The 56,261-nt window shown below is 68.5% G+C and carries 51 protein-coding genes; 26 read left to right on the forward strand and 25 right to left on the reverse strand.

Going from position 1 to position 56,261, the window contains the following annotated elements; genetic code table 11:
- The first annotated feature begins 100 nt into the window (after positions 1-100).
- The 4 genes from AC07XP_RS21360 (at position 101) to AC07XP_RS21375 (ending at position 4,045) form a co-directional block, all read left to right on the forward strand.
- Entirely contained in the window at positions 101-1,810 is a 1,710-nt protein-coding gene (locus tag AC07XP_RS21360; RefSeq protein ID WP_495265800.1) for a putative 2-aminoethylphosphonate ABC transporter permease subunit, read from the forward strand.
- The gene (locus AC07XP_RS21365; RefSeq protein ID WP_495265801.1) at positions 1,810-2,943 is read left to right on the forward strand and encodes a TIGR03364 family FAD-dependent oxidoreductase; all 1,134 of its coding nucleotides are present in this window, start codon (positions 1,810-1,812) and stop codon (positions 2,941-2,943) included. The genes AC07XP_RS21360 and AC07XP_RS21365 overlap by 1 nt, the downstream gene beginning before the upstream one ends.
- 37 nt (positions 2,944-2,980) lie before the next feature.
- On the forward strand, positions 2,981-3,814 hold the full coding sequence (gene phnX, locus AC07XP_RS21370; protein WP_495265802.1) for a phosphonoacetaldehyde hydrolase: 834 nt from the start codon (positions 2,981-2,983) through the stop codon (positions 3,812-3,814).
- An 81-nt stretch (positions 3,815-3,895) separates the two neighbouring features.
- On the forward strand, positions 3,896-4,045 hold the full coding sequence (locus tag AC07XP_RS21375) for a hypothetical protein (RefSeq protein ID WP_167394971.1): 150 nt from the start codon (positions 3,896-3,898) through the stop codon (positions 4,043-4,045).
- 40 nt (positions 4,046-4,085) lie between these two features.
- On the opposite strand, the gene AC07XP_RS21380 is transcribed toward AC07XP_RS21375, so the two are convergent.
- Positions 4,086-4,538, reverse strand: a complete 453-nt coding sequence (locus AC07XP_RS21380; RefSeq protein ID WP_495265803.1) for a GNAT family N-acetyltransferase — start codon at positions 4,536-4,538, stop codon at positions 4,086-4,088.
- 98 nt (positions 4,539-4,636) lie between these two features.
- Between AC07XP_RS21380 and AC07XP_RS21385 the strand changes: the two genes are divergently transcribed.
- Entirely contained in the window at positions 4,637-5,905 is a 1,269-nt protein-coding gene (locus tag AC07XP_RS21385) for an MFS transporter (protein ID WP_495265804.1), read from the forward strand.
- A gap of 354 nt (positions 5,906-6,259) precedes the next feature.
- On the opposite strand, the gene AC07XP_RS21390 is transcribed toward AC07XP_RS21385, so the two are convergent.
- Positions 6,260-6,649: an energy transducer TonB gene (locus AC07XP_RS21390; RefSeq protein ID WP_495265805.1), complete on the reverse strand. Its 390-nt coding sequence runs from the start codon at positions 6,647-6,649 to the stop codon at positions 6,260-6,262.
- A 224-nt stretch (positions 6,650-6,873) separates the two neighbouring features.
- On the opposite strand from AC07XP_RS21390, the gene AC07XP_RS21395 reads away from it, so the two are divergent.
- On the forward strand, positions 6,874-7,296 hold the full coding sequence (locus tag AC07XP_RS21395) for a tripartite tricarboxylate transporter TctB family protein (RefSeq protein ID WP_495265806.1): 423 nt from the start codon (positions 6,874-6,876) through the stop codon (positions 7,294-7,296).
- Positions 7,297-7,306: 10 nt separating this feature from the next.
- Positions 7,307-8,830 carry a tripartite tricarboxylate transporter permease gene (locus AC07XP_RS21400; protein ID WP_495265807.1) on the forward strand — a complete coding sequence of 508 codons (1,524 nt, stop codon included), beginning with the start codon at positions 7,307-7,309 and terminating at the stop codon, positions 8,828-8,830.
- Positions 8,831-8,877: 47 nt separating this feature from the next.
- On the opposite strand, the gene AC07XP_RS21405 is transcribed toward AC07XP_RS21400, so the two are convergent.
- Positions 8,878-10,296, reverse strand: a complete 1,419-nt coding sequence (locus AC07XP_RS21405) for an aminotransferase-like domain-containing protein (RefSeq protein ID WP_495265808.1) — start codon at positions 10,294-10,296, stop codon at positions 8,878-8,880.
- A 99-nt stretch (positions 10,297-10,395) separates the two neighbouring features.
- On the opposite strand from AC07XP_RS21405, the gene AC07XP_RS21410 reads away from it, so the two are divergent.
- From AC07XP_RS21410 to AC07XP_RS21420, 3 genes are read left to right on the forward strand one after another with little or no spacing between them, the layout of a single operon-like run.
- Entirely contained in the window at positions 10,396-10,584 is a 189-nt protein-coding gene (locus AC07XP_RS21410) for a DUF2970 domain-containing protein (protein WP_056573062.1), read from the forward strand.
- Positions 10,584-11,309 (forward strand): c-type cytochrome, encoded by a 726-nt coding sequence (locus AC07XP_RS21415; protein ID WP_495265809.1) that lies wholly within the window; start codon positions 10,584-10,586, stop codon positions 11,307-11,309. Before AC07XP_RS21410 ends, AC07XP_RS21415 begins: the two co-directional genes overlap by 1 nt.
- Before the next feature lie 7 nt (positions 11,310-11,316).
- Positions 11,317-12,615, forward strand: a complete 1,299-nt coding sequence (locus AC07XP_RS21420) for a c-type cytochrome (RefSeq protein ID WP_495265810.1) — start codon at positions 11,317-11,319, stop codon at positions 12,613-12,615.
- 21 nt (positions 12,616-12,636) lie between these two features.
- Here AC07XP_RS21420 and AC07XP_RS21425 read toward each other — a convergent pair whose 3' ends face one another.
- The 17 genes from AC07XP_RS21425 to gspG all read right to left on the reverse strand — a co-directional run bounded on the left by AC07XP_RS21425 (position 12,637) and on the right by gspG (position 31,130).
- Entirely contained in the window at positions 12,637-14,073 is a 1,437-nt protein-coding gene (locus tag AC07XP_RS21425; RefSeq protein ID WP_495265811.1) for an 8-oxoguanine deaminase, read from the reverse strand.
- Positions 14,070-15,485, reverse strand: coding sequence for a nucleobase:cation symporter-2 family protein (locus AC07XP_RS21430; RefSeq protein ID WP_495265812.1), 1,416 nt, complete (start codon positions 15,483-15,485; stop codon positions 14,070-14,072). The genes AC07XP_RS21425 and AC07XP_RS21430 overlap by 4 nt, the downstream gene beginning before the upstream one ends.
- 118 nt (positions 15,486-15,603) lie before the next feature.
- On the reverse strand, positions 15,604-16,506 hold the full coding sequence (locus tag AC07XP_RS21435) for a LysR substrate-binding domain-containing protein (RefSeq protein WP_095948271.1): 903 nt from the start codon (positions 16,504-16,506) through the stop codon (positions 15,604-15,606).
- A gap of 48 nt (positions 16,507-16,554) precedes the next feature.
- Positions 16,555-18,786, reverse strand: a complete 2,232-nt coding sequence (locus AC07XP_RS21440) for a phosphocholine-specific phospholipase C (RefSeq protein ID WP_495265813.1) — start codon at positions 18,784-18,786, stop codon at positions 16,555-16,557.
- 32 nt (positions 18,787-18,818) lie between these two features.
- Positions 18,819-19,001 (reverse strand): hypothetical protein, encoded by a 183-nt coding sequence (locus AC07XP_RS21445; protein ID WP_070060018.1) that lies wholly within the window; start codon positions 18,999-19,001, stop codon positions 18,819-18,821.
- A 456-nt stretch (positions 19,002-19,457) separates the two neighbouring features.
- Positions 19,458-20,357: a 5'-nucleotidase gene (locus tag AC07XP_RS21450; RefSeq protein ID WP_070060017.1), complete on the reverse strand. Its 900-nt coding sequence runs from the start codon at positions 20,355-20,357 to the stop codon at positions 19,458-19,460.
- A 22-nt stretch (positions 20,358-20,379) separates the two neighbouring features.
- Entirely contained in the window at positions 20,380-21,624 is a 1,245-nt protein-coding gene (gene gspF / locus AC07XP_RS21455) for a type II secretion system inner membrane protein GspF (protein ID WP_495265814.1), read from the reverse strand.
- Positions 21,625-21,633: 9 nt separating this feature from the next.
- Positions 21,634-23,025, reverse strand: coding sequence for a GspE/PulE family protein (locus AC07XP_RS21460; RefSeq protein WP_062472610.1), 1,392 nt, complete (start codon positions 23,023-23,025; stop codon positions 21,634-21,636).
- A gap of 27 nt (positions 23,026-23,052) precedes the next feature.
- Positions 23,053-25,386, reverse strand: coding sequence for a type II secretion system secretin GspD (gene gspD, locus AC07XP_RS21465; protein ID WP_495265815.1), 2,334 nt, complete (start codon positions 25,384-25,386; stop codon positions 23,053-23,055).
- A 7-nt stretch (positions 25,387-25,393) separates the two neighbouring features.
- Complete coding sequence (gspN, locus tag AC07XP_RS21470) at positions 25,394-26,197, reverse strand: type II secretion system protein N (protein ID WP_159278470.1); 804 nt, start codon at positions 26,195-26,197, stop codon at positions 25,394-25,396.
- Between the two features lie 23 nt (positions 26,198-26,220).
- A complete protein-coding gene (locus AC07XP_RS21475; RefSeq protein WP_095948277.1) occupies positions 26,221-26,772 on the reverse strand; it encodes a type II secretion system protein M in 552 nt (183 codons plus the stop codon).
- A complete protein-coding gene (gene gspL / locus AC07XP_RS21480) occupies positions 26,769-27,980 on the reverse strand; it encodes a type II secretion system protein GspL (protein ID WP_495265816.1) in 1,212 nt (403 codons plus the stop codon). The genes AC07XP_RS21475 and gspL overlap by 4 nt, the downstream gene beginning before the upstream one ends.
- A gap of 131 nt (positions 27,981-28,111) precedes the next feature.
- A complete protein-coding gene (gene gspK, locus AC07XP_RS21485; RefSeq protein WP_495265817.1) occupies positions 28,112-29,155 on the reverse strand; it encodes a type II secretion system minor pseudopilin GspK in 1,044 nt (347 codons plus the stop codon).
- A complete protein-coding gene (locus AC07XP_RS21490; protein WP_495265818.1) occupies positions 29,152-29,832 on the reverse strand; it encodes a PulJ/GspJ family protein in 681 nt (226 codons plus the stop codon). Before AC07XP_RS21490 ends, gspK begins: the two co-directional genes overlap by 4 nt.
- Complete coding sequence (gene gspI, locus AC07XP_RS21495) at positions 29,832-30,212, reverse strand: type II secretion system minor pseudopilin GspI (RefSeq protein WP_495265819.1); 381 nt, start codon at positions 30,210-30,212, stop codon at positions 29,832-29,834. Before gspI ends, AC07XP_RS21490 begins: the two co-directional genes overlap by 1 nt.
- Positions 30,209-30,715 carry a prepilin-type N-terminal cleavage/methylation domain-containing protein gene (locus tag AC07XP_RS21500; protein WP_495265820.1) on the reverse strand — a complete coding sequence of 169 codons (507 nt, stop codon included), beginning with the start codon at positions 30,713-30,715 and terminating at the stop codon, positions 30,209-30,211. The genes gspI and AC07XP_RS21500 overlap by 4 nt, the downstream gene beginning before the upstream one ends.
- Complete coding sequence (gene gspG, locus AC07XP_RS21505; RefSeq protein WP_307695495.1) at positions 30,690-31,130, reverse strand: type II secretion system major pseudopilin GspG; 441 nt, start codon at positions 31,128-31,130, stop codon at positions 30,690-30,692. The genes AC07XP_RS21500 and gspG overlap by 26 nt, the downstream gene beginning before the upstream one ends.
- Positions 31,131-31,243: 113 nt before the next feature.
- Here gspG and AC07XP_RS21510 point away from each other — a divergent pair, with 113 nt between their 5' ends.
- A complete protein-coding gene (locus AC07XP_RS21510; protein ID WP_495265821.1) occupies positions 31,244-31,813 on the forward strand; it encodes a type II secretion system protein N in 570 nt (189 codons plus the stop codon).
- 37 nt (positions 31,814-31,850) lie between these two features.
- On the opposite strand, the gene ilvA is transcribed toward AC07XP_RS21510, so the two are convergent.
- Complete coding sequence (gene ilvA, locus AC07XP_RS21515; RefSeq protein WP_492734035.1) at positions 31,851-33,416, reverse strand: threonine ammonia-lyase, biosynthetic; 1,566 nt, start codon at positions 33,414-33,416, stop codon at positions 31,851-31,853.
- A gap of 73 nt (positions 33,417-33,489) precedes the next feature.
- Here ilvA and AC07XP_RS21520 point away from each other — a divergent pair, with 73 nt between their 5' ends.
- Positions 33,490-34,620, forward strand: coding sequence for a site-specific integrase (locus tag AC07XP_RS21520; protein WP_495265822.1), 1,131 nt, complete (start codon positions 33,490-33,492; stop codon positions 34,618-34,620).
- A 94-nt stretch (positions 34,621-34,714) separates the two neighbouring features.
- Here AC07XP_RS21520 and AC07XP_RS21525 read toward each other — a convergent pair whose 3' ends face one another.
- Positions 34,715-35,995 (reverse strand): porin, encoded by a 1,281-nt coding sequence (locus AC07XP_RS21525; RefSeq protein WP_062472689.1) that lies wholly within the window; start codon positions 35,993-35,995, stop codon positions 34,715-34,717.
- A 272-nt stretch (positions 35,996-36,267) separates the two neighbouring features.
- Between AC07XP_RS21525 and AC07XP_RS21530 the strand changes: the two genes are divergently transcribed.
- On the forward strand, positions 36,268-36,717 hold the full coding sequence (locus AC07XP_RS21530; RefSeq protein ID WP_487848136.1) for an OsmC family protein: 450 nt from the start codon (positions 36,268-36,270) through the stop codon (positions 36,715-36,717).
- Positions 36,718-36,745: 28 nt separating this feature from the next.
- Here the strand turns inward: AC07XP_RS21530 and coq7 are convergent, their stop codons facing one another.
- On the reverse strand, positions 36,746-37,375 hold the full coding sequence (gene coq7, locus AC07XP_RS21535) for a 2-polyprenyl-3-methyl-6-methoxy-1,4-benzoquinone monooxygenase (protein ID WP_139700940.1): 630 nt from the start codon (positions 37,373-37,375) through the stop codon (positions 36,746-36,748).
- Between the two features lie 282 nt (positions 37,376-37,657).
- Between coq7 and AC07XP_RS21540 the strand changes: the two genes are divergently transcribed.
- The 9 genes from AC07XP_RS21540 (at position 37,658) to ygiD (ending at position 49,017) form a co-directional block, all read left to right on the forward strand.
- Complete coding sequence (locus tag AC07XP_RS21540; RefSeq protein WP_070094987.1) at positions 37,658-38,881, forward strand: porin; 1,224 nt, start codon at positions 37,658-37,660, stop codon at positions 38,879-38,881.
- 184 nt (positions 38,882-39,065) lie between these two features.
- The gene (locus tag AC07XP_RS21545; RefSeq protein ID WP_056573001.1) at positions 39,066-40,046 is read left to right on the forward strand and encodes an ABC transporter permease; all 981 of its coding nucleotides are present in this window, start codon (positions 39,066-39,068) and stop codon (positions 40,044-40,046) included.
- Between the two features lies 1 nt (position 40,047).
- Positions 40,048-41,322, forward strand: coding sequence for a M20 aminoacylase family protein (locus AC07XP_RS21550; protein ID WP_070060001.1), 1,275 nt, complete (start codon positions 40,048-40,050; stop codon positions 41,320-41,322).
- 31 nt (positions 41,323-41,353) lie between these two features.
- Positions 41,354-42,934, forward strand: a complete 1,581-nt coding sequence (locus AC07XP_RS21555) for an ABC transporter substrate-binding protein (protein ID WP_495265823.1) — start codon at positions 41,354-41,356, stop codon at positions 42,932-42,934.
- A 77-nt stretch (positions 42,935-43,011) separates the two neighbouring features.
- Positions 43,012-43,923, forward strand: coding sequence for an ABC transporter permease (locus tag AC07XP_RS21560; protein ID WP_070059999.1), 912 nt, complete (start codon positions 43,012-43,014; stop codon positions 43,921-43,923).
- A gap of 20 nt (positions 43,924-43,943) precedes the next feature.
- The gene (locus tag AC07XP_RS21565) at positions 43,944-45,014 is read left to right on the forward strand and encodes an ABC transporter ATP-binding protein (protein WP_062472640.1); all 1,071 of its coding nucleotides are present in this window, start codon (positions 43,944-43,946) and stop codon (positions 45,012-45,014) included.
- Positions 45,011-46,051 (forward strand): ABC transporter ATP-binding protein, encoded by a 1,041-nt coding sequence (locus tag AC07XP_RS21570; protein WP_495265824.1) that lies wholly within the window; start codon positions 45,011-45,013, stop codon positions 46,049-46,051. The genes AC07XP_RS21565 and AC07XP_RS21570 overlap by 4 nt, the downstream gene beginning before the upstream one ends.
- Positions 46,048-48,009 (forward strand): glycosyltransferase family 2 protein, encoded by a 1,962-nt coding sequence (locus tag AC07XP_RS21575; protein ID WP_495265825.1) that lies wholly within the window; start codon positions 46,048-46,050, stop codon positions 48,007-48,009. The genes AC07XP_RS21570 and AC07XP_RS21575 overlap by 4 nt, the downstream gene beginning before the upstream one ends.
- A 102-nt stretch (positions 48,010-48,111) precedes the next feature.
- A complete protein-coding gene (ygiD, locus tag AC07XP_RS21580) occupies positions 48,112-49,017 on the forward strand; it encodes a 4,5-DOPA-extradiol-dioxygenase (protein WP_495265826.1) in 906 nt (301 codons plus the stop codon).
- Positions 49,018-49,042: 25 nt separating this feature from the next.
- Here the strand turns inward: ygiD and zwf are convergent, their stop codons facing one another.
- Positions 49,043-50,515: a glucose-6-phosphate dehydrogenase gene (gene zwf, locus AC07XP_RS21585; protein ID WP_062472648.1), complete on the reverse strand. Its 1,473-nt coding sequence runs from the start codon at positions 50,513-50,515 to the stop codon at positions 49,043-49,045.
- Positions 50,516-50,658: 143 nt separating this feature from the next.
- On the opposite strand from zwf, the gene AC07XP_RS21590 reads away from it, so the two are divergent.
- The 4 genes from AC07XP_RS21590 to AC07XP_RS21605 are packed head-to-tail and all read left to right on the forward strand — an operon-like array spanning position 50,659 to position 55,655.
- Positions 50,659-51,669 carry an ABC transporter substrate-binding protein gene (locus tag AC07XP_RS21590; protein ID WP_062472650.1) on the forward strand — a complete coding sequence of 337 codons (1,011 nt, stop codon included), beginning with the start codon at positions 50,659-50,661 and terminating at the stop codon, positions 51,667-51,669.
- The gene (locus AC07XP_RS21595; RefSeq protein ID WP_495265827.1) at positions 51,670-53,943 is read left to right on the forward strand and encodes an ABC transporter permease; all 2,274 of its coding nucleotides are present in this window, start codon (positions 51,670-51,672) and stop codon (positions 53,941-53,943) included.
- The gene (locus AC07XP_RS21600) at positions 53,940-54,980 is read left to right on the forward strand and encodes an ABC transporter ATP-binding protein (RefSeq protein WP_062472653.1); all 1,041 of its coding nucleotides are present in this window, start codon (positions 53,940-53,942) and stop codon (positions 54,978-54,980) included. Before AC07XP_RS21595 ends, AC07XP_RS21600 begins: the two co-directional genes overlap by 4 nt.
- 12 nt (positions 54,981-54,992) lie before the next feature.
- Positions 54,993-55,655, forward strand: coding sequence for an HAD family hydrolase (locus AC07XP_RS21605; protein ID WP_070059991.1), 663 nt, complete (start codon positions 54,993-54,995; stop codon positions 55,653-55,655).
- Here AC07XP_RS21605 and AC07XP_RS21610 read toward each other — a convergent pair.
- A partial coding sequence (locus AC07XP_RS21610; protein WP_495265828.1) for a lipocalin family protein occupies positions 55,601-56,261 on the reverse strand: 661 nt, incomplete at its 5' end. The two genes, AC07XP_RS21605 and AC07XP_RS21610, sit on opposite strands and share 55 nt — an antisense overlap.

Here is a 56,261-nt window from a genome sequence, read left to right on the forward strand (position 1 = left end):
GAAATCAAGGAGGAGGGCGAAGCCCGGGGGACATTCGCGGAGGGAAGTACCCGGTGGCCTGTGCACGCGCCCTGAACAACGAAACCAAAACAAGAACAACATGAGCAGTTCCACAGAAGCCCTCGCCCCGATCGCGATCCCGCGTTCGAATCACTTCGACCGCGAACGCTGGCTCACCGGCGCCGCCGTGCTGCTCGTCGTGCTGCTGCTCGTCGTGATCGTCGCGCTCCCCGTCGGCGCGCTGGTCGGCCAGAGCTTCTACGACCGCGCAGGCAGCTTCGTCGGCCTGACCAACTTCGCGCGCTACCTCGAGAGCCCCGCGCTCGTTCAGTCTGCCTTCAACAGCGTGCTGCTCGCGGTGATCAGCGCCGTGCTGTGCACCGCCATCGCCTACGTGTACGCCTACGGCCTCACGCTCTCGTGCATGCCCGCCAAGGGCCTGCTGCGCGCCGTGGCGCTCATGCCGCTGCTGGCGCCCTCGCTGCTGCCGGCCATCAGCCTGATCTACCTGTTCGGCAACCAGGGCCTGTTCAAGGGGCTGCTGGGCGACCTGTCGATCTACGGCCCGCTGGGCATCGTGCTCGGCTCGGTGTTCTGGACGCTGCCGCATGCGCTGCTGATCCTCACCACCGCCATGGCCACGTCCGACGGGCGTTTGTACGAAGCCGCGCAGACCCTGGGCGCCTCGCGCTGGCGCATCTTCCGCACCGTCACGTTGCCGTCGTCGCGCTACGGCCTCATCGTGGCCGCGATGGTCGTGTTCGTGCTCGTCATCACCGACTTCGGCGTGCCCAAGGTCGTGGGCGGCCAGACCGGCGTGCTCGCGACCGACATCTACAAGCAGGTGGTCGGCCAGCAGAACTTCCAGATGGGCGCGGTGGTCGGCCTCGTGCTGCTGATTCCGGCCGTGCTGTCGTTCCTCGTCGAGCGGCGCGTGCGCCGCAAGCAGGCCGCGGCGCTGTCGGCGCGCGCCACGCCGTACCAACCCGAGCCGGTGAAGGCGCGCGACCGCGCACTGCTCGTGTTCTGCACGCTCACCGCCATCGCCATCGTCGTGATGATCGGCATGGCCGTGTTCGCCTCGCTCGCCAGCTACTGGCCCTACAAGCTCACACCGTCGCTGAAGAACTACGACTTCAGCAACATGGACGGCGGCGGCTGGGGCAGCTACGGCAACTCGCTGCGCCTGGCGCTGTGCGCGGCCGTGGCGGGCGCGCTCGCCACCTTCGTGTCGGCCTACTTCGTGGAGAAGCCACGCCACTTCGGCCTGCTGCGCGAGCTGCTGAACCTGCTGGCCAACCTGCCGCTCGCCGTGCCGGGGCTCGTGCTCGGCGTGGGCTACATCTTCTTCTTCAACTCGGCCGCGAACCCACTGCACGGGCTGTACGGCGGCATGGCGATCCTCGTGATCTGCACCGTGGCGCACTTCTTCTCGGTGGCGCACCTCACCTCGCTCACCGCGCTGCGCCAGCTCGACCGCGAGTACGAGCTGGTGTCCGAGTCGATGGGCGTGCCGTTCTGGCGCACGCTGTGGCGCGTGCACCTGCCGGTGGCGCTGCCCACGGTGCTCAACGTGGCCGGCTACTTCTTCGTCAACGCGATGACCACCGTGTCGGCCGTCGTGTTCCTCTATTCGCCGCAGACCACGCTGGCCGCCATCGCCGTGCTCAACATGGACGATGCCGGCGACGTGGCACCCGCCGCCGCCATGGCCTCGCTCATCATGCTCACGGCCGCCGTCGGCCGCGGCCTGTTCGCGCTGGCCGGGCACTGGGCGCTGAAGCGCACGCAAGCCTGGAGACAACGGTGATGAACCCCAGCATGTCCGTCGACAGCTTCGACGTGATCGTGGTCGGCGCCGGCATCGTCGGCTTGGCCCATGCCTACACCGCCGCGCAGCGCGGCCTGCGCGTGTGCGTGGTCGAGCGCGATGCCGCGTGCCTGGGCGCATCGATCCGCAACTTCGGCTTCATCACCGTCACCGGCCAGGCGCCGGGCGACATGTGGCGCCGCGCCATGCATTCGCGCGACGTGTGGCAGGCCATCGCGCCGCAGGCCGGTATCGACATCGTGCACCGCCACCTCTGGCTCGCGGCCTACCGGCCCGAGGCGCATGCCGTGCTCGAAGCCTTCCTGCGCACGCCGATGGCCGAGGCCTGCGCGCTCATCGACGCTGCCGACGCGCAGGAGCGCGCACCCGGGCTCAACCTGACGCAGGCGCGCTCGGTGCTGTTCAGCCCGCACGAGCTGCGCGTCGAATCGCGCACCGCCGTCGGCCTGCTCGCGCGCTGGCTGTCCGAGGTGCACGGCGTCGTGTTCCGCTTCGGCGAGGCGGTGCACGAGATCGAAACCCCGCGCGTGCGCACCTCGCGCGGCACCCTGCGCGGCGAGCGCGTGGTGGTCTGCACCAACACCGAGTTGCACGGCCTGTTCGCCGGCCGCATCGCCGCGCACGACCTCAGGCTGTGCCGCCTGCAGATGCTGCGCGTGCAGCCCGAAGCGGGCTTTCGGCTGCCGGGCGCGGTCATGACCGACCTGAGCCTGGTGCGCTACGAGGGCTACAGCAGCTTGCCCGAAGCGGCGGCGCTGCGCGCGCGGCTGATGCAGGAAGAGCGCGCCTCGCTCGACCACGGCATCCACCTCATCGTGGTGCAGAGCGCTGACGGCTCGCTGGTGGTCGGTGATTCGCACCACTACGGCGATGCGCCCGAACCCTTCGCCATCGAAGCGGTCGACCAGCTCATCCTGCGCCACCTGCGCAGCACGCTCAACCTCGAGACTGCGCAGGTCATCGAACGCTGGACCGGCGTGTACCCGTCGTCCAAGACCACGCCCTGCGTGATCGACGCGCCCGACGACGCCACGCGTGTGGTGCTGGTCACCAGCGGCAGCGGCGCGAGCACGGGCTTCGGCATTGCCGCCGACGTGTTCGACGCGTGGTGAGCACCGCCCCTTTCTTCGTCCTTCTTCTTCCCTCGCCATGAACGCCCATCCCCATGCCAGGCTGCAGGCCGTCGTCTTCGACTGGGCCGGCACCATCCTCGACTTCGGTTCCTGCGCGCCCATGGGCGCCTTCGTGAAGCTGTTCGCACAGTTCGGCATCGACATCACCATCGACGAGGCGCGCGCCCCGATGGGCATGGCCAAGTGGGACCACATCAAGGCCCTGGGCACGCAGCCGCGCATCGCCGCGCAGTGGGAAGCCAGGCACGGCCATGCTTTCAACGACGCCGACGTCGACCGCCTGTACGAGGTGTTCACGCCCATGAACGCCGCCAGCGTGCGCGACCACACCGACTTCATTCCGGGTGCGATCGAGGCCGTCCACGCGGCGCGCGAGCGCGGCCTGAAGATCGGCTCCACCACCGGCTACAACCGCCCGATCATGGAGGTCGTCACGCCCATCGCCGCGGCCGGCGGCTATGCGCCCGACAACCTCGTGTGCGCGGGCGACCTCGCGGCGGGCCGCCCGTCGCCGCTCATGATGTACCGCTGCTTCGCGGACCTCGGCGTGTGGCCGCCGCACGCCGTCGTCAAGGTCGACGACACCGGCGTGGGCCTGCAGGAGGGCCTCAACGCCGGCACCTGGGCCGTTGGCGTGTCGGTCAGCGGCAACGTCAACGGCCTGACGCTGGCCGAATGGCAGGCGCTCGACGCCGACAGCCAGCAGGCCCGCCGCGCCCGCGCCACCGCCGAGCTGCAGGCCGCCGGCGCGCACTACGTGATCGACAGCGTGGCCGACCTGCCGAACGTGCTCGAAGACATCGAGCGCCGCCTGCAGGCCGGCGAGCGGCCGGAAGTCCTTTTGCGCTGAAGCAGAAAGCTCGCTTTACCGACGGTGGCTGGCGCTGCCGTCCGACTTGACGCGTCACTTCGCGGGCTTAGCATGCGCCGCATGCGAAGCACAGCCTTTGTTCTTCTGCTCTGTCTCGGCCTGCTGACCGCGGCCTGCGACGGCAAGCGCAAGCCCGGCATTCCGATGCCGAAGGCCTTCTTGTCGTCGAGCGTCGTGGTGGTGATGGCACCTGCGCCGTTCGTGGGTTGAGGCTGCCGGAGCGTTCAGCGCACCGGCCGCGGCGAACGTCTCAGGACGGGACGTACGCCAGCACTTCATCGCCCGCTGCATCGAATTCGCCCGTGGGCTTCCAGCCCAGGTGCCGGTAGAACCCGTGCGAGCGCACCTGCGGGTCGGGCGAACAGCCCAGGAAGAGCTGCTGGAAGCCGAGCCGCACGAACGCCTCGACCATCCGCTCGAGCAGCGCCTTGCCGATGCCCCGGCCTTCGTACGCCGGCAGCAGCGCCAGCACAGCGATCTCGCCGGTGTCCCGCTCGCCGAAGCAATAGCCCGCCAGCTCGCCGTCGACGAGCGCAACGTAGCCGGGCAGGGAACCGTCGGCGATGCCGGCCTGCCAGCTTTCGAGGGTGATGCCGAGCGCCTCGAGCTCGTCGACCGAGAAGGCGTTCTCTCGCGTGCGGCCTCGCAGGTCGAGGCACGCGGGTGTGTCTTCAGGCACGGCCTGTCTGTAGGTGATGGGCATGCGTTGGGTTCTCGAGGGCACGCGCAGCAAGCGGCGCGGCCTTCCGCGAGAATGCCACACGACATGCGCCGCCCGATGCATGCGTGGAGACAAGAAGAATGAAGACGACCCCAGAGACACCCATCGTCCACCAGCCCGACTCGCGCTACGCCATGGTGCGCCTGGCGCTCACGTTGCTGGTCATGACGGTCGGCAGCAGCGGCATGTACGTGGTGTCGGTCATGCTGCCCGCCGTGCAGGCCGAGTTCGGCGTGGCGCGCGCCGATGCCTCCATGCCCTACACGCTGCTGATGCTGGGCTTCGGTTTCGGCGGCGTGCTCATGGGCAAGCTGGCCGACCGCATCGGCGTGATGAAGCCGCTGCTGATGGGCTCGGTCTTCCTGGCCGCCGGCTACATCGCCACGGGCCTGTCGCAAGGCATCGTGTCCTTCACCATCGCGCAGGCGCTGCTGGTCGGCCTGCTCGGCAGCTCGGTGGCCTTTGCGCCGCTGGTGGCCGATACCTCGCTGTGGTTCGTCAAGCGGCGCGGCATCGCGGTGGCGGTGTGCGCCAGCGGCAACTACCTCGCGGGCGCGGTGTGGCCGCCCATCGCGCAGCACTTCGTCGAGCAGGTGGGCTGGCGCCAGACCTACATCGGCATGGGCATCTTCTGCGGCGTGACGATGGCGCTGCTGGCGCTCTTCTTCCGCGCGCGGCCACCGGCACTGGCCGAGGTGGCGCCGGCGTCGCAGGTGGCGGGCAGCACCCTGGTGCGCGACATGACACGGCCCTTCGGCCTGAGCATGGGCACGGCGCAGGGCCTGCTGTGCGTGGCGGGCGTGGCCTGCTGCGTGGCGATGGCGATGCCGCAGGTGCACATCGTGGCCTACTGCGGCGACCTGGGCTACGGCCCGGCGCAGGGCGCGATGATGCTGTCGCTGATGCTGGGCTTCGGCATCGTGAGCCGGCTGGTGTCGGGCGCCATCTGCGACCGCATCGGCGGGCTGCGCACGCTGATGCTGGGCGGCGTGCTGCAGTGCGTGGCGCTGCTGCTGTTCCTGCCCTTCGACGGGCTGGTGCCGCTGTACGTGATCTCGGCGCTGTTCGGCCTGTTCCAGGGCGGCATCGTGCCCTCGTACGCGATCATCGTGCGCGAGCACTTTCCGCCCAAGGAAGCCGGCGCGCGCGTGGGCACGGTGCTGATGTTCACGCTGTTCGGCATGGCGCTGGGCGGCTGGATGTCGGGCAAGGTGTTCGACCTGACGGGCAGCTACCACGCGGCCTTCCTGAACGGCATCGGCTGGAACCTGGTGAACGTGAGCATCGCGGCGTTCCTGCTGTTCAGGGTGCGCCGGATGCGGCGGGGTGGGGTGGCGGTGGCTGCTTGAAGTTGCCCGTCCGGCCCCGGGCGAAGGTCACAACATGCGTTGCTTCGAGCGAAGGAACAGACGGGCCAGCAGTCCGCCAACGACGGCACCACCGGTAGCAAAAGCGTAGAGCTCGCGATCGTCAAGCCATGGGGGCGCCAGGACAAACTTCAGAAGCGTTGCGACGACACAAAACCCGAAAAAGGCGCCGACGCCTCCATACACGCGAGCGTCCATGGAGTCCGTGGTTTTTCGATAGGCCTCCGAGTGCCCCAGGGCCTCGTGGATCAACGTAGTGCCGCATCGGATGCAGCGAACGTCTGTCGCTGCGTTGAGATGATTGCAAGTGGGGCATGACATCGTGCTTCGTCCCTCCTAGTTGAACGTCGGCTGCTGCGGCGGCGACGTGATGAAGAACCGGATCGGCACTTCCCGCCACACCACCGTGCCGTCGTCCGGCGTCGGCTTGAAACGCCACGTGCGAACGGTCTCGACGGCCGAGCGGTCCAGCCGTGTGTGGCCGCTCGACTCTTTCACCTCGACGCTCGCCGGCAGGCCGGCCGGCGTGGTGCGCACGCGCAGCAGCACCATGCCTTGCTCCCCGTTCATCCGCGATTCGGCCGGGTAGGGCGCGTTCGGGTTGGGGGGCTGCGGCGACCATTCGCCGGGCGCCGGCGGCGGCGGTGCCGCGCAGGCGGCGAGCAGCGCGGCGGTGGTGGCGACCGCCAGGAGCGCGTGTCGGGGAGCATGGCGTGGTGTCTTCATCGGTGTTCCGCAATCCTTCGCAAGGAGGCCCCGCGCATTGTGACCCGGGCGCGTTCACCGCCTTCGCGCCCGGTACGTAGTTCCCCTCGCGGCTGCGTCAGATTCCGATCAGCTTGCAAAAAGAGCATCGATCCGTCCGGCGACTCCCTCCGGACGGAGACACGCCCGCACCGGTTTTTCCAGTCGCGGGCGCATTCGAATCACAACACTCCGTGAGCGTATGAATGAAAAATAGAAACCTTGTCAGAGGTCTGTTCCTCATGGCGATCGCGCTGGGCTTCGGCCTGACCGCGCTGCGCTATCCCATCGGCGACTTCAGCCGGGCGGGGCCGGGCCTGTTCCCCGTGATGGTGAGCAGCCTGCTGCTGCTGATCGGCGTGGCCACGGTGGTCCGGTCGTTCGTGGTGGCGCCGGTGACGCTGGACCTGAACTTCAAGAACATCGGGCTCATCCTGTCGAGCCTGTGCGGGTTCGCGCTGATCTCGATGTACGTGAACATGATCGCGGGCATCGTCTTCATGGTGTTCTGTTCGGCCTTCGCGGGCAGCGCCAACTCGTGGCTGCGCAACGTGAAGATCTCGGCGGGCCTGATCGCCATGGCGCTGGCGCTGCAGAAGCTGCTCGGCCTGAACCTGCTGCTGTTCTGAGGCCACGACCATGACGGAAGTTTTGAACAACCTGGCGTTCGGTTTCTCGCACGCCCTGACACTGCACAACCTGATGTACTGCGCCATCGGCTGCACGGTGGGCACGCTGGTCGGCCTGCTGCCGGGCCTGGGGCCGCTGGCCACCATCAGCCTGCTGCTGCCGCTGACGTATTCGATTCCCACCACCGGCGCGCTGATCATGCTGGCCGGCATCTACTACGGTGCGCAGTACGGCGACAGCGTGAGCGCGATCACGATGAAGATCCCGCACGCCAGCAGCATCGTGGCCTGCATCGACGGCTACGCGATGACGCTCAAGGGCAAGACGGGCCTGGCGCTGTTCACGGCGGGCTTCTCCAGCTTCATCGGCGGCACGGTCGCGATCCTGGTGCTGTCGTTCCTGGCGCCGACGCTGGGCGAGGTGGCCTTCCTGTTCGGCCCGGCGGACTACGTCGCGATGATGCTGGTGGGCTTCGTGTGCGTGAGCTTCGTGACCACGGGCAGCCTGCTGAACGGGCTGGCGATGTGCATGATCGGCGTGCTGCTGGGCACCATCGGCACCGACGTGAACAGCGGCATGGCGCGCTTCACGATGGACATGCCGTTCCTGACCGACGGCGTGGGCATCGTGAGCATTGCGCTGGGCTGCTTCGGCATCGCCGAGATCACCAAGAACCTCGACTCGCGCGAGGAGCGCTCGCCCTTCAACGGCAAGATCAACCTCATCCCGACCTGGGCGGAGTTCAAGCGGATCATTCCCAGCGCGCTGCGCGGCAGCGTGGTCGGCTCCATCCTGGGCATCCTGCCTGGCGGCGGCCCGACCATTGCGCAGTTCGCGGCGTACGCGCTGGACAAGAAGGTCAGCAAGTACAAGCACGAGATCGGCACCGGCTGCATCGAGGGCGTGGCCGGCCAGGCGGCGGCCGACGAGGCGGCGGCGCGCACGAGCTTCATTCCGCTCATGAGCATCGGCATTCCCGAGAACGCGGTGATGGCGCTGATGCTGGCGGCCTTCATCATCAAGGGCATCCAGCCGGGCCCGAACATGATCGCCAGCCACCCCGAGCTGTTCTGGGGCCTGGTGGCCAGCATGTGGATCGGCAACGTGTTCCTGCTGGTGCTGAACGTGCCGCTGGTGCGCTACTGGCTCTCGGTGTTCAAGATCCCGTACAGCGTGCTGTTCCCGTCGATCTTGTTCTTCTGCTGCATCGGCACCTACAGCGTGAACAACAACCTGCAGGACGTGTTCATCACCGCTGCGTTCGGCTTCATGGGCTACATGTTCATGCGGCTGGAGCTCGACGCCGCGCCGCTCATGCTCGGCTTCATCCTCGGGCCGATGCTCGAGGAGAACTTCCGCCGCGCGATGCTGCTCAGCCGCGGCGGCTTCGGCACCTTCGTGTCGCGGCCCATCAGCGGCACGCTGCTGGGGCTGATCGCGATCTTCGTGGTGTGGCAGCTGGTGGCGTTCGTGCTGCAGGCACGCAAGAAGAGCGGGGCGCCGGCGCCGGTGGCGCTGGAACCGCAAGAGTAGCTCGACAGGCCCGCACAACGCCCGCCCCTTCGGCGGGCGTTGTCGTTTCAGCTCGCTTCGGCCACCAGCCGCCCGAGCGTCTGCAAGGCCTGCTCGCTGTGCGCGTCCCACGCGTGGCCGTAGTTCAGCCGCAGGCAGTTCGAGAACGCACGCGTGGCCGAGAAGATCGGGCCGGGCGCGACGCTGATGCCGCGCTCCAGCGCCAGGCGATGTATCTCCAGCGCATCCACCTGCGCCGGCAGCTCGACCCATAGGAAGTACCCGCCCAGCGGCCGCGTGGCGCGCGTGCCCGCCGGGAAGTAGTGCCCCACGGCCTGCGTGAAGCTGGCCTGTTGCATCGCCAGCGTCTGGCGCAGCTTGCGCAGGTGCTTGTCGAAGCCGCCCTTCTCGAGGTAGTCGGCCAGCGCCAGCTGTGCGGGCACCGAGGTGCTGAGCGTGGTCGTGAGCTTCTGGCGCGCCACCTTGCGCGCGAAGCGCCCGGCCGAGGCCCAGCCGATGCGGTAGCCGGGCGCAAGGCTTTTCGAGAACGACGAGCAGTGCAGCACCAGCCCCTGCGTGTCGAAGGCCTTGGCCGGCGGCGGGCGGCGCTCGCCGAAGTAGAGCTCGGCGTACACGTCGTCTTCGATCAGCGGCAGTTCGTGGCGCGCGAGCAGTTCGACCAGCGCCTTCTTCTTCGCGTCGGGCATGAGGCTGCCCAGCGGGTTCTGGAAGGTGGTCATGAGCCAGCAGGCGGTCGGCTTGTGGGCGGCGATGGCCTGCGCGAGCGCGTCGAGGTCGATGCCTTCGCCCGGGTGCGTGGGCACCTCGATGGCGCGCAGGCCCATGCGTTCGAGCGCCTGCAGCGCGGCATAGAAGGTGGGCGACTCGACGATCACCGCGTCGCCCGGCCGCGTCACGGCCGAGAGGCACAGGTTGAGCGCCTCGAGTGCGCCATTGGTGACCACGATCTCCTCGGCCGGCACCGGCAGGCCGTCGGCCAGGTAGCGCAGCGCGATCTGCCGGCGCAGGGTCGCGCTGCCGGGCGTGAGGTCGTCCACGGTGCGCCACGGGTCGAGCGCCTTGGCGCTGGCCGCCATGAACTGGCCCAGCCGCGCCAGCGGAAACAGCAGCGGGCTCGGAAAGGCCGAGCCGAAGGGCACGACCTGGCGCGACATGCTGGCTTCGAGGATGTCGAACACCTGGTCGCTCACCTCGAGCGCGCGCGGGCCTTCGGCGGGGCGCGAGGTCAGGGTGGTCTCGGGCGGCGCGTCGCGCAGGCCGCCGCCGGCCACGTAGTAGCCCGAGCGGTCGCGCGCGCGCACCAGCCCGCGCGCCTCCAGCAGGTAGTAGGCTTGGAACACGGTGGAGGCGCTCACGCCGCGGCTGCTGCCCGTGTGGCGCACGGAGGGCAGGCGGTCGCCGGTCTTGAGGGTGCCGTTGCGGATCGAGGCCTCGATGTCCGAGGCCAGGGCTTCATAACGCTTCATCGGTGGGCCGTTGTCATTCGCGGGGACTCTAATCTGATATGGTGAATCGAGCTGGATCTGCATCTGTTTTTTTTGACCCGTTTGCGCGACAGTGGACCCATGTTCAATCTGATGCGCGCGGTGCGCGCCGTACTCTGGAGCTTCATCGGGCTGGGCGGCCGCCGGGCCGACGCCGACAAGCGGACCGCCCAACTGGGCATCCTGCCGCTGATCGGCGTGGGGCTGTGCATGGCCCTGCTGCTGATCGCGGGCCTGTTGGCCCTGGCGCATTTCGCGGCAGGCACGTGATGAAGGCCGTGCTCCACCGGGCCGCGCTGGCCCTGGCGCTGCTGTTGCCGCTCGCGCCTGCGATGACGCGCGCAGCCACCACCACCGTGCCCGACACCATCGAGCAGCGCGTGGCCGCCTGCATCGCCTGCCACGGGCGCGAGGGCGCGACCACCAACGCCGGCTTCTTCCCGCGCCTGGCGGGCAAGCCGGCGGGCTACCTGTTCAACCAGCTCGTGAGTTTTCGCGACGGGCGCCGCTTCAACAGCGACATGACCTACATGGTCCAGCACCTGTCGGACGACTACCTGCGCGAGATGGCCGAGTACTTCGCCAACCTGTCGCTGCCGTACGCGGCGATCTCGCCGCAGAGCGACGCCTCGCCCGAGCAGCTGCGGCGCGGCCGCCAGCTGGCGCTCGAAGGCGACGCCGCGCGCCAGATCCCGGCCTGCGTGCAGTGCCACGGCGCCGCGCTCACGGGCGTGCAGCCGGCCATTCCGGGCCTGCTGGGCCTGCCGCGGCTGTATGTGTCGTCGCAGCTCGGCGCCTGGCTCGCCAAGGAGCGCCATGCGCCCGCGCCTGACTGCATGGCGCAGATCGGCCAGCGCATGACCACCGCCGACATCAACGCCGTGGCCAGCTGGCTGGCCGTGCAACCGATGCCGGCCGACACCCGCCCGGCGGCCTCGCTGCCCGCACCGCTGCCCGTGACCTGCGGCGGCATGCCGACCGCAGCGAAACCCTGAGAACCCGATGACCGCGCGACTGAGACATTTCGGCTGGGCCCTGCTGGGCCTGGTCACCCTGGCGGCCGTGCTGGCCGGCGTCGTGCTGGCGCTGAACCTGCGCGGCGAAGACCCGCTGCCCGAACACGCCGAAGCCTTCGACGCCACGCCGCAACTGGTCGAGCGCGGGCGCTACCTCGCGTTGGCGGGCAACTGCGCCGGCTGCCACACCACGCGCGGCGGCCAGCCCTATGCGGGCGGCGTGCCGCTCGAAACGCCGTTCGGCACCATCTACGCGACCAACCTCACACCCGATGCGACGCACGGCATCGGCGGCTGGAGCAGCGCGCATTTCTGGCGCGCCATGCACAACGGCCGCAGCAAGGACGGGCGCCTGCTGTACCCGGCCTTCCCGTACCCGAACTTCACGCAGGTCACGCGCGAAGACTCCGACGCCCTCTACGCCTACCTGCGCAGCGTGGCGCCCGCCACCACGGAAAACAAGGCGCACCGCCTGCGCTTCCCGTACGACACGCAGGCCGCGCTCGCGGTGTGGCGCGCGCTCTCGTTCAAGCCGCAGCCCTTCGTGGCGAACGCGAACAAGCCGGCCGAATGGAACCGCGGCGCCTACCTCGTGGGCGGGCTGGGCCATTGCATCGCCTGCCACGGCAGCCGCAACTCGCTGGGCGCGACCGAAACCAAGCTGGGGCTCTCGGGCGGCCTGATCGCGGTGGAGAACTGGTACGCACCCTCGCTGGCCGATCCGCACGAAGCCGGCGTGGCCGACTGGCCCGCGGCCGACGTCGTGGCGCTGCTCAAGAGTGGCACCGCCCCGCGCGGCTCGGTGATGGGCCCGATGGCCGACGTCGTGTTCCGCAGCACGCAGTACCTGAGCGACGCCGACCTGGGCGCGATGGCCATCTACCTGAAGGACCTGCCCGAGGCCGTGAAGAAGGACGCCCCCGAAGCAACCAAGGCCCCGGCCGCGCCGGTGCGGCGCGACGCCGGCGCCATGGTGCGCGGCGCCAAGATCTACGACCAGCGCTGCGCCTACTGCCACGGCGACCAGGGCCAGGGCGCGGCCGGCGCCTACCCGCCGCTCGCGGGCAACCGCGCGGTGACGATGGCGCGGCCCACCAACCTGATCCAGGTGGTCGCGCACGGCGGCTTCCTGCCCGCCACGGCCGGCAACCCGCGCCCCTACGGCATGCCGCCGTTCGGGCACGCGCTCGACGCCACCGAGGTGGCCGAGGTGCTCACCTACATCCGCGGGTCGTGGGGCAACAACGCCGCGCCGGTCACGCAGCTGGACACGATGCGCCGCTGACGCGCAGGGCGCACCGCCTTTTCAGGCGGTGTGCGGATGCCGCGCGCTGTCGTACAGCGTGCGCGCCAGGTCGCGGTGCGTCGCCAGCAGCGGCGCCAGCTCGAAGCCCGTGAAGCGCCCGTCGCGGATGCGGACCACGCCGTCGATCACGCTCAGCGCGGCCGCCACCGGCGTGCAGAACACCAGCGCCGCCACCGGGTCGTGCCAGGCGCCCGCGTGGTCGATGCCGCGCATGTCGAAGGCCACGAGGTCGGCCGACATGCCCGGCGCCAGCGCGCCGATGTCGTCGCGCCCGAGCACGCGCGCACCGCCGACGGTGGCGATCTCCAGCGCCTCGCGCGCCGTCATGGCGGCGGGGCCGTAGCCCACGCGCTGCAGCAACATCGCCTGGCGCGCTTCGCCCAGCATGTGCGCGCCGTCGTTCGACGCGCTGCCGTCCACGCCCAGGCCCACGGGCACGCCCGCGCGCCGCATCGCGCCGATGGGCGCGATGCCCGAGGCCAGCCGCATGTTCGAGCACGGGCAGTGCGCCACGCCGGTGCCGGTGCGCCCGAAGAGCGCGATGCCGGCGTCGTCGAGCTTCACGCAGTGCGCGTGCCACACGTCGTGGCCGACCCAGCCCAGGTCTTCGGCGTACTCGGCCGGCGTCATGCCGAACTTCTCGCGCGAGTACGCCACGTCGTTGTCGTTCTCGGCCAGGTGCGTGTGCAGCGACACGCCGCGTTCGCGCGCCAGCTCGGCCGACAGTCGCATCAGGTCGCGCGACACCGAGAACGGCGAGCAGGGCGCGAGCACGATGCGGCGCATCGAATGGCGCGCGGGGTTGTGCCAGCGGTCGATGAGGCGCTCGCTGTCGCGCAGGATCGCGGCCTCGGTCTCCACCACCTCGTCGGGCGGCAGGCCGCCGGCGCTGCGGCCCACGCTCATGCTGCCGCGCGCCGCGTGAAAGCGCATGCCCATGGCGTCGGCCGCCTCGATCGAGTCGTCGAGCCGCGAGCCGTTGGGGAACAGGTAGAGGTGGTCGCTGGTGGTGGTGCAGCCCGAGCGCATCAGCTCGGCCATGGCGGTCTGCGTCGACACGCGGATCATCTCGGGCGTGAGCCGCGCCCACAGCAGGTACAGGTTCGTGAGCCAGCCGAAGAGCTCGGCATCCTGCGCCTCGGGCACGGCGCGCGTGAGGCTCTGGTACATGTGGTGGTGCGTGTTCACCAGCCCGGGCATCACGACATGGCCGTGCATGTCGATGGCCTCGGCCTGGCCGCTGCGCAGCGCGTCGAGGTACGCCGCCGGCAGCTCGGCCGTGGCGCCCACCCAGGCGACGGCGGGGCCGTCCATCACCACGGCGCCGTCGGCGATCTCGCGCCGCGCGGCGTCCATGGTGACCAGCACGTCCGCGTGGCGCACGATCAGCAGCGGCGGGCGCTGCGGTGAAGAGGACGAAGGATTCTGGAAGGTCATTCGGTACCGTGCGAAGTGCGCGCCGCCATCGCGAAGGAGCGTTCCTTCGACAGCACGCCGTTGTAGAAAAGATTGAGCAGCACCGCGGCCAGCGTGCCCAGCACGATGCCGCTGTGCGTCAGCGGATGGGTCCAGGCGGGAAAGTGCTGGAAGAAGTTGGGCGACAGCGTGGGGATCAATCCGAGCCCGATGGAGATGGCGATCACGTACAGCGCGTGGCGGTTGTGCGCATAGTCGATCGCGCCCAGGATGCGCACGCCCGTGGCCGCCACCATGCCGAACATCACGATGCCCGCGCCGCCGAGCACGAACTGCGGCACCGAGGCCACGATGTGCGCGATCTTCGGAAAGAGCGCCAGCGCGATCAGCATCAGGCCACCGCCCGCCGCCACGTAGCGCGAGCGCACGCCCGTCACCGTGACCAGCCCCACGTTCTGCGAGAACGAGGTGTACGGAAAGGTGTTGAACACGCCACCGATGACCGTGCCCAGACCGTCGGCGCGCAGCCCGCGCGTGAGTGCATCGGTCGTCACCTTGCGGCCGGTGATCTCGCCCAGCGCGAGGAACATGCCGGTCGATTCGACCAGCGTGATGAGCATCACGATGCACATCGAGGCAATGGCCGTGAGCTCGAAGCGCGGCAGGCCGAAGTGGAAGGGCGTTGTCACGGCGACCCAGCTCGCTTCTTCGAGTCCGTCGAAGTGCATGCGCCCGAGCGCCAGCGACACGCCCACGCCGAACACGATGCCCAGCAGCACCGCGATGTTGGCGATGAGGCCCTTGCCGAAGCGCGTGATCGCGATGATCACCGCCAGCACCGCCGCGGCAATCGCCAGGTTCACCGGCTCGCCGTAGGCCGGGTTGGCCACCGCGTGCGCCACGCCGTCGACCATGCGGGTCGCGGTGGGCTGGCCGCCGGCGGCCCAGTTGATGGCCACGCCCATGAGCGACACGCCGATCAGCGTGATGACCGTGCCCGTGACCAGCGGCGGAAACACGCCCAGCACGCGCCCCATGAGCGGCGCGACGAGCATGCCGAACACGCCCGCCACGATGGTCGCGCCGTAGATCGCGGGCAGCCCGAGCGAGGGGTCCATGCCGATGGCGATCATCGGCCCGACCGCCGCGAAGGTCACGCCCATCATCACCGGCATGCGGATGCCGAAGCGCCAGAAGCCGATGGCCTGCACCAGCGTGGCGATGCCGGCGGCGAACAGGTCGGCGTTGATGAGGAAGGCGATGTCGGCCTTCGAGAGGCCGAGCGCACCGCCCACGATGAGCGGCACGGCCACCGTGCCCGCGTACATCACGAGCACGTGCTGCAGGCTCAATGCGCCGCAGCGGGCGAGCGGAAGCTTCTGGTCGACCCCTTCGCCGTCTCCTACGGGGGTCTTTTTATCGTTCGAGAACATGGGAACCTTTCCTGCCGATGAACCGGCGCGGCAGTCTAGGAGCGATGTCTTTGCACATGCAAAGTCAATAAATGACGCGCCCTGTGCACAAAAAGTGGACGGTCATCCAGGGTGCATGTCAGGGCGCCAGCAGGTCGTCCAGGCAGGCCACGACATGGTTCGCGAACAGCTCGGCCGCCGCGCTCGGCGCCTGCGCGGCGCGGGTCTCGAGTGTGAGCGTCTGCGCGCGCAGCGTGGTGTCGCGCAGCGGCACGAAGACCAGGCTGCCGTCGTTGCGCTCCTCGTCCACGTCCAGGCGATTGAGCAGCGTGATGCCGCCGCCGTCGCGCACCAGCCGGCGCATCAGCGCGGTGGAGGTGGTCTCGACCACCGGCGACACGCGGATGGCCGAGCGCTCGAACGCGGCATCGAGGATTGGGCGGATCGACAGCGAAGGCGCGGGCAGGATCAGCGGGTAGCCCACGCACTCCGCCAGCAGTGCGGTCGCATGCGCCGTGAGCGGATGGCCCGGCGGCACCACCGCGCCGATCGGCCACTCGCTGCTGAACAGCGTGCGAAAGCCGGCCGTGCCGGGCACGTCGTAGGCCAGCGCCAGGTCGGCATCGCCTTCGGCCACGCTGCGCAGCACGGCCGCGATGGGCAGGCCCAGCAGCTTCAGCTGGATGCCCGGGTGCGCGGCGCGAAAGCGCTGCACCACGGCCGGCAGGAAGGCGTCGGCCAGACCGGCCGTGGTGGCCAGCGTGACCTCGCCCTGGCGCAGGCCGCGCACGTCCTCGATGCGCTGGCGCACGAGGTCGAACTCGCGCAGCGTGCCGCGCGCGTGCGCCAGCACGATCTCGCCCACAGGCGTGAGCTTGAGCGTGTTGTGGATGCGCTCGAACAGCGGTGCGCCCAGTTCTTCCTCGAGGTTGAGGATCTGGCGGTTGACGGCCGTGGGCACCACGTGCAACTGCTCGGCCGCCTTGCGGATCGAGCCCGCGCGAACCACTTCGACGAAGTACCGGATGACCTTGGCGTGCATGAATTCCCCCGCGCCGCTGGCGGGCGCGGGGGGATCATGCCTACGTCTTCAGAGGTCGGGCAAGCCCATCGCCGGATCGCTGACCGTGTGCTTGCCGGTTTCCACGCGGCCGGCGAAGCGGCGGTAGAAGGCCGGGTCGCTGTCGCAGGTGACGGCGAAGTCGTACCACTGGCCGCTGGCGGCGAGCTCCCAGTGCTGCTCGGCCTGGGCGCCGCCGTTCACCGTCGCGTTCCACGGGCCGTCGTCGCGGTAGGCCTTGGCGCGCACCGTGAACTTGCAAGGGGCCTTGCCGTCGTTGCGCATCTGCAGGTAGACGTTGCCGTTGGCGATGTCGTAGCAGACACGCACCTCGGGCGCGGCCACGCCGCCGGCGCGCAGGCGGTTGAGGTCGCCCTTGAAGTGGCGGTGGTAGCCGTTGGGGCCGAGCACCCAGAGGTCGTATTGGCCGGCGTCGTCGGTGGCCGCTGCCCATGCGTCGTCGAGCTGCTTGCCGGCTTCCACCACGTAGCGGCGCGGCAGACGGGCATCCAGGTGGAGCTTGTCGTAGACATGGAAGACGGCCGCGACCTTGCCGGTGTTGGAGAACAGCAGCTGGACCTTGCCGCCGGTGACATCGGCGCGCGCACTCGTGTGCAACTCGTAGGGCAGGGCGCGCGAGGGCCGCGTGCCGGTGGCCTGGCGCGGCATTTGCGGGTCGATCGGCAGCGGGACCGCGCCCAAGGCCTCCTGGGCTAGGCGCAGATTTTTTGTGTCGTCCTTCGTCGTGCGCCCCGCCAGCGTGGGCAGCACTTCCGTGTTGGGCGTCGCGAAGTTGAAGGCGCTCGTGAGGTCGCCGCACACCGCGCGACGGAAGGGCGAGATGTTGGGCTCCTTCACGTCGAAGCATTCCTCGATGAAGCGGATGACCGAGGTGTGGTCGAACACCTGCGAGTTGACCCAGCCACCGCGGCTCCATGGCGAGATCACGTACATCGGCACACGCGGGCCCGGACCATAGACCAGACCGTCCCCGTTCGCGGGGTACATCGCGTTCGAAACCGACTTGTGCGTGAAGTACTCGTAGCCCATGTCTGCATCGGACAGCGTGGTTTTGCCTGCGAGAAGGCTGCTGCCGGGGGTGGCGGGGCTGATCAACGACGGGGCCGAAGGCGAAGGCACGTGGTCGAAGTTGCCGTCGTTCTCATCGAAGTTGACGATGAGCACCGTCTTGCTCCACACCTCGGGAGAGGCGGTGAGTGCATCCAGCACCTCCTGCGTGTACCAGGCACCCTCTGCGGGGCTGGACGGGCCCGGATGCTCTGAATACTGGGCAGGTGCGACGATCCACGACACCTTCGGCAATGTCTTGCTCAGGATGTGCTGCTTGAAGGTCTCCAGAAAGCCGCCGTCGGGCATCGTGTTGGAGATGCCCTTGTAGAGCGGGTTGTAGAACGGGCTCTTTTCATCATCGTAGACGGGCTTGTAAGGGCCTGGCGTCGCCGTGTTCTCGTCGACCATGTTCTTCTCGTTGGCCTTGCGATAGTTCTTGAAGCCGGCGAGCGGGTTGTCCGTGAAGTTGTCAGGCAGGTTCTGGTAGACGAACCAGGAGACTTTTTTCTCCTGCAGGCGCTCGGGGAAGGTCTTCCAATCCAGCGCATCTGCAGAGGAGCCGAGGCCGTCCCAGGTGTTGTCTACGGATGCGACACCGGCGACGCCCGTGGCCGTCTGGCCCGAGGGGCCGTTGGTGCCCGTCCAGTGGAACAACCGGTTTGAGTTGGTGCCTGTGTGCATGCTGCAGTGGTAGCCGTCGCACACAGTGAATGCATTGGCCAACGAGAACTGATACGAGAGCTCGGCATTCGAGAGATAGCCCATCGCCAGCGATGTCTTGAACGTCGGCCACTGGCTCATTCTTCCGCTGTCCCAGGCGGGTTGGGCGTCTTCCCATCGATGCGGCGTCTGGCCTGCACGTTGCGCATTGCCCTTTTTCTGGTCGAGGTGGTAGGGCAGAACAAGCTTGCCCGTCGCGTCCTGCTGCTGCCAGACGTTGCGTCCCTTGGACAGCGGAATCGTGAAGCGATCGCCGAAGCCACGCACGCCCATCAGCGTACCGAAGTAGTGGTCGAACGAGCGGTTCTCCTGCATCAGGATGACGATGTGCTCGACGTCCTTGATGGTGCCGGTCTTGTTGTTCGCAGGAATGGCGAGGGCGCGGCGGATGCTCGGCGGAAAGGCCGAGAGCGCGAGGGCGGCAGCGCCGGTGGTGGCGGTGCCCGTGAGGAATTTGCGGCGTGAATTCATGGTCTTGTCGTGGGATGTCATGTGTTCGCGTGTCACGGTGCGCAGCGCATCTCGGGCTTCACGCCGGTTTCGGGTTGGGGCTGCGGGGGCGGCGTGGTAACGGGCGGAAAGCCGGCGAAGCCGCCGCCGTTGTCGCTGCCGCCGCAGGCTGACAGCGTGCAAGCCAGGATGAAGGCGGCCAGCAGCCGCGTGGGGAGCGAGGCTTGAACAAGCATGGGGTGATCCTCTCTTTGTGATGTCGTGGAGATCGGGGGTGATCAGGGCGCGAGCGCGAAAAGCGGCTGGCCCGATGTGCGCACCGGACAGGCGACAAGACTAGGGAGAACCCGTTACTCGGCAGTGAACGAGCGATGACAGCGGGACGAAACGCGTGTGACAACGCGCTGGTCTTTGAGGTAGTGAGTGACGGGCAGTGGCGCGTGCCCAGGCCACCGGGCACTTCCCTTCGCGAATGTCCCCCGGCCTGCGGCCTCCTCCTTGATTTCGCTGCGGGAAGCACCCAGTGTCCCGGGCACGGGAAGCAGCGCGGGTGTGCGGCCGGTCAACGACCGCACTGCCCATCGATCACGTCGATGGGGTGCCTTGCGCAGCGAAATAAAGGGGGAGCCCGAAGGGCGGAGGACATTCGCGGAGCAAGGTGCCCCGTCGGCGTGATCGCGCCCTGAACAGCGTCAGGGCTCGTTGCTGATGCCGCTCGACACATGCCCCGCAGGCACATGCCGCGAGGCCGCGTCGACGTGACCGGTCTGGTCGTCGAAGAAGAAGTCGGGCTCGAACTCGCGCAGGAACTCGCCCTTGGGCAGGCCGCCGAGGAACATCGCTTCGTCGACGCGGATGTTCCACTTCATGAGCGTGCGGATCGCGCGCTCGTGCGCCGGTGCGCTGCGCGCCGTGACCAGTGCGGTGCGGATGCGCATCTGCGCATTGCCCGCCATCTGCAGCCGGTGCAAGGCCATCAGCAGCGGCTTGAACGGGCCTTCGGGCAGGGGCAGGTCGGCCTTGCTGAGTTCGTGCGCCTGGAAGGCGTCGAGGCCCTCGGCCTGGAACACGCGCTCGGCTTCGTCGCTGAACAGCACGGCGTCGCCGTCGAAGGCGATGCGCACTTCGTTGGGCCACGCGTCGCTGGCCTTCACCGATTCGACGAGCACGCGCGCGGCCGGAAAGCCCGCGGCGAGCGCTTCGCGCACGTCCTGCGCGTTGACCGACAGGAATAGGTGCGCGCGCAGCGGGCGCAGGTAACCGAAGGGCGGGCGGCCTTGGGTGAACACGCCGCGCTGCAGCTTGATGTCGGCCGCTGCGCTCGACTTGAAGATCCGCATGCCCGACACCGGGTCGTTGCGCGACAGAATGACCACCTCGACGCGCTGCACGCCGTCTTCGTTGAAGCGCAGCAGCTTGCGGATCAGCGACGACGCGATGCCGGGCGCGGCCGGTTCATCGATGCGGTCGAGCTGCAGCTTCATGTAGCCCTCGTTGTCGCCGGCCTCGAAGATCTTGTTTTCTTCTTCGAGGTTGAACAGGGCCCGCGAGGAGATCGCGACCACGAGTTTGTCTTCGAGCGTTACGGGCATGTGAGGGGCTCCCCGTCCGTCGTCACTTGACGAACTGATTGAGCTGGATGATAGGCAGCATGACGGCCAGCACGATGAGCATCACGACGCCGCCCATGGCGACGATGAGCAGCGGCTCCAGGATGGTGGCCAGGTGCATCGCGCGGCGCTGCACTTCGGCGCCGAGCTGGTTGGCGGCGCGTTGCAGCATCACGGGCAGCGTGCCGGTCTGCTCGCCCAGGCGCGCGAACATCGACACCAGCCCCGGAAAGCGTTTCTTCTGCGCCAGCGCGGAGGCCAGCGGCGCGCCTTCGCGCACCAGCACCAGCGCGTCGAGCGCGTCGGCGCGCATGGCGCGGTTGCCCAGCGTTTCGGAGGCCGCCTGCAGCGCACGCAAGATGGGCACGCCGGCCGTGGCCAGCATGGCGAGCGTGCTCGCAAAGCGCGCCGCGTTGTAGCCGCGCGCGAGCTTGCCGACCAGCGGCAGCTTGAGCCAGGCTGCGTCGAACTTGAGGCGGAAGGCCTCCTGCGCCAGCGCGACACGCACGCCGACGGCCGCGAGCACGATGGCGCCCAGCATCCACCAGCCATAGTTGCGCACGGCCGCGCTCAGCGACAGCATCACGGTCGTGAGGAAGGGCAGCGAGCGCTTGGTGCCCGCGAACACCTGCGCCACCTGCGGCACCACGTAGCTCACGAGGAAGATCACGATCACGATCGCCACCAGCGTGACGATGGCCGGGTACAGCGCGGCGCCGATCAGCTTCTGCTGCAGCACCTGCCGCTCTTCGAGGTCGTCGGCGAGGCGTTCGAGCACGAGTCCGAGGTTGCCGCTTTGCTCGCCGGCGCCGATCACGGCGGTGTAGATGGGCGAGAACTCGCGCGGGTGCGCCGACAGTGCGCGCGCGAAGGGCGAGCCCGCGTTGACCTCGGCGCGCAGCGAGGCGACGAGGTTGCGCTGCGGTTCCGATTCGGCTTCGTCGGTGAGCGCCGTGAGCGCGCGTTCCAGCGGCAGGCCGGCCGAGATGAGGCCGGCGAGCTGGCGCGTCCACACCGCGAGGTTCGTCGAATTGAAGACGCGCTTGCCGCCGCCGAGCCAGCGCGTGAGCGTGCTGCCTGCGCTGCCGCCACCGCCGGCCGCATCGCCGCCGCCGACCGGCTTGACCGACAGAGGAATGAGCGCCTGCGCCCGCAGCAGGCCGCGTGCGGCGCGCGCGGTGTCGGCCTCGAGCACGCCTTCGCGCGACTGGCCGCTGGCATCGATGGCTTCGAAGGAATAGGCGGGCATCGCGGGGCGCTACTCGCGGGTGACGCGCAGCAGCTCGGCGCGCGAGGTGATGCCGGCCTGCACCAGCCGTTCGCCGTCTTCGCGCATGGAGCGCAGGCCGCCGCGCGCGCCGGCCTCGAACAGCGCGCTCTCGGCGGCCTTGCCGTGGATGAGTGCCTGCACTTCGTCGTCGGCCACGAGCAGCTCGAAGATGCCGGTGCGGCCCTGGTAGCCGGTCTGGCCGCAGGCCTCGCAGCCCGCGCCGCCGCAGGCCGTGCAGACCTTGCGCACGAGGCGCTGGGCCAGCACGCCGAGCAGCGACGAGCTCAGGAGGAAGGGCTCCACGCCCATGTCGGTCAGGCGCGTGACGGCGCTCACCGAGTCGTTGGTGTGCAGCGTGGCCAGCACGAGGTGGCCGGTGAGCGAGGCCTGGATGGCGATCTGTGCGGTTTCGAAGTCGCGGATTTCGCCGATCATGATCACGTCGGGGTCTTGCCGCAGGATGGCGCGCAGGGCCTTGGCGAAGGTGAGTTCGATCTTGGCGTTGATCTGCGTCTGGCCCACGCCCGGCAGCTCGTACTCGATCGGGTCTTCCACCGTCATGATGTTGCTGCGGCTCGCATCGAGCCGGGCCAGCGCGGCATACAGCGTGGTGGTCTTGCCCGAGCCCGTGGGGCCGGTCACGAGGATGATGCCGTGCGGCTGCGCAATGAGTTTTTCGAAGCGCGCCAGCGAGTCGCCCTGCATGCCCACCGATTCGAGCGTGAGCTTCGATTCGCTCTTGTCCAAGAGGCGCAGCACGGCGCGTTCGCCGTGCGCGCTGGGCAGCGTCGACACCCGCACGTCGACCGCGCGCGTGCCGATGCGCAGGCTGATGCGCCCGTCCTGCGGCAGCCGCTTCTCGGAGATGTCGAGGTCGGCCATGATCTTCAGGCGCGAGATCAGCGCGGCGTGCAGTGCGCGGTTGGGTTGCACCACCTCGCGCAGCGTGCCGTCGATGCGAAAGCGCACCGACGACGTGCGCTCGTAGGGCTCGATGTGGATGTCGCTGGCGCCGTCGCGCGCGGCCTGCGTGAGCAGCGCGTTGAGCATGCGGATGATGGGCGCGTCGCCGGCGCTGGCCAGCAGGTCTTCGACGGCCGGCAGCTCCTGCATCATGCGCGAGAGGTCGGCGTCGTTCTGCACTTCGCTGACCACCGCGGCGGCGCTCGATTCGCCCTGGGCGTAGGCGGCGCTGATGCGCTGGGCGAGCGGGCCGTCGTCGAGCACCTCGAAGGCCTGCACGCCGTACTTGCGGGTCACTTCACCGACCGCGCTGCGTGCCGGGTGGGAAGACATCCACAGCGTGTGGCGGCCGTCGTCCGTGGCTTCGAGCAGCAGTTGCTGGCTGCGTGCGAACGCGTAGGGAAGGGGATAGCGCATGGGTGGCGGGCGTGTGCGGGACGGGGCTCAGGGCAGCTCGCGCGAGCTGGTCGGGTCGGCGGTGGGCGGCAGCGCGCCGCGCAGCGGGCTGGGCGCGAGCCGGCGGTTGTCGGTGGCGGGGCGCGGCGGCGGGATGAGCTGCGTGCCTTCCATGCGGGTCTCGCTGCTCTTCTTGCCGCTGTCGCTGCTGTTCAGGCGGTTGATGCGCACCAGCGGCGCCTCGGGCAGCACGGGCGCCGAGTCGACGCCGCGCAGCATGATGTTGTCGGTGTTGGGCTGCGTGCGCTGCTGCATGCCGCGGATCTCGTCGTAGCGGTCGTAGGCGAAGGCTTCGGTGGAGGCGCCGTCGCGCATCACGGCGGGGCGCAGGAACATCATGAGGTTGCTCTTGTCGCGCGTGCGCACTTCGTTCTTGAACAGGTTGCCGAGCACCGGGATGTCGCCGGCCACGGGCACCTTCTCGACGGTGTTGCCGTAATTGTCCGACAGCAGGCCGCCGAGCATCACGAGCCCGCCGTCTTCCACCAGCACGCTCGACTCGATGGAGCGCTTGTTGGTGGTAGGGCCGTTGGGGTCCTTGGCCGTGTTCTGGTCGACCGTGGAGGTCTCCTGGAAGATGGTCATCTTCACGGTGCCGTTCTCGTTGATGGTCGGGCGCACGCGCAGCGTGAGGCCCACGTCCTTGCGCTCCACCGTGGTGAACGGGTTGATGCCGACCGAGCCCGAGGTGCTGGCGTACTGGCCGGTCACGAAGGGCACGTTCTGGCCGATGACGATCTTGGCTTCTTCGTTGTCCAGCGTCAGCAGGTTGGGCGTGGACAGCACGTTGGCGTCGCCGTCGCTGTTGAAGAAGTTGGCGATGGCGCCCAGGATGTACTGGCCGCCGATCTTGCCTGCGATGCCCAGGTTCAGGCCGGTGGAGGGCCGCACGTTGGCGACGTCGCGCGTGGCCAGGGCCTGCGTCAGCGCCAGGATGTTGGCGCTGGCCAGGCTGGAGTTGGTGCCGATGACGGCGTTGTTGCCCAGCGCGCTTTGCCACTGCACGCCGAAGTTGGCGGCCTTCTTGGCGCTGACCTCGACGATGAGCGCCTCGATCATCACCTGCGCGCGGCGCCCGTCGAGCTTGTCGATCACGGCGCGCATCTGGCGGTACTGCGGCTCGGGCGCGGTGATGATGAGCGAGTTGGTGCTCGGGTCGGCCTGGATCTGGCCGCCGGTGGACGGCTGGTTGGCGTTGTTCAGCGGCGCGTTGGCGGCGGCCGAACCGCCGCCCTGGGTGTTGTTGCCGCCGAAGCTGGCCTGCGTCATCGGCATGCTGGCCGGCGGCACGGACGAACCGGCGCTGCCCGCGGCGCCGGGCGCGCCCGGCACCTGCGACTGCTGCTGGCTCGCGGCCATCGCGGCGCGCAACGTGGCGGCCAAGCGCACCGCGTCGGCGTTCTTCAGGTAGACCACGTAGATGTTGCCGGCCGCGCCGTTGCTGCTTTCGGCCGGCGCACGGTCGAGCTTCTCGACCAGCGTGCGCACGAGCTGCGCGCGCGCGGGGTTGGCGGCGCGAAGGATCAGCGAGTTGCTGCGCGGGTCGGCCATCAGCGTGGTGCGGAACGAGGCGTCGGCACCGCCCGGTGCGGCCGCGCCCGGCGCCCCCGCTCCACCGCCTTCAACCAGCCGCGTGACCAGCGGCACCATGTCGGTGGCCACCGAATGCTTGAGCTGGATGACTTCGATGTCGGACGCGTTGGGCACGTCGAGCGACGCGATGATGCGCGCCAGCCGGCGCATGTTGTCGGCGTAGTCGGTGATCACGAGCGAGTTGTTGCCCGGGTTCACGTTGATGGTGTTGTTCGGCGGGATCAGCGGGCGCAGCACCGGCAGCAGGCTGTTGGCCGACTCGTAGTTCAGGCGAAAGATCTGCGTGACGATCTGGTTGCCCGCGGCCGAGCTGGCGCCGCCGATGGAGGTGTTGACGGTGCTGGTCTGCAGCTTGGCGTCGGCCTCGGGAACCACCTTGTACAGGCCGTCGGCTTCCACCACCGCGAAGCCCTGCAGGCGCAGCGCGGCGGCGAACTGGTTGAAGGCGGCGGCCGGCGCCAGCGGGCGGTCGGTGACCAGGTTCATGGTGCCCTTGACGCGCGGATCGACCACCACGTCGCGCCCGGTGACCACGGCCATGGTGCGGGCCACGGCCTCGATGTCGGCGGCGGCGAAGTTCAGCGTGATCGGTTCGCCGCGCCGCGGGGCGTCGCCGGTCTGCGCGTAGGCGGGCGGCAGCACCGGCACGAACGACGCCGCGATCAGCAGGCGTACCGCGAGCGCGACGAGGCCGGGGCGGGCGCCGGACGAGGACAGAGGCTTCTTCATGGTCGGATCAACCCAGGGTGATGATCGAGCGCGCACCGTCGCGCCGCCCGATGATGTTCAACAAATTGGAAAGTGCGTCTTCGCGGCCCGGTGCCGCGCTGGCTTCGCCATTGAAGCGCAACGCGGTGCCGCTCCAGTCGCCGCTGCCGTTCAGTTCGAGGCTGCCTTCGCGCGTGCTCAGCAGCAGCGTGGGGCGCGTACCGCCTTCGAGCGACAGGCGGTAGCTGCCCATCGGCCGCAAGGTCGACAGGGCGGATGACACATCGGTGGCGTCGAGCGTGGCCTGGCCCTCGATGCGCAATGCGGGGCCGTCCCACTGCATGGCGAAGGCGCGGGTGTTGAGGTCGAGCGCGCCTTCGAGCTTGAGCGTGTTCCAGGGCGCACCCAGGCCGGTGAGCAGCGTGGCGGGCCAGCGCGAGCGGGCGTCCTGCCATGCGAGCTGCAGGCCGTTGGCGCGCGGGCTGGCCTGAAGACCAAGGGGCTGCGCCGCGCAGCAGGAAAGATCGAGGCGTGCCGACAGACCGCGCCAGTTCGGCCACATGCGCCAGTTCAGCAGGCCGGGCAGCGAGACGGCCTGCGTGCCGCCCGCGCCGCTGGCGAACACGACGGCGGCGGTGCCGTTCCAGACCGTGCCGCGCGGGTTGACCAGCAGCAGGCGGCCTTGCGTCCAGCCCGAGAGCGCCGAGGCGAGCCAGCGCGCCGGTGCGAACAGCACGACCGCCACCAGCATGCCGGTAGCGGCGCCGAGCACGGCCCAGCGCCAGCTGCCGCGGCGCGGCTGGAGGTCGGGGACCGGGGGACGTCTCGCCATGCCGTGCGGTGCGTGGGGCTGCTTCAGCGCGGGGCGGGCAGCGCCATCACGAGCGTGCCGTCCCAGCGGGGTTGCGGAGGTTGGTCGGGCGTCGCGGGCGCAGGCTTGGCGCCCGGCGGCGGCGGTGCGACGGGCGCGCGCGTCAGGTGCACTTCGCGCGGCACGGCGTGGGCATTGCCGCGCGCCTGTGCGAGCCATTGCGCCAGGTTCTGGGCGGGCGCGCCGCGCAGCGTGACGGTGGCGGCGCCATCGCCACCGGCCGTCATGAGCTGGGCGTTCGTGACGCCCAGGCCGTCGCGCACCGAGCTTTCGAGCGCGCGCAGGGCGTCGTCGCGCGCCAGGCGCGGTTGCGACTGCAGCGCCTTCGCGCGGTTCTGCAAGGTGGCCATCTGCTGGAGCTGGGCGTCGAGCCGTGCGTGTTCGGCCGGGGCTGCGGCCAGCGTGCGCAGCGCGGGGGCGAGCGCAATCCACCAGAGCAAGGCCAGTGCCACCAGCGCGACGGCGCCGATGACGAGGCGGCGCTCGCGCATCCCGAGGACGGCCCAGCGGGCCTTGAGTTGTTCGCTGAAGTTCATCGGTTGGCCTCGGCCTGCACCAGCAGCAGGTCGCCTTCGGTGCGCACCTGGTAGCCGCGCGGCGACAGCACGGCGGTGATCTGCGTGACCTCCTGTGGCTGCAGCCCGAGACCGCGCAGGCGCAGCTGGCCGGCGCTGAAATCGATCGCGCTCGGGGAGCGGCCGGGCGGCAGGGCGGTGGCGATGGCGCCGACCATGGGTTCGAAATCGCTCGGTGCCACGTCGCCCACGGCCTGTTGCAGGGCGGCGACCTCGCGGCCCATCTGCAGCGGCGCGTCGACCACGATCTTCACTGAGGGAAAGGTCTGCGTCAGGATGGCGCGCGTGGCCTGGCGCTTGGACTCGAGTGCGTTGCGTTCCTTCCAGGCCCAGGCGTTCAGGCCGATGAGCTGGGTCAGCAACAGCACCACGATGCCCCAGCGCGCGGCGCGCCATTCGGGCGCGAAGCGCAGGGTTTGAAGCACCGAGGCGAATTTCTTGCCGGCGCGCGCGCGGCCCGTCACGGCCAGGTCGAACTGCGCGAGCTCCCAGGGCGTGCGCGTGGCGTGCAGCCAGCGCTGCGGCGCCTGCACGATCGGCACGCGGCGCTGCAGCAGGTGCTCGGCGGCTTCGGCGACGGCGGGTTCGGTGGTGATGACGGCGGTGTCCAGCGGCAGGCCGTTCGACAGGGCCAGGCCTGCACCGGCCAGCGGCAGCGAGACCACGCCGTCGCCGTCGCAGACCGTGAGCTGCGGCGCCTCGGGCTCGCCTGTGACCTGCAGCAGCGGCGGCGCGTCGGCCGACTGCGGCGTGAATTCGGGAACGATGCGCACGACGCGCCGACCGGCCGCTTCGAGTCCCTGCACGACGCTGCGCAGCCAGATGCGGTTGCAGGCCGCGACCCACACCGGCTCGCCGGCCTTGGCGTCGGGTGCGAGCGCGAAGTGCAGGGCTTCCGGGTCGTCGAGCAGGTGCTCTTCGAGCAGGCCGTCGAGCACGGCGCGCAGCTTCGAGGTGCTGCCCATGCTGCCCTTGGGCAAGGTCACGCGGTGCCATGAGAGCGCCGAGGACGGGATGCCGAGCGTGACCTCGGGGCCCGACGGCAGCAGCGTCAGCAGCGCGCGGCCCTGGTCGCGCAGGGCGATGCCGTCCTCACCGGCCTGGGCCCAGTCGTACTCGCCCGCGGCGTCGGCCGGAGGGAGGGGGGCAAGGAGCAGCAGCGGGGTCATGTCGGGGGGTGTCGGAAAAGCCGGTGATTGTAGGAGGGTGGCTTACAAGTTGTTGCTATTGTTTGAATAGCATATCTTGCAGAGACTACGTGCGTTTGACGGTGTTTTGATCAGAGAAAAGCAAACCGGCCTCAGGGTTTTGCCGGGGGCATGGTGGCGCCCGCGCCACGGGTGCGCCAGACGGTGGTCACGGCCAGGCCCTTGCGAAAGAGCAGCGAATGCTCCTCGACCCAGGTGCGGTCCAGCCGCAGCCGGCCGTAGACCTCGAAGTACTGGGTGCCCACGCCGTGCTGGGCTGCGTTGAAGCGCGAGCCGCCGCTGGGCAGGCCGGCGTTGGCTTCCTCGATGTTCTTGAAGAAGGAGCGGGTGCGTCGCTCCACCAGCTGGCGCGCGCTGGCGATGCCCAGCGATTCGACGCTCGCGCTGATGGCCTCGGCGCTGGCCGTGTTGAGGTTGAGCGTGGTGCGCTCCGGCAGGATCGTCACGTAGGGCTCGAGCGCGGCGGCGGTGGCGGGCGAGAGGCCGAGCCAGACCAGTTGCGCGACCTCCTGCGGCATCAGCGGGGCGGCGCCGGTGTCGGCGCTGGCATCGCTGCTGCCGCCGCCGCTACCGCCGCCACCGCCTGAGGCTGCGTCGGTGCTGCCGGTGTGCAGCGCGCTCGCGAGCCGCGCGGTCATCTGGGTCAGCTCGCCGGCCGGCAAGCCCAGCAGGTTGAAGAGGCGCGTGAAGGTGGCGACGCTCGCCGGCACCGGCTTGCCGGCGTCCACCAGCGACAGCACGTTGAGCTTGGACTGCGCGTCGATGATGCGGCCCGACAGGAAGGCGTCGGGCAGGCCTTCGAGGTTGTCGCTCGCCACGTTCTTCTCGGCCGACAGGAAGCTGGTGAGGCGGGCTTCCTCGAGTGGCACGGCCCATGGCTCGCCGAGGTGGTCGGGGCCGCCGGCGCGGCCGTCTTCGCCGAGGATCAGGCGCGACCAGTCGAGCGCGCCGATCAGCACCCAGGCTGCCTGTACGCGCGCGCGCTCGGCGCCTTCGACCTCGGCGGAGCGCCATTGCTGCCAGAGCGCGGCGGCGGAGAAGGTGGCGACCAGCATCACGGTCAGCATGGCGGCGAGCAGCGCGGCGCCGCGCTGGCGGCGTGTGCTTGCCCCGCGATGGCGTTGCGGCGCGGTCATGAGCGCGGCCCCCCGAGCGTCGGTCGCACCCAGTCGCGCGTGAGCGTGCCCGAGAGCCCGTCGCCGGGCGGCAGGGTCAACACCAGCCGCACGCCGTCGGGCATGGCGATCAGCGCGCCGGCCGGGTTGGACGGGTTCGCCGCCGCCACGGGCAGCGGCTCCGCCGGCACCCAGGCGTTGTTGCGGAAGTACGCGAGCTGCCAGCTGTTGACCGGCATCAGCGCCACATCGGTGGCGCCGCCGGTGGGCGCGGCGCCATCTTGGGCCCAGGCCGCCGCGAGGTTCCAGGCCTGCACCCATTCGCCGCGCGTGGCGAAGGGCGCCGACTGCCAGCGCCGCCAGCGCGTGCCGTCGGCACCGGGGCGCAGCGTCCAGGAGACGACCTGCACGGTCGGCGTGCTGGTGTCGCTGCCGCGGCGCGTCATGCGCAGCACGCGGCCGTCCCAGTCGATCGGGCGGGTCTGCGCGAGCAGGGTGATGGCGTCGAGGTCGGCGCTCCACTGCGCGAGCGTGGCCTGCAGCGTGAGCACCGCGTCGGCGCGCTGCTGGTTCTGCGTGGTGGCGCGCGACATGCTGTCCAGGCCGCGCCAGCTCACGAGGGCGAGCAGCGCCATCACCGCGATGGCGACCAGCAGCTCGATCAACGTGAAGCCGTGTGCGCGCGAAGGCTTCGTCATCAGACGCGCCCTACCACGGTCGACACGCGCAGCAGCGGTGCGCTGCCTTCGTCGCGCACCTGCACGTCGACGCGCCGGAAATTCGGGTTGAGCGTGGGCACGGTCGTTGTCGTCACCAGGAAGGTGAGGCCGGCCTGCAGGCAGATCGAGCCCGAGTCGCCGACGGCCGGCATCTGCCGCGACAGGCGCGCCTTGGCGAGTTCGTTTTCGGCGCACAGGCCGGCCAGCACGAGGTCGGACTGGCGCTGCGCATTGCGCGTGAGCGACATCGTGGCCTGCGAGCCGGCCGCCAGCGCGAGCGCAACGATGCCCAGCGCGATCAGCACCTCGACCAGCGTGAAGCCATGGTTGCGCGCGGCGCGCCGCAGCCGTTGCGTCATGGCACGGCGAACACGGTGAAGGGCCGCAGCCCGTCGGTGGCGACGCGCAGCACGCGCGCGGGCGGGCCGTCGCTGTGCAGCATGACCTGCTGCGCCGGAATGATGGGGTCGGGACCGAGCTGCAGCGCCGCCACCGGCGTGTCGCCGCCCAGCATGGGCTGGGCCGTGATGCCTGCGTGGGTCCAGCCGGTGGGCAGTGCGTCGGCGGGCAGGCCGTCGAAGACGAAGCCGCCGCCTTCGACGAGGCGCCAGCGCACCATGACGCCACTGGCGCGCGACTGGGCACGGGCCGATTCGAGCAGGGCGGCGAGGCGGTCGGCCTCGCGGTCGAGCGCGGCGGCGTTGGTGTCGCGCATCGCGAAGCTCACGCTGGCGGTCGCGATGGCGATGATCGCGATCACCACGATCAGCTCCAGCAGCGTGAAGCCGCGCGCTGCGCGAGGCTGTGGCAGCACCACGCGGCCGGGGGCGATGCGCTTACTGCCAGCTGCCGATGTCGGCATTCTTGCCCTCGCCGCCGCTCTGTCCGTCGGCGCCGAAGGAGAGCACGTCGATTTCGCCCTTGATGCCGGGGTTCATGTACTGGTACGGATGGCCCCAGGGGTCGTTGGGCAGCTTCTCGACGTAGGGCTTCCAGTTGGGCGCGGCCGGGCCCGCGGTGGGGCGGGTCAGCAGCGCCTGCAGGCCCTGCTCGGCGGTCGGGTAGCGCTGGTTGTCGAGGCGGTAGAGCTTGAGCGCCTGCATCAGGTTGTTGATGTCGGTGCGGGCGGCGGTGACGCGGGCGTCGTCGGCGCGCTCGATCACGTTCGGCACGATCAGCGCAGCGAGCACGCCGATGATGACAAGCACCACCATGAGTTCGATCAGCGTGAAGCCGCGTTGTGCGGTGCGGGAGACGGAACGAAGGAGTTTGTTCATAGCTTGCGGGGACATGAGGCGGTAAGCGCGCTGCATGATAATCCGCGGCCATGACAAGTCCTTACTCCGCAGCCCGATGGCATGCCCCACTTGCAACGACGGGGCTTTGGGCGTTGGCCGCGGGCGCCGCGGTGTTCTGGGCGCTGCGGCTGGCCTCGCCGGCCGACGCCGTGGCTGCGGCGGCCACGATGCCGCGCGCACCGGTCGCGGCCGATGCCGAGGCGGTGGCCCGGTTGCTGGGCGTAGTCACGGTGACGTCGAACGCGCCCGTGGCGCCGGAGGCCGCGAGCCGCTTCGCGCTGTCGGGCGTGGTGGCGGACCCGTCGAACCAGGGCGCGGCGCTGATCTCGATCGACGGCAAGCCGCCGCGGCCGTTCCGCGTCGGCTCGAAGGTCGGCGAGAGCTATGTGCTGCAGTCGGTGGGCGTGCGCGCGGCCACGCTCGGTGCCCAGCGCGACGGGCCGGCGGCGTTCACGCTGCAGCTGCCGGTGCGTGCGCCGCTGAGCATGGGGCTTCCGACGCCACCTGCTGGTCTGCCGTCGGTGTCGCCGGCTGTGCCTGCCGGCCCGTTGCCGGCCACGATGCCGGCAGTGGTGATGCCGCCGCAGCAGCAGTTGCAACCTGCCGCCACGGCGGGCGCCGCGATGGAGCCACCGCCGCAGGCGCAGACCCCTGCGCAGTAAGCGCAGCGGTCGCTTTCTTTCTCTTTTCTTCTTTTCTTCAGGCCTGAAGGAACAGGCGGTAGGCCGGGTTGGCCGTTTCCTCGACGCAGGGATAGCCCAGCGTTTCGAGGAAGCTGTCGAAGGCCGCCGACTCTTCGGCCGGCACCTGCAGGCCCACGAGGATGCGCCCGTAGTCGGCGCCCTGGTTGCGGTAGTGGAACAGGCTGATGTTCCAGTTCGGCCGCATCAGGCTCAGGAACTTGAGCAGCGCACCGGGACGTTCGGGGAACACGAAACGCAGCAGGCGTTCGTCGTGCGCCAGCCCCGTGCGGCCGCCCACCAGGTGGCGCAGATGCTCCTTGGCGAGTTCGTCGTGCGTGAGGTCGAGTGCGTCGAAGCCGTGTTCGATGAAGACCTTCGCGATGGTGGCCGACTCGCCGCGCGCCGAGGTCGTGAGGCCGACGAACACGTGGGCCTTGGCGGCATCGCTGATGCGGTAGTTGAACTCGGTCACGTTGCGCGGCGCGCCACCGGCGGGCAGCTCGCTGATGAGTTCGCAGAAACGACGGAAGCTGCCGCGCTCTTCGGGGATGGTCACGGCGAACAGCGCTTCGCGTTCCTCGCCGACTTCGGCCCGCTCGGCCACGAAGCGCAGCCGGTCGAAGTTCATGTTGGCGCCGCACAGGATCGCCGCGTAAGTCTCGCCTTGCCGGCCGTGCTCGGCCGCGTACTGCTTGATCGCCGCCACGGCCAGCGCGCCGGCCGGCTCGACGATGCTGCGCGTGTCGACGAACACGTCCTTGATGGCGGCGCACACCGCATCGGTGTCGACCGAGATGTAGCCGTCGACCAGGTTCTGCGCGATGCGGAAGGTTTCTTCGCCGACCAGCTTGACGGCCGTGCCATCGGAGAACAGGCCGACGTCGGGCAGGTTCACGCGCTGGTGCGCGGCGACCGATTGCATCATCGCGTCGGAGTCGTTCATCTGGACGCCGATCACCTTGATCTCGGGCCGCACGGCCTTGATGTAGTTGGCCACGCCGGAGATGAGGCCGCCGCCGCCGATCGCCACGAACACCGCATCGAGCGGACCTTGGTGCTGGCGCAGGATTTCCATCGCGATGGTGCCCTGGCCCGCGATGACGTCGGGGTCGTCGAAGGGATGGACGAAGGTCAGGTTCTGCTGCGTCTGCAATTCGAGCGCATGCAGGTAGGCATCGGAATAGCTGTCGCCATGCAGCACGATCTCGCCGCCGAAACCACGCACTGCATCGATCTTCAATTGCGGCGTGGTCACGGGCATCACGATCACTGCGCGCGTGCCGAGCTTGCGCGCGCCGAGCGCAACGCCTTGCGCGTGATTGCCGGCCGATGCGCAAATCACACCGCTCGCCAATTGCGCTTTGCTCAGGTGCGCCATCTTGTTATAGGCACCGCGCAGTTTGAAACTGAATACGGGTTGCTGGTCCTCGCGCTTGAGCAACACGGTATTGCCAAGTCGCTCGCTGAGCGCGCGCGCCTTCTCCAACGCAGACTCGACGGCCACGTCGTAGACCCGCGCATTGAGGATTTTTCTGAGATAGTCGGCGGGCGTTAACGCCGCAGTAACAGGTGCATTGCGCAAGATCTTTTCCAGGGAGTTTTCATTTGCTAACCATCAATCATAAGAGGCATCGGTATTGCATGCGGGGAATGGCATGGACACAAATGTCATAAACCTATTCCGCAAGGCTCCTGCTGCAAATGATTCCGGTTTTTTTGCGCGCACCTATCCCGCGATTCATACGCCCGCTAATTCACTAACAGTTGGGCAGAATTTGTTATCAGTTTCTGTCAGTGACCTTTCGAAGGGACTGATGCAGGCCGAGGCTGCGCGCGTGCAACGCGGCGAAATCGGACGGCCCACATGGCAGGTCATGGGCAACAGATTGCGTGCGCACATCGTTCCGTTGCTGGGCGATGTGCCGGTGGCTGTGTTCGCGACCGCGGACGTGCAGCGCCTGATCGATCACCTCGGCGAACAAGGCTTCACCAGCACGACGATCGCGCAATACCTCGTGTTGCTCCGCAAGGTGGTCATGCATGGCGTGCACGTCGGGGCATTGCGCGAGGCCCCGGTGTTCCCGAAGGTCAAGGTGCGCAGCCAGCCGCGCGGCAGCTTCAGCGTGGCGGAGTACCGTGCGCTGATTGCGGCGGCGCGCAGCTTGCGCGGCCATTCGCACCCGGTGCTGGATCGGTTGACGGCCGGCGAACGTTTCTGGATCGCTCGCGAATTGCTTGTCATGCCCGACGAGCTGCCGTGGCTGATCCGCTGGATGGTCAACACCTTCGTGCGCCCCAGCGACATCAAGCTCATGAAGCACAAGCACATCGAAGTGGTGCGCGGCAAGCATGTCTACCTGCGGATGAACCTGCCGGAGACCAAGCGGCACAGCCAGCCCATCGTGAGCCTGCGACCTGCCGTTCGTGTCTATGAATGCCTGCTCGCGTACCGCGGGACGCATGGCTTCGGCGGGGCGGAAGACTACATCTTCATGCCGCACCTGAAGAACCGCGAGCACGCGCTGGCGGTTCTCAATTTCTTCTTTCACTGGGTGCTCGAAAAGACCGGTCTCGAGAAAGGACCGCTGGGTCAGTCGAGGACGCTGTATTGCTTGCGCCATACGGCCATCACGTTGCGGCTCTTGTATGGACAGGGGATCGACATGCTGACGCTGGCGCGCAATGCACGAACGAGTGTCAACATGGTCGAGCGTTTCTACGCATCGGTTTTGAGCGGAGAAATGAATGTGGGGCTGCTGCAGAGCAGGCGTGGCCGGATGAATTGAGGAAGGACAAAAAGCCGCCCGGCTTGAACCGGGCGGCTTGAGTGTTTGCAGATTCAAACTGGCGTGGGCCAGCATGTGAATCGACAGTGAGCGATCAGAAGGCGTGACGGATGCCGAAGTCGTAGCCCGTCGAGGTCTTCGGCGTGAAACCGTTGCCGGTGCCTTGGAAGCTCGGGCCACCGACGGTCAGCGATGCGCCGTTCTTGTTGCTCACGCGAGCAACGGTGGCGTACAGGGCCGTGCGCTTCGACAGGTTGTGCACGTAGCCGATCGCCAGCTTGTTGGCCTTCTTGTCGGCGGGCAGCACTTCCCACGGGTTGCGGGCAACCAGGTTCTCGTCGTACTTGACGCTCGAGTACGAAGCGCGGATCAGTCCAGCACCGACCGGCACGGTCACGCCGAGCAGGTAGCCGGTCAGATCGATGTCCGGACGGCCGCCGAGGTACGGTTCGACTTCGTAGTCAACCTTGTTCTTGGCGCGCGACAGTTCACCGAACAGCTTCACGGGACCGAAGTCGTACGAAGCGCCCAGGTTCAGCGTGTTGACCTTGGTGGTCGTGCCGACGTAGAACTGGTCACCCACGGTGCTGCTGCCATAAGCCAGCGCAACGTCCAGGGGGCCGTTGGCGTAGCCGAAGCGACCGCCGACATAGCGACCGGTGCGCGAGGCGTTTTCCGTGAGGGGCGTTGCGGTGCCGGGGCTGTACTTGGTCTTCTCGTGGAAGCCGTACATCACCTGGCCGTAGAAACCACCCAGGTTCGGCGGCAGGAAGTAGCCGATGCTGTTGCCGGCGCGAACGTAGTTGCTGCCACCGGCATCGGGGAGCTGCGGAACGTTCTTGAGGGCGTCGGGGAGCTTCTTGCCGTCGGCATAGCCGGTGAAGCCGCCGAATGCGCCATTGGCTGTGTTGACCAGGTTGGAGCCGACGCCATTGGTGCCGAACGGATCGAACACGGTGTCGTTCCAGAACGTCGGGGTGTAGTCGCGGCCGAGGCGGACTTCACCGAACCCGCCCGACAGGCTCACGGTCGAACGGCGCGTGAATGTCGAGACGCCTGTCTGGCCATCGTCGTTGCTGATCGGGGCTTCGAGCCAGAAGCTGGCGGCCAGGCCACCACCGAGGTCTTCTGTGCCACGGAAGCCCAGGCGGCTGGAGTTGTAGCCCGAGTGGGCCAGTTCACGGCGGCTCGCCTTGATGCTGCCGCGGTTCAGGTAGAACGGGTTGTAGATGGGGAAGCCGAGCCTGTCGTACGTGACGCCATTGCCCAGGTCACGCGAGGTGGACGAGTAGCCGCTGATCGACGCGTCGACCACACCAAACAGCGTGACGGACGACTGAGCCGAGGCAACACCGGCAACAGCCAGGGCAGCCAGAGCAGCTGCCCTTTCGGAGTGGACGGCTAGAGTGGCGCGGCCATCGGGGCGCACAAAGAAAAAAGCCCCGAGTCTTGCGACTCGGGGCTAAATCCACCAATTGGAAGGGTGGAGGAGACAACTGGGTGCGCACCATGAAGTGCGCAGCAATGAAATAGAGTATACCCACCCTTTGTTGCGATGCAACAAGCAGGCGATGCTTTTCCCACACACAAACCGATGTTGGCGTGCACTTTTGCGCACCAATTCATCCCAATTGGAGCTGAAACACCATGGAATGCACAGTAAGTTGGACCGGTGACGCAGGCACCCGATCGGCCATGGGCTTCGTGGCCGAGACCGGCAGCGGCCATGTCCTGATGATGGACGGCGCTCCGGATGCGGCCAAGCCCGAGAACGGCGGCCAGAACCTGGCCGCGCGGCCGATGGAAACCGTGCTCGCTGGCACGGGTGGTTGCACGGCCTACGACGTGGTGCTCATATTGAAGAGGGGGCGCCATCGTGTCGAGCGCTGCAGTGTCAAGCTGACCAGCGAGCGCGCTGAAAAGGACCCCAAGGTCTTCACCAAGATCCACATGCACTTCACCGTGGCGGGCAAGGGCATTCCGGCCATCGCCGTGGAGCGGGCGATCGCTCTCAGCCACGAAACCTACTGCTCCGCCAGCATCATGTTGGCGAAGACGGCGGAAATCACGACCAGCTTCGATCTGATCGAGACCTGAAAACCCCGTTGGATGGCGACCGAAGGCCCTAGATTCGGTGGGCGACGGTCGTCATGACCCGCGATGCCAGGCGCATCAGGGCCTTGGCCGGGGCCGGCAGTTCCGCTGCGCCCGCGTCGACGGCCTGCGTGGCATGGCGGGCTTCGTCAACCTTCATCTGCTCGACCACGGCGCGGGACGCGTGATCGGTCGGCGGCAGCCGGTCCAGGTGGCTTTCAAGGTGCGCTTCCACCTGCCGTTCGGTTTCGGCGACAAAGCCGAGGCTCAGGGGATCGCCCAGGCGTCCGGCAATCAGGCCAAGACCGAAGGCGCCTGCATACCAGAGTGGATTCAGGAGGGACGGGCGGGCGCCCAGGTCGTCCAACCGCTGCCGGGTCCAGGCCAGGTGATCGGTTTCTTCATGCGCGGCTTCCAGGAAGTGCGCGCGCAACGCCGGGTCCCGCGCCACGGCGGCCTGGGCGGTGTACAGCGCCTGGGCACAGACTTCGCCGACATGGTTCACGCGCATCAGCGCACCGGCCTCGCGGCGCTCCGATTCGCTCAATTCACCTTGCGGCTGGATCGCGGGCGGAAGCGCCCGGGTGGCGTGAGATCGGGCAAAAAGCGTGCGCAAAGCCGCATCGGCGGCTGTGAGGGCGGGGTCGAGCAGGGCGGTCATGGGTCTATTTGAACGCACCTGTCCGGCGATGCAAGGACAGCACATTTCGTTTCATATCGTGGCAAAACCACCCGTCTAAGTCCTTTGTTGCACGACTGCAACGAAACACGCGGGGCTTCCAAGATTTAGGGCGATTTGTTTTGCCCTGCCGCAGCGGCTCTGGTGCAATAGCATCAACTTCCCAAAAGGAGGTTGGCCCGGGGTCCGGTGGGAGCACAAAAGTGCCAGTCACGGTGAGCCCTTCGCACCGGAGCCCTATGTTTAACCTTGGAGAAACTTGCAATGAAAAAATCTCTAGTTGCTCTGGCTGCCCTGGCTGTTGCCGGTGTTGCCTCGGCTCAGTCGTCCGTCACGCTGTTTGGTGTGGTCGACGCGTCGATCAGCGGCTACTCGTCCACCTCGCGTGACCTGAACGGCGCCACCTTCCTGAACCCGTTCTACCTGAACCGTGGCAGCGTCAAGGTCAGCCGCACGGCTCTGGCTAACTCGGGTTACAACTCCAGCCGTCTGGGCTTCCGTGGTACGGAAGACCTGGGTGGTGGCCTGGCAGCCAGCTTCTGGCTCGAAGCCCCGATCACCAACGACGACGGCGCAACTGGCGTTTCGACGTTCGCTCGTCGCTCGACCGTGAGCCTGTCGGGTGGTTTCGGTGAAGTTCGTCTGGGCCGTGATTACACCCCGACGTTCTGGAACGACACCGTGTTCGATCCGTTCGGCACCAACGGCGTTGGCACCAACCTGATCTCGACGGCCAGCGGTTTCAACACCACCGGCGGTTCCGGTGGCTTTGGTGGCAACCCGAACTACGTTCGCGCCAGCAACACCATCGGCTACTTCCTGCCCCCGAACCTGGGCGGCTTCTACGGCCAAGTGCAGTACGGCTTCCACGAGAAGGACAAGTTCAGCCCTGGTACCGCTACGCCTAACGTCGCGAACAACTCGCGCACCGGTCGTTACGTCGGTGGCCGCTTCGGCTATGCCAACGGTCCTCTGGACGTTGCGCTGGCCTATGGCAGCAGCACCTCGGGTGACCAGTTCTACGCTGGCGTGACCAACAAGGTCAACACGCTGAACCTGGGCGCTTCGTACGACTTCGGTCCCGTGAAGCTGTTCGGTGAAGTGTCGCGCGTCAAGAACAAGGTCGACTACGAAGTCACCCCCTTCGTCGGCGCTACGCCTGACACCGACCTGACCGGCTACCTGCTCGGCGTGACCGTGCCCGTCGGTGCTGGCCTGATCCGCGCTTCGTACTCGAGCGTCAAGTACGACCTGAACCAGCCGCAAGTGCTGTTCCAGCCGCGTATCGCTGACCCGAAGGCTAACAAGCTGGCTATCGGCTACGTGCACAACCTGTCGAAGCGCACGGCTCTGTACGCTACCGTTGCTCGCGTGAGCAACAAGAACGGTGCAGCCCTGACCGTTGGCGGCCCGGCCTTCATCAACAGCGGTGTCTTCACCCCGAAGAACTCGACCGGCTACGACTTCGGTATCCGTCACGCTTTCTAATTTGATGCTGGCGCAAGCCAGCTTCGAATCGAAAGACTGAAAGCCACCCGGCGCAAGCCGGGTGGCTTTTTCTTTTGGCGCGCGCCCGTTCTCACTCGTAAAAATTGCGCCTCCACCCCCGGGGAACCCCCGTGCGGGCACGCTGCTTGCACTGCTAGCATGCCGCGATCACTCTTGTTGCTGAATGACTGCCTTTGTACTGCGCCGCCTGATCCAGGCCGTGATCGTGATGATCGCGGTTGCGTTCATTGCCTTCCTCCTCTTTCAATATGTCGGCGACCCGGTCGTGTTCCTGCTGGGGCAGGATGCCAAGCCCGACCAGATCCGTGAAATGCGCGCCGCATTGGGGCTCGACCGACCCTTCTTCGTGCAGTTCTGGCACTTCCTCGTCAACGCCGCACAGGGCGAATTCGGACTGAGCCTGCGCCAGGGCGCCAAGGTGTCGCGCCTGATCGGCGAGCGCTTCCCGGCCACGCTCGAACTCGCACTCGTGGCCGCGGCCCTGGCGCTGTTCGTCGGCATTCCGATGGGCGTGTACACCGCCCTGCGCCGTGGCACCTTCATGAGCCAGGTGTTCATGACCGTCTCGCTGCTCGGCGTGTCGCTGCCCACCTTCCTGATCGGCATCCTGCTGATCCTGGTCTTCGCCGTGACGCTGGGCTGGTTCCCGAGCTTCGGGCGCGGTGACACGGTGCAGTTCGGCTGGTGGACCAGCGGCCTGTTCAAGGCCGACGGCTGGCACCACATCATCCTGCCGGCGGTGACGCTGGCGATCTTCCAGCTCACGCTGATCATGCGGCTGGTGCGCGCCGAGATGCTCGAGGTGCTGCGCACCGACTACATCAAGTTCGCGCGCGCACGGGGCCTGTCGAACCGCGCGATCCACTTCGGCCACGCGCTCAAGAACACGCTGGTGCCGGTCATGACGATCACCGGCCTGCAGCTCGGCGGCCTGATCGCTTTTGCCATCATCACCGAGTCGGTGTTCCAGTGGCCCGGCATGGGGCTGCTCTTCATCCAGGCCGTGACCTTCGCGGACATTCCGGTGATGGCCGCCTACCTGTGCCTGATCGCGCTGATCTTCGTGGTGATCAACCTCGTGGTCGACCTGTTGTACTTCGTGGTCGATCCCCGGCTGCGCGTGGGCAAGGCGGGAGGCCATTGAGGTGAGTGTCGCAACCGCTGCCGCAACGCCGCGCCTGCAGGCCTCCGGCCGGGCCTTCGCGCACATCGCCAGCTTCTACCCCGAGATCACGGCCTTTCGTCGCGACCTGCACGCCCACCCCGAGCTCGGCTTCGAAGAGGTCTACACGGCGGGCCGCGTGCGCGAGGCGCTGCGCGCCTGCGGCGTGGACGAGATCCACGAGGGCATCGGCAAGACCGGTGTCGTCGGCGTCATCCGCGGCAAGTCGACCGCCAGCGGCCGCATGATCGGCCTGCGTGCCGACATGGACGCGCTGCCCATGCGCGAGGACAACGACTTCGGTTGGCGCTCCGCCAACGACGGCCTCATGCACGGCTGCGGCCACGACGGCCACACCGCCATGCTGGTCGGCGCCGCGCGCTATCTGGCCGAGACGCGCGACTTCGACGGCACCGCCGTGCTGATCTTCCAGCCCGGCGAAGAAGGCCTTGCCGGTGCGCGCGTGATGATCGAAGACGGCCTGTTCGACCGCTTCCCGGTGAACGCCGTCTACGCCATGCACAACTGGCCCGCGATGCCGGCCGGCACCGTCGGCATCAACCGCGGCGCGATGATGGCTGCGGCCGACCGCGTGACGATCGAGATCAAGGGCAAGGGCGGCCACGGCGCGCATGCCTACCAGACCATCGACCCCGTCGTGGTGGCCGCGCACATCATCACCGCAGCGCAGACCATCGTGTCGCGCAGCGTGCGTCCCATCGACGCGGCCGTCGTCAGCATCTGCGCCGTGCAGGCCGGCGACCTCGGCGCGATGAGCGTGATCCCGGGCGAGGCCACGCTGGTCGGTACCGTGCGCACCTTCAGCGCACGCGTGCAGGCGCAGGTCGAGCAGCGACTGAGCGAGCTGTGCACGGCCATTGCCACCGGCTTTGGCGCGACCGCGACGATCAAGTACGAACGCATCTACCCGGCCACGATCAACACCGCGCCCGAAGCGATGTTCGCGGCCGACGTGGCGCAGGCGCTGGTCGGCGCGAAGAACGTCGATCGCAACCTGGAGCCCAGCATGGGCGCCGAAGATTTTTCCTTCATGCTGCAGAAGAAGGCCGGTGCCTATCTGCGCATCGGCCAGGACGCCCGCAGCGGCGCCTTCCTGCACAACAGCCGTTACGACTTCAACGACGAGATCCTGCCGCTGGGCGCCGCTTTGCATGCGGGCCTGATCGAGCAGGGCATGCCGCTGGCTGCTACCCGCAGCCTGCAGCCAGGGAAAGCCGCCGCCACCGCGGCGCCGTGATGTGTTCGATTTCAACCCGAGGAGTGTTCCCATGAGTTTCAAGAAGCAAGCGGCTGCGGTCGCTGTCCTGTGCGCCCTGGGCGCCGTCAGCATGGTCGCCAGCGCGCAGACCATCCGCATCGCGAACCAGGGCGACGCCCTGTCGCTCGACCCGCACTCGCTCAACGAGTCGCTGCAACTGAGCGTCACCGCCAACGTCTATGAAACTCTCGTGGGCCGCAACAAGGACCTGAGCCTGGCACCGCTGCTGGCCACGAGCTGGAAGCAGACCTCGCCGAACGTGTGGCGCTTCGAACTGCGCAAGGGCGTGGTGTTCCATGACGGCACGCCGTTCAGCGCCGACGACGTGGTGTTCAGCTTCGCGCGTGCGCAGGGCGACGGCTCCGACATGAAGGCCACGCTCAGCGAGATCAAGGCCGTGCGCAAGGTCGGCGACCTCGCCGTCGAAATCGAAACCAACGGCCCGTTCCCGATCCTGCCCGACGTGATCTCGCTCACCATGATCATGAGCAAGAAGTGGTGCGAGGAAAACCAGGCCACCAAGCCCGTCGACCGCCGCAAGGGCATCGAGAACACCGCTTCGTTCAAGGCCAACGGCACCGGCCCGTTCCGCGTGCGCGAGCGCCAGCCCAACGTGCGCACGGTGTTCACGCGCAACGGCACCTACTGGGGCAAGATCGACGGCAACGCGCAGGAGATCGTGTTCACGCCCATCGCCAACCCCGCGACCCGCGTGGCCGCGCTGGTCTCCGGCGAAGTCGACGTGATGGAGCCCGTGCCCGTGCAGGACATCGCGCGCATCAACGCCGCGCCCAACGCCCGCGTCATCACCGGCCCCGAGATGCGCACCATCTTCCTGGGCATGGACCAGAAGCGCGACGAGCTGCAGTACTCGAACGTGAAGGGCAAGAACCCGTTCAAGGACAAGCGCGTGCGCCAGGCCTTCTACCAGGCCATCGACATCGCCGGCATCCAGCGCACCGTGATGCGCGGCGCCTCCAAGCCCACCGCGCTGCTCGTCGGCCCGGGCATCAACGGCTGGACCGCCGAGCAAGACAAGCGCTTGCCCTTCGACGTCGATGCCGCCAAGAAGCTGCTGACCGAAGCCGGCTACCCCAACGGCTTCGAAGTCTCGATGAACTGCCCGAACGACCGCTACGTCAACGACGGCCAGATCTGCCAGAGCGTGGCCGCCAACCTGGCCAAGATCGGCGTCAAGATCAACCTCGTGGCCGAGACCAAGGGCACCTACTTCCCGAAGATCCTGCGCCGCGACACCAGCTTCTACATGCTGGGGTGGACCCCGACCACCTACGACTCGCACAACGCGCTGAGCTCGCTCACCTCGTGTCCCGACGACAAGGGCACGGGCCAGTTCAACCTGGGCGCCTACTGCAACCCCAAGCTCGACGAGCTGACCAAGAAGATCCAGTCCGAGTCGGACAAGGCCAAGCGCAACGAGATGATCAAGGAAGCCTTCAAGGTCCACACCGACGACATCGGCCACCTGCCGCTGCATCAGCAGTCGCTGGCCTGGGGCGTGAGCAAGAAGGTCGAGCTGGTGCAACTGGCCGACAACTTCATGTACTTCAAGTGGATGAGCATCAAGTAAGTCGACCGTGGGCCGCTGCCTGAGCGGCCCGACCATGGGCCCGCTTCTTGCGGGCCCATTCCTTTTTTGCTTTCACGATGAAAAAAAATCTGGCCCGCTGGCTCGACAGCGATGTTGGCTACAGCTTTCGCACCTCGCCGGTGGCGATCGCCGCCGCCGTCATTGCGCTGGTGTGCGTCTTCTGTTCGGTGTTCGCCGGATGGGTGTCGCCGCACAACCCCTTCGACCTCGCCACGCTCGAACTCGGTGACGCCCGCCTGCCACCGGCGTGGAGCGCCGAAGGCTCCACCAAATACATCCTCGGCACCGACGACCAGGGCCGCGACATTCTTTCGGCCGTGATCTACGGCGCCCGCATCTCGCTGATCGTCGGCGTGGTGTCGGTGGTGCTGTCGGTCGTCGTCGGCGTGGTGCTCGGCCTGCTGGCCGGCTTCTTCGGCGGCTGGCTCGACTCCTTCCTCATGCGCGTGTGCGACGTGATGCTGTCGTTCCCGCCCATCCTCGTCGCGCTGCTCATCGCCGGCGTCGGCCGCGCGCTCTTTCCGGGCGCGCACGAGTCGCTGGCCTTCGGCGTGCTGATCATCTCGATCTCGCTCACGGGCTGGGTGCAGTACGCGCGCACCGTGCGCGGCTCCACGCTGGTGGAGCGCAACAAGGAGTACGTGCAGGCCGCGCGCGTCACCGGCGTTGCGCCGCTGCGCATCATGCTGCGCCACGTGCTGCCCAACGTGATGGGGCCGGTGATGGTGCTGGCCACCATCCAGGTCGCGACCGCGATCATCACCGAGGCCACGCTCTCGTTCCTGGGCGTCGGCGTGCCGCCGACCTCGCCTTCGCTGGGCACGCTCATCAGCATCGGCAACCAGTACCTGTTCTCGGGCGAATGGTGGATCACGGTGTTCCCGGGCCTGATGTTGGTGCTCATCGCACTCAGCGTGAACCTGCTCGGCGACTGGCTGCGCGACGCGCTCAATCCGCGCTTGCGCTGAACAGAAAAGGAGAACGCCTCATGACGCTGCTCCAGGTCAAAGACCTCGTTGTCGAATTTCCGAACCGCCGCGGCACGCTGCGTGCGCTCGACCGCATTTCCTTCGACATCGCGCCCGGTGAAATCCTCGGCGTGGTGGGCGAATCGGGTGCGGGCAAGTCGCTCACCGGCGCGGCCATCATCGGCCTGCTCGAACCGCCGGGCCGCGTGGCCGGCGGCGAGATCCTGCTCGAGGGCCAGCGCATCGACAACCTCGGTTTCGATGCGATGCGCCCCATCCGCGGCCGCAAGATCGGCGCGATCTTCCAGGACCCGCTGACCTCGCTGAACCCGCTGTACACCGTGGGTCGCCAGCTCATCGAGACCATCCGCACCCACCTGCCCGTGACCGAGTCGGAAGCGCGCAAGCGCGCCATCGGCCTGCTGCAGGACACCGGCATTCCCGCCGCCGAACAGCGCATCGACCACTTCCCGCACCAGTTCTCGGGCGGCATGCGCCAGCGCGTGGTGATTGCCCTGGCGCTCGCGGCCGAGCCCAAGCTCATCGTGGCCGACGAGCCGACCACCGCGCTCGACGTGTCGATCCAGGCGCAGATCATCCAGCTGCTCAAGCAGGTCTGCAAGGAACGCGGCGCGGCGGTGATGCTCATCACGCACGACATGGGCGTGATCGCCGAAACCTGCGACCGCGTGGCCGTGATGTATGCGGGCCGCATCGCCGAGATCGGCCCGGTGCACGAGGTGATCCACCAGCCCGCGCACCCCTACACCTCGGGCCTGATGGCGTCGATCCCCGACATGACGAGCGACCGCGAACGGCTCAACCAGATCGACGGCGCCATGCCGCGGCTCAATGCCATTCCGACCGGCTGCGCCTACAACCCGCGCTGCCCGCGCACCTTCGCACGCTGCCTGACCGAGCGGCCCGAGCTGATGCACGCGGGCGCCACGCGCGCCTCCTGCTGGCTGCACGATGCCGCCGACCCGCATGCGGGCCAGGCCGAGATCGCCGCGCAGCACCACGACGCCCTGGCGGCCGGCGAGCGCGCCACGCCCGAGGCGGCCGAACCCCTGGCAGAGGTGACCCGATGAGCGCCGTGATCGAACCCCGCAAGGACGCCGCAGCGGCAAAGACCGGCGAGCCGCTCGTGGTCGCGCACGACCTCGCGCGCACCTTCGACGTCTCGCCGCCCTGGCTCAACCGCGTGCTCGAACGCAAGCCGCGCGTGCTGCTGCATGCGGTCGACGGCGTGAGCTTTTCCATCGAGCGTGGCAAGACGCTCGCGCTGGTCGGCGAATCGGGCTGCGGCAAGAGCACCGTGGCGCGCCTGCTGGTGGGCCTGTATGCGCCGACGCGCGGCGGCCTGCAGTTCGACGGGCAGGACGCGCACGCCGCGTTCAAGACGCCCGAAGGCCGTCAGCTGCGCCGCCGCATCCAGATGATCTTCCAGGACCCCTACGCGAGCCTCAACCCGCGCTGGATCGTCGAGGACATCATCGGCGAGCCGCTGCGCGAGCACGGCATCCTGAGCGACAAGGACGCGCTGCGCCAGCGCGTGGGCGAACTGTTGCAGTCGGTCGGCCTCTCGCCGCTGGACATGAGCAAGTACCCGCACCAGTTCTCGGGCGGCCAGCGCCAGCGCATCTCCATTGCGCGCGCGCTCGCCACGCAGCCCGAGTTCCTCGTGTGCGACGAGCCCACCTCGGCGCTCGACGTGAGCGTGCAGGCGCAGGTGCTCAACATCATGAAGGACCTGCAGCGCGAGCAGGGCCTGACCTACCTCTTCATCTCGCACAACCTCGCGGTGGTGCGTCACGTGGCCGACCAGGTCGGCGTGATGTACCTGGGCCGGCTGGTCGAGGTGGCGGACAAGCAGAAGCTCTTCGCCGAGCCGCAGCATCCGTACACCCGCATGCTGCTCGACGCGATCCCGCAGATGAAGCACACCGGCCGTGCGCGCACGCCGGTGCAAGGCGAAGTGCCGAACCCGCTGAACCCGCCGACCGGTTGCGCCTTTCATCCGCGCTGTCCACATGCGAATGCGCGCTGCTCGACCGAGCGGCCGTCGCTGTTGAGTCTCAAGGGCGTGCAGGTGGCCTGCCACGCGGTGGAGGAAGGCCGTTTGTGAGTGAAGGCGGCAGCCCGCAGGGCTGGCCGGCGGACTTTCCGTACCGGCCGCACCTGCGCTTCTGCTCGCTGGGCAACGAGAACGTGCGGGAGGTGATGGAGGGCTTTCGCCTCGCCTGCGAACGCCTCGGCTACACCACAAGCATCGCACCGGGTCCGGGTGTCGACAACGACGACATCAACCTCTTCTTCTTCGCGATGGGCCTGAGCCTGCCCTCGGACGACGAGCTGCCTCCGAACGCGATCGTCGTCAACTTCGAGCCGGCCCTGCCCGCGTTGCTCGCGGAGATGCCCGGCTACCAACGGCTGCTGCAGCGCGCCCATGTGTGGGAGTACAGCCTCGAGAACATGGTGCACCACCCGGCGCTGGGCATCCATCGATCCGACTACGTGGGCCCGGGCTTCGAGCCGCTGGCCACGCCGCTGGTGCCGGCGTCCGAGGTGCTGGACGACGCGCAGCAGGACATCGACGTCATCTTCTTCGGCGAGACGACGCCCCGGCGGCTGCAGGTGTTGGAAGCACTGACGGCCGCCGGACTGCGGGTGGCCTACCCCTTCGGCACCGCCTGGACCCCGGCGCAGCGCGACGCCTTGCTGCCGCGCGCCAAGGTCGGGCTGAACATGCGCAAGGCCGATCACTCCAGCACCGTGGAGTTGCCGCGCCTGTCGATCCTGCTGCGGCATCGCAAGGCCGTGGTGTCGGAGCTGTATCCGCATTCCGAGATTCCGCCCGTGCTGCGCGACGCGGTCGAAGGGTGCACGAAGGACGAGCTGGTCGACCGCGTGCGCGCGCTGGTGGCCGATGCGCCGCGGCGGCGTGCGCTGGAAATCGCCGGGCCGCGGGCGCTGCAGTCCTTGCCTCCGCAGCATGAGGTGCTGGCGGGGGCGATGCAGCGTTATCTTTCGGCGGCCCGGCACCGATGGGTGGGGCAGCGGGCACGGAATACGGCTGAGCCTGCCTCGCAGGTGTCCGTCCTGATGGTGACGCGGGACAACGAGGCCGATGTCGCGGAGGCCCTGACATCGATCGCCGAGCAAAGCCTCGCACCGCACCAGATCATCTTGGTGGACGACGGCTCCACCGACGCCACCGTCGACGTGGTTCGCGCGCGCATGGCCGCCGACCCGCGGCTGGCGGGGTTGCAGCTGTTGCAGGCGCCCGTCCCGATGGGATGGGCAGCGGCTGCGCAGTGGGGGTTGATGCAGGCGCGCGGCGACGCGCTGGCGCTGTGGGCACCGACCGTGCGCTGTGCGCCCGAGCGCCTGCAGGTGCAGTCCGCGTTCCTGTGCGCGTCGCCGGAGATCGGCGCGGTCGGTGCCTGGTACACCCGCGACGGCGGCGCAGAACCGCCGACGCAGCGTCTGCCTGAGATGCACGACCAGATCCTGGCCGCGTTGCTGGCCCACTTGCCGCACGAACAACCGTTGCTGATGGGCGGTCTGATGCTGTCGTTGCCGCGCATCCAGCAACGCGGGCTGGGCTTCGATGCCACGCTCGGCCGGTTCGCATGGCTCGGCCTGCTGCTGGAACTGGTGCGCGGCGGTGTGCGGCTCGCCAACCTCGGCATCAGGCTCAGCCAACTGACGACCCGCCACGCTGCGGAACTCGTGGAAACTGATGTGACGGCGCTGACCCGCGTGCGCGAACGCCTGCTGCCGCTGGTCTTCCCCGACATGCCGTCCGCCGATGCGCAGCGGCTGGCCCGGCTCTACGGCCAGCAATGGGCGCCCGATGCCGACGATGCCACGGCGCTGCTGCGCGACATGGCGGGCGCCTGCGAGCGGCGGGGCGACGTCCACGCGACCACCGTGTTGCGCGGCGAGAGCCTGCGTGTACTGGCGGTGTATGCGGAGAACGGGCGACTGGCGCCGGGCTACCTCGACACGCTGATGCGCGAGCCCTTGCTGCGCGATTTCCTGGCGCCGCTGGGCGAACGCCTGCGTGCATTCGTGCCGTGAACCATGGTGCTTGCGCCGGGCGGTGTGCGTAAACGCACTTTCCCAGCCCTCACTGTGTTGCACAGTCCCGGGTTGGCCCCCCGAATCCACACCCCTGACACGATGACCTCCACCCCGATGACCCGCCTGCTCGGCCGCCGCGGCTTTCTCATGGGCTCGGCGCTGGGCGCAACCGCCGCGCTGGCGTCGATGACCGAGATCGCGCACGCGGCTGGCGCAGCACCGGCGCGCCGCATGCCTGTCATCTTCATCGGCCACGGGTCGCCGATGAACGCGCTGGCGGACAACGCCTTCACGCGCCGCCTCGCCGCCTGGGGCCGCGAGCTGCCGCGCCCCACTGCGATCCTCAGCGTGTCGGCGCACTGGCTCAGCCAGGGCGCGACCGGGGTCACGGTGCAGACGCGGCCCAAGACGATCCACGATTTCGGCGGCTTTCCGCAGGCGCTGTTCGACATCGAATACCCTGCGGCGGGTCATCCAGCACTCGCGCGCGAAACGATCGGCGCCGTCAAGCAAACGCCGGTGATCGCCACCGAGCAGTGGGGGCTGGACCACGGCACCTGGACCGTGCTGAAGCACCTGTACCCGAAGGCCGACGTGCCGGTTTTCCAGCTCAGCATCGACTACGACAAGCCGGCCGCGTTCCACCATGCGGTGGGGCGCGACCTGGCGGCCTTGCGCGACCAGGGGGTGCTCGTGATGGGCAGCGGCAACGTGGTGCACAACCTGCGCGCCACCGACCGCGGCACGCCCGATGGGCTCAAGGCCAGCCGCCCGTGGGCGCAGTCGTTCGACGAGGCGGTCAAGGCCGCGCTGGCCGGCCGGGACGACCGCGCGCTGATCGGCTACGAAAAGCTCGAAGGGGCGTCGACCGCCGTGGCCACGCCGGACCACTACTTCCCCTTCCTGTATGCCCTGGGCGCTGCGGCGCCGGGCGAGCGTGCGAAGACGGTCTACGAAGGCTTCCAGTCGGGCACGCTCAGCATGCGCTGCCTCCAGTTCGGCTGAAGGCGCGGCGCATTCGGCGGCGGTCTTACTGCTCCTCGCCCCAGGCGAAGCCGTCGCGCGCGATCATGGCGCTCGACGCGCTGGGGCCCCAGGTGCCGGCCGCATAGGGGCGCGGACCGCCGTCGGATTCCCACGAATCGATGAGCGGCTCGACCCAGCGCCAGGCTTCTTCCTGCTCGTCGCTGCGCACGAACAGGTTGAGGCGCCCGTCGATCACATCGAGCAGCAGGCGCTCGTAGGCACCCACGCGCTCGGCGCCGAAGCGCTTGTCGAAATCGAGGTCGAGCTGCACCGGCGCCAGTTGCGCGGCGCTGGCGTGGCCGTTGCCGCCGCGCTGGCGGTTGTCCTGCGCCTGCGCGAGCATGTGCAGCTCCAGGCCGTCCTTGGGCTGCAGGTTGATCACCAGCTTGTTCACGTTGCCTGCGGGTGCACGGTAGATGGCGTGCGGCGTGGGGCGGAAGTTGACCTCGATGCGCGCGTCGCGCGAGGCCAGCCGCTTGCCGGTGCGGATGTAGAAGGGCACGCCGGCCCAGCGCCAGTTGGCGATTTCGGTGCGCAGCGCCACGAAGGTTTCGGTGCGGCTGTCGGGGTTCACGCCCGGCTCGTCGCGGTAACCCTGCACGCGCTCGCCGTAGGCCGTGCCGGCCGTGTACTGGCCGCGCACCGCGTGCAGGCCCAGGCTCTCGGGCGTCCAGGGCTTGAGGGCGCGCAGCACCTTGAGCTTTTCGTCGCGGATGGCATCGGCGTGCGCGTTGATGGGCGGCTCCATGGCCACGGCGCACAGCAGCTGCAGCGCGTGGTTCTGCACCATGTCGCGCAGGGCGCCGGTCTGGTCGTAGAAGGCGCCGCGCTTTTCCACGCCCAGGTCTTCGGCCATGGTGATCTGGATGTTGGCGATGTGCTCGCGGCGCCAGATGGGCTCGAACAGGGCATTGCCGAAGCGCATCGCGAACAGGTTCTGCACCGAGGGCTTGCCCAGGTAGTGGTCGATGCGAAAGACCTGCTTTTCCTCGAGCACCTTGCCCACCGCGGCGTTGATGGCGCGGTTGGAGGCCAGGTCGTGGCCCAGCGGTTTTTCGAGCACGACGCGGGTGCGCGGGCCGTTGAGCCCGGCGGCGGCGATCTGCTCGACCACCTGCGTGAAGAGCGCGGGCGCCGTGGCCACGTACATCACGACCGTCTTGGCGTCGCGCTGCTTGAGCAGGTCGGCCAGGCTGGCGTAGTCGGCGGGCTTGGACAGGTCCATGCGCAGGTAGTGCAGCATGGACGCGAACTTCTTGAACTCCTCGGGGGAGGGGCGCTTGGCGCCTTCGACGGCGCTGAAGCGCGACTGGATCAGCTCGCGGTACTGGTCGTCCGACAGGTCGTCGCGCGCCACCCCGACGATGCGCCCGTCCTGCGGCAGGCTGCCGTGCCTGAAGGCCTGGAACAGCGCGGGCATCAGCTTGCGCCACGCAAGGTCGCCAGTACCGCCGAACAGAACGAGATCGAAGCTCATGAGAAAACTTTCCTTTGTCTGAATGCCGAGCAGGCAACGTGCCAGTCGCGATGGTACTTGTACCGATTCGGCACACCTGTACTAAAGCTACGCTGTCCCATGGCCGCGAGGCCTTTTTTTATTGCCGAGGCAGGGGAATACCAATGAAGAAGCTTTTCACGGCAGCCGCGCTGCTGGGTCTGTCGGCCGCCGCGTCGGCGCAGACCGTCAACGTCATCTGCTCGGTGCAGGCCGAGTGGTGCAACGTAATCTCCACCGTCTACGCCCGCACCACGGGCGTGCGCATCAACATGGCGCTCAAGGGCTCGGGCGAGGCGCTGGCCCAGCTCATCGCCGAGAAGGACAACCCCAAGACCGACGTCTGGTTCGGCGGCACGGGCGACCCGCACCTGCAGGCGGCCGAGCAGGGGCTCACGCTCGAATACAAGTCGCCCACGCTCACGCAGCTGCATCCCTGGGCCCAGCAGCAGGCCAAGCAGTCGGGCTACAAGACCGTGGGCATCTACTCGGGCCCGCTGGGCTTCGGCTACAACCCCGAGCTGCTGGCCAAGAAGAAGCTGCCCGTGCCCAAGACCTGGGCCGACCTGCTCAAGCCCGAGTACAAGGGCGACATCCAGGTGGCCAACCCCGCATCGAGCGGCACGGCCTACACCATGATCGCCACGCTGGTGCAGCTCATGGGCGAGGACAAGGCCTTCGACTACCTCAAGGCGCTGCACAAGAACGTGGGCCAGTACACCCGCTCGGGCACCGGCCCGATCAAGGCGGTGGCGCGCGGCGAAACCGCGATCTCCATCAGCTTCGTGCACGACGGCCCGGGCGAGAAGATGCAGGGCTTCCCGGTCGAGACCATCACGCCGAGCGACGGCACCGGTGCCGAGATCGGCTCCATGAGCGTCATCAAGGGCGCGCGCAACCTCGATGCCGCCAAGAAGTTCTACGAATGGGCGCTCACGCCCGCGGCGCAGGAACTGGGCGCCGCCAACAAGCAGTTCCAGCTGCCCAGCAACGCGAGCGCCAAGCTCGACCCGCGCATTCCTGACTTCAAGAAGATCAAGTTCATCAACTACGACTACGCCAAGTACGGCGCCAGCGCCGAGCGTCGCCGCCTGATCGCGCGCTGGGAAAAAGACGTCAACTCGCTGCCGCGCTAAGTGCAGGCGCGTTCCAACGAAGGCGCGCCGGCCAACCCGGCGTCCCTGGCCGCCGCCCGGCGCGCGCGGCGATGGATCTGGGCCTGGGTCGCGCTGGGCCTGGCGGCCTATCTCGTGCTGCCCTGGTATGCGATCCAGGATGCGACCTGGTACGAAGCCGTTCCGCAGGTCTTCGGGCAGGCGGAAGGCGCCAACGGCCTGATGCAGGCGGCGACGCAGGGCCGCAGCTGGCTCTTCATCGGGCTGGCCGGGCTGCTGCTGTGCGCCGTCGGTGCGGCCTTGCCGGCCGGCAAGGCGCAGGGGCGCTGGCTGCTGGCGGGCGGCGCGATCGGCGCCATCGGCCTGGCCGTGGCGGGCTTCACCATCGGCGCGCGCGGCTGGAGCGTCGCGGCGCTCAACACCCAGTTCGGCGAGTTGGCCGTCAACCAGTTCGGCATCGGCGCGGGCGGCTTCGTGGCGCTCACGGCGCTGGTGCTGCTGGCGGCCTTCGGCATGGCGCGGCTCGGCCTGTTCAAGGGCGACCTGTTCGTCTCTGCCTCGGTGGTCGGCTGCGGCGTGCTGATGGCGCTGTTCATCGCCTACCCGGTGAGCCGGGCGCTGTCGGGCGCCTTCTTCAATGAAGACGGGCAGTGGTCGATCACGGCCTTCGCGGCGCGCGTGTTCACCGAGCGCATCTGGGGCCTGGGTTGCCTGGCGGGCGGCGTGCGCTGCGGCGTGGCGTGGAACACGCTGGTGCTGGCGCTGCTCACCGCGGCCGGCACCACCTTCCTGGGCACGCTGATGGCGCTGATGGCCGAGCGCGGCAACCGGCGCGGGCAGGGCGCATTGCGCGTGCTGGCGCTGCTGCCGATCATCACGCCGCCGTTCGTGGTCGGCCTGGGCCTCATCTTGCTGTTCGGCCGCGCGGGCATCGTCAACCAGGTGCTCGAAAACATGTTCGGCATCGAGCCCACGCGCTGGTTCTACGGTATGCCAGGCGTGCTCGTGGCGCAGCTGTTCGCCTTCACGCCCATCGCCTTCATGATCATGCGCGGCGTCGTGCAGGGCATCGCGCCCAGCCTGGAAGAAGCCGCGCAGATGCTGCGCGCCGACCGGCGCCGCGCCTTCTTCACCGTGACGCTGCCGCTGCTCAAGCCCGGGCTGGCCAACGCCTTCCTGGTCGGCTTCATCGAGAGCATTGCCGACTTCGGCAACCCGGTGGTGGTGGGCGGGCAGTTCTCGGTGCTGTCGACCGACATCTTCTTCGCCATCGTCGGCGCGCAGTACGACCAGGGCCGCGCCGCGTCGCTGGCCTGGGTGCTCACGCTGTTCGCGCTCGGCGTGTTCGCGCTGCAGCGCGGCCTGCTCGGCAAGCAGAACTACACGACGGTGAGCGGCAAGGGCGACGCCGGCATCGCGATGGCGCTGCCCGACGGCGTGCGCCGCACCATCCAGTGCATCGCGCTGCCGTGGATCGCGTTCACCGCCGTGGTCTACCTGTTCGCCTTCGCGGGCGGCTTCGTGCAGACCTGGGGCCGCGACTACAGCTTCACGCTCAACCACTTCAAGAGCGCCTTCGCGCTGGAGTGGGGCCAGTTCGGGCTGGTGTGGGCCGGCACCGCGTGGAACTCGCTGATCACCACGCTGAAACTGGCCGGCATCTCGGCGCCGATCACCGCGGCGCTGGGCCTGCTCATTGCCTGGCTGCTGGCGCGCAACGAGTTCAAGGGGCAGGGCGCCTTCGAGTTCGGCGCGCTGCTGGCCTTTGCGATCCCGGGCACGGTGCTGGGCGTGAGCTACATCCTGGCCTTCAACGTGCCGCCGTTCGAGCTCACGGGCACGGGGCTCATCATCGTGCTGTGCTTCATGTTCCGCAATCTGCCGGTGGGCGTGCGGGCCGGCACGGCCGCCTTCAAGCAGCTGGACCGCTCGCTCGACGAGGCCTCGCTGATGCTGCGCGCGTCCACGTCGCAGACGCTGTTCAAGGTGGTGCTGCCGCTGCTCAAGCCGGCGCTGGTGGCCGCGCTGGTCTACAGCTTCGTGCGCGCCATGACGACGGTGAGCGCCGTGATCTTCCTGGTCACGGCCGAGAACGAACTGGCCACCACCTACATCATCGGCCGCGTCGGCAATGGCGACTACGGCATCGCGCTCGCCTACTGCACGGTGCTCATGGTGCTGATGTCGCTGGCCATTGCGCTGGTGCAGTTCGTGGTCGGAGAGCGCAAGTTGGGAAGACGCGGGGCCACGCCCAATCACCAAGGGCATCACAAAATGGAAAGCCTCTCCGTATGAACGGTATCGAATTCCGCAACGTCACCAAGCGCTACGGCACGGACAAGAACGGCCCGATGGCCGTCAAGGGCATCAGCTTCGAGGTGCCTGTGGGCACGCTCACCACCATCCTCGGCCCCTCGGGCTGCGGCAAGACGACCACGCTGCGCATGATCGCGGGGCTCGAATCGCCGACCTCGGGCTCGATCTTCATGGGCGGGCGCGACGTCACCACGCTCGGGCCGGGCGAGCGCAACGTGAGCATGATGTTCCAGAGCTACGCGCTGTTCCCGCACATGAACGTGATCGAGAACGTGGGCTACGGCCTGCGCATGAGCGGTGTGAAGAAGGACGAAGCCACGGTGCGCGCGCGCGAGGCGCTCAGGGGCGTGGGCCTGGTCGGTTTCGACGAGCGCCTGCCCAGCGAGCTGTCGGGCGGCCAGCAGCAGCGCGTGGCCCTGGCGCGCGCGCTGGTGCTCGAACCGGCGGTGCTGCTGTTCGACGAGCCGTTGTCCAACCTCGACGCCCGCCTGCGGCGCGAGATGCGCGAGGAGATCCGCTCGCTGCAGCAGCGCCTGAAGCTCACCGTGGCCTACGTGACGCACGACCAGAGCGAGGCGCTGGCCGTGAGCGACCAGATCATCGTCATGGACCACGGCGTGATCGCCCAGCGCGGCACGCCCGAGCAGCTGTACGGCCGGCCCGAGAGCGAGTTCGTCGCCGGCTTCATGGGCGAGGCGATGGTTTTTCCGGCCGTGGCGCAGGCCGACGGCAGCGTCACGCTCGGCCCGCTGCGCCTGCAGCCGCGCTACGCAGTGGCGCCCGGCACGGTGAAGGTGGCGGTGCGGCCCGAGGCCTGGGACATCGGCGCGCTCGACGGCCTGCCCGCCACGCTGCGCAAGTCGGCGTACCTGGGCAGCTTCTACGAATACGGCTTCGACACCCCGCTGGGGCCGGTCTTCGTGGTCTCGACCGACCTGTCGCGCCCGCTGGCGGCCGGCACGCAGACCACCCTGTCGCTCGGAACCCATGGCGTGAGCGTGGTGCCCGGCGCATGAAACAATGGCGCCATGAACGTGGTTTTCGATCTTGGCGCCGTGCTGTTCGCCTGGGAGCCGGCACGGCTGGTCCAGGCCCATCTCCCCTCTCACGCCCCCACTGACGCCGCCGCCGCGGCCCTGGGCCGGGCCCTTTTCCATCACGACGACTGGACCGGCTTCGACTGCGGCACCCGCACGCTGGACGATGCCATCGCCCGCATGTCGGCGCGGCTGGCGCTGCCCGCCGAGTCGCTGCACGCCATGCTCGACGGGCTCGGGGAGCGGCTGGCGCCGATCGACGTCACGGTCGCGATGCTCGAAGAGCTGCTCGTGCAGCGCGACGCCGGCGAGCCGCTGCGCCTGTACTACCTGTCGAACATGCCCGTGCCGTTCGCCCGCGCCCTCGAGCGCCGGCACGCCTTCATGCGGCGCTTCGACGGCGGCGTGTTCTCGGGCGACGTGAAGTTCCTCAAGCCCGAGCGCGAGATCTACGAGCTGCTGGCCATGCGCCACGGCCTCGACCCCGAGCAGACGGTGTTCATCGATGACTCGGCCGCCAACGTCGAGATGGCCCGCGCCTTCGGCTGGCACGCCATCCATTGCACCGCGCCCGACAAGCTGCCGGCGCAACTGCAGCGCTACCTGCCGGTGAGCACCACCCTGTCGGTGTCGAACCCCAGGCTGCGGGCGTAGTCCAGCTCGGCCTGCAGCGCCTCGTCCTCCAGGCGCGGCGCGCGCGACAGCACCCAAAGGTACTCACGGTCGGGCGTGCCGACCAGCGCCACCTGGTAGTCGCGGTCGAGCTTCAGGATCCAGTAGTCGCCCCACACCAGCGGCAGCCAGCCCATCCAGGCGGGAGCGAAGCGCACCTGCAGCCGTCCCGCGCCGGGCTGGCCGGCCACGGGCACCACGCGCGCACTGCCGATGGCCTCGTCGAAGTTGCCGTCGTCGCGCACGCAGCGGTTGCGCACCTGCACGGTGCCGTCGGGCTGCGGCGTGTACTCGGCGCTCACCGGGCCGGCACACTGTGTCTGGAACCGGTTGGGCAGCCGCGCCTGTTCGTGCCAGACGCCGGCGTAGCGGTGCAGGTCGACCGGCGCCACCACCTGCAGCGGCGCGCGCATCAGCGGGGCACCGTCGGCCGGGCCGGCGGGCCGGGCACGGGCCGTGCGTGCGGCGCCCAGTGCGTACCAGGTGGCCACGCCGCCCACGACGAAGGCGGTGGCCATGGTGCCGATCGCGTGGCTGGTGCGGCGGTCGTCGAAGGCGCGACCGGCGGCGGTGGCGGGGCGTGGGGGG

The organism is Variovorax sp. GW531-E2, from assembly GCF_059423125.1.

Coding starts and splice junctions, on each gene's coding strand:
- AC07XP_RS21395 (WP_495265806.1), top strand. CDS start 6,874: ATGAAAAATAGAAACCTTGTCAGAGGTCTGTTCCTCATGGCGATCGCG.
- AC07XP_RS21415 (WP_495265809.1), top strand. CDS start 10,584: ATGAAGGCCGTGCTCCACCGGGCCGCGCTGGCCCTGGCGCTGCTGTTG.
- AC07XP_RS21565 (WP_062472640.1), top strand. CDS start 43,944: ATGACGCTGCTCCAGGTCAAAGACCTCGTTGTCGAATTTCCGAACCGC.
- AC07XP_RS21590 (WP_062472650.1), top strand. CDS start 50,659: ATGAAGAAGCTTTTCACGGCAGCCGCGCTGCTGGGTCTGTCGGCCGCC.
- AC07XP_RS21425 (WP_495265811.1), bottom strand. CDS start 14,073: ATGACCTTCCAGAATCCTTCGTCCTCTTCACCGCAGCGCCCGCCGCTG.
- AC07XP_RS21450 (WP_070060017.1), bottom strand. CDS start 20,357: ATGCCCGTAACGCTCGAAGACAAACTCGTGGTCGCGATCTCCTCGCGG.
- AC07XP_RS21520 (WP_495265822.1), top strand. CDS start 33,490: ATGGACACAAATGTCATAAACCTATTCCGCAAGGCTCCTGCTGCAAAT.
- AC07XP_RS21440 (WP_495265813.1), bottom strand. CDS start 18,786: ATGAATTCACGCCGCAAATTCCTCACGGGCACCGCCACCACCGGCGCT.
- gspI (WP_495265819.1), bottom strand. CDS start 30,212: ATGACGCAACGGCTGCGGCGCGCCGCGCGCAACCATGGCTTCACGCTG.
- AC07XP_RS21365 (WP_495265801.1), top strand. CDS start 1,810: ATGAACCCCAGCATGTCCGTCGACAGCTTCGACGTGATCGTGGTCGGC.
- AC07XP_RS21460 (WP_062472610.1), bottom strand. CDS start 23,025: ATGCGCTATCCCCTTCCCTACGCGTTCGCACGCAGCCAGCAACTGCTG.
- AC07XP_RS21360 (WP_495265800.1), top strand. CDS start 101: ATGAGCAGTTCCACAGAAGCCCTCGCCCCGATCGCGATCCCGCGTTCG.
- AC07XP_RS21475 (WP_095948277.1), bottom strand. CDS start 26,772: ATGAACTTCAGCGAACAACTCAAGGCCCGCTGGGCCGTCCTCGGGATG.
- AC07XP_RS21545 (WP_056573001.1), top strand. CDS start 39,066: ATGACTGCCTTTGTACTGCGCCGCCTGATCCAGGCCGTGATCGTGATG.
- zwf (WP_062472648.1), bottom strand. CDS start 50,515: ATGAGCTTCGATCTCGTTCTGTTCGGCGGTACTGGCGACCTTGCGTGG.
- AC07XP_RS21555 (WP_495265823.1), top strand. CDS start 41,354: ATGAGTTTCAAGAAGCAAGCGGCTGCGGTCGCTGTCCTGTGCGCCCTG.
- gspF (WP_495265814.1), bottom strand. CDS start 21,624: ATGCCCGCCTATTCCTTCGAAGCCATCGATGCCAGCGGCCAGTCGCGC.
- AC07XP_RS21435 (WP_095948271.1), bottom strand. CDS start 16,506: ATGCACGCCAAGGTCATCCGGTACTTCGTCGAAGTGGTTCGCGCGGGC.
- gspL (WP_495265816.1), bottom strand. CDS start 27,980: ATGACCCCGCTGCTGCTCCTTGCCCCCCTCCCTCCGGCCGACGCCGCG.
- AC07XP_RS21375 (WP_167394971.1), top strand. CDS start 3,896: ATGCGAAGCACAGCCTTTGTTCTTCTGCTCTGTCTCGGCCTGCTGACC.
- AC07XP_RS21380 (WP_495265803.1), bottom strand. CDS start 4,538: ATGCCCATCACCTACAGACAGGCCGTGCCTGAAGACACACCCGCGTGC.
- AC07XP_RS21420 (WP_495265810.1), top strand. CDS start 11,317: ATGACCGCGCGACTGAGACATTTCGGCTGGGCCCTGCTGGGCCTGGTC.
- gspN (WP_159278470.1), bottom strand. CDS start 26,197: ATGGCGAGACGTCCCCCGGTCCCCGACCTCCAGCCGCGCCGCGGCAGC.
- AC07XP_RS21410 (WP_056573062.1), top strand. CDS start 10,396: ATGTTCAATCTGATGCGCGCGGTGCGCGCCGTACTCTGGAGCTTCATC.
- gspK (WP_495265817.1), bottom strand. CDS start 29,155: ATGACCGCGCCGCAACGCCATCGCGGGGCAAGCACACGCCGCCAGCGC.
- AC07XP_RS21530 (WP_487848136.1), top strand. CDS start 36,268: ATGGAATGCACAGTAAGTTGGACCGGTGACGCAGGCACCCGATCGGCC.
- AC07XP_RS21385 (WP_495265804.1), top strand. CDS start 4,637: ATGAAGACGACCCCAGAGACACCCATCGTCCACCAGCCCGACTCGCGC.
- ygiD (WP_495265826.1), top strand. CDS start 48,112: ATGACCTCCACCCCGATGACCCGCCTGCTCGGCCGCCGCGGCTTTCTC.
- AC07XP_RS21600 (WP_062472653.1), top strand. CDS start 53,940: ATGAACGGTATCGAATTCCGCAACGTCACCAAGCGCTACGGCACGGAC.
- phnX (WP_495265802.1), top strand. CDS start 2,981: ATGAACGCCCATCCCCATGCCAGGCTGCAGGCCGTCGTCTTCGACTGG.
- AC07XP_RS21490 (WP_495265818.1), bottom strand. CDS start 29,832: ATGACGAAGCCTTCGCGCGCACACGGCTTCACGTTGATCGAGCTGCTG.
- AC07XP_RS21405 (WP_495265808.1), bottom strand. CDS start 10,296: ATGAAGCGTTATGAAGCCCTGGCCTCGGACATCGAGGCCTCGATCCGC.
- gspD (WP_495265815.1), bottom strand. CDS start 25,386: ATGAAGAAGCCTCTGTCCTCGTCCGGCGCCCGCCCCGGCCTCGTCGCG.
- AC07XP_RS21605 (WP_070059991.1), top strand. CDS start 54,993: ATGAACGTGGTTTTCGATCTTGGCGCCGTGCTGTTCGCCTGGGAGCCG.
- coq7 (WP_139700940.1), bottom strand. CDS start 37,375: ATGACCGCCCTGCTCGACCCCGCCCTCACAGCCGCCGATGCGGCTTTG.
- AC07XP_RS21430 (WP_495265812.1), bottom strand. CDS start 15,485: ATGTTCTCGAACGATAAAAAGACCCCCGTAGGAGACGGCGAAGGGGTC.
- AC07XP_RS21390 (WP_495265805.1), bottom strand. CDS start 6,649: ATGAAGACACCACGCCATGCTCCCCGACACGCGCTCCTGGCGGTCGCC.
- AC07XP_RS21445 (WP_070060018.1), bottom strand. CDS start 19,001: ATGCTTGTTCAAGCCTCGCTCCCCACGCGGCTGCTGGCCGCCTTCATC.
- AC07XP_RS21500 (WP_495265820.1), bottom strand. CDS start 30,715: ATGCCGACATCGGCAGCTGGCAGTAAGCGCATCGCCCCCGGCCGCGTG.
- AC07XP_RS21540 (WP_070094987.1), top strand. CDS start 37,658: ATGAAAAAATCTCTAGTTGCTCTGGCTGCCCTGGCTGTTGCCGGTGTT.
- gspG (WP_307695495.1), bottom strand. CDS start 31,130: ATGAACAAACTCCTTCGTTCCGTCTCCCGCACCGCACAACGCGGCTTC.
- AC07XP_RS21400 (WP_495265807.1), top strand. CDS start 7,307: ATGACGGAAGTTTTGAACAACCTGGCGTTCGGTTTCTCGCACGCCCTG.
- AC07XP_RS21560 (WP_070059999.1), top strand. CDS start 43,012: ATGAAAAAAAATCTGGCCCGCTGGCTCGACAGCGATGTTGGCTACAGC.
- AC07XP_RS21570 (WP_495265824.1), top strand. CDS start 45,011: ATGAGCGCCGTGATCGAACCCCGCAAGGACGCCGCAGCGGCAAAGACC.